This window comes from Oerskovia sp. NPDC057915 (assembly GCF_042887685.1).
Classification (GTDB): domain Bacteria; phylum Actinomycetota; class Actinomycetes; order Actinomycetales; family Cellulomonadaceae; genus Oerskovia.
The window spans coordinates 9,726-59,403 of record NZ_JBHVOS010000029.1; the positions used below are offsets into that span (position 1 = coordinate 9,726).

At 73.5% G+C, this 49,678-nt stretch carries 43 protein-coding genes, 2 tRNA genes and 1 pseudogene; 32 read left to right on the forward strand and 14 right to left on the reverse strand.

Going from position 1 to position 49,678, the window contains the following annotated elements; translation table 11 throughout:
• Positions 1–92 precede the first annotated feature (92 nt).
• The 3 genes from ACFVQ3_RS16955 to ACFVQ3_RS16965 all read right to left on the reverse strand — a co-directional run bounded on the left by ACFVQ3_RS16955 (position 93) and on the right by ACFVQ3_RS16965 (position 2,225).
• The gene (locus tag ACFVQ3_RS16955) at positions 93–665 is read right to left on the reverse strand and encodes an SRPBCC family protein (RefSeq protein WP_387641502.1); all 573 of its coding nucleotides are present in this window, start codon (positions 663–665) and stop codon (positions 93–95) included.
• Positions 662–1,681, reverse strand: coding sequence for a hypothetical protein (locus tag ACFVQ3_RS16960; RefSeq protein ID WP_387641504.1), 1,020 nt, complete (start codon positions 1,679–1,681; stop codon positions 662–664). Before ACFVQ3_RS16960 ends, ACFVQ3_RS16955 begins: the two co-directional genes overlap by 4 nt.
• Before the next feature lie 64 nt (positions 1,682–1,745).
• Positions 1,746–2,225 (reverse strand): OsmC family protein, encoded by a 480-nt coding sequence (locus ACFVQ3_RS16965; RefSeq protein ID WP_387641507.1) that lies wholly within the window; start codon positions 2,223–2,225, stop codon positions 1,746–1,748.
• A 108-nt stretch (positions 2,226–2,333) separates the two neighbouring features.
• Here ACFVQ3_RS16965 and ACFVQ3_RS16970 point away from each other — a divergent pair, with 108 nt between their 5' ends.
• The 3 genes from ACFVQ3_RS16970 to ACFVQ3_RS16980 all read left to right on the forward strand — a co-directional run bounded on the left by ACFVQ3_RS16970 (position 2,334) and on the right by ACFVQ3_RS16980 (position 5,422).
• Positions 2,334–3,146: a thymidylate synthase gene (locus tag ACFVQ3_RS16970; protein WP_387641510.1), complete on the forward strand. Its 813-nt coding sequence runs from the start codon at positions 2,334–2,336 to the stop codon at positions 3,144–3,146.
• A complete protein-coding gene (locus tag ACFVQ3_RS16975) occupies positions 3,143–3,829 on the forward strand; it encodes a dihydrofolate reductase (RefSeq protein ID WP_387641512.1) in 687 nt (228 codons plus the stop codon). The genes ACFVQ3_RS16970 and ACFVQ3_RS16975 overlap by 4 nt, the downstream gene beginning before the upstream one ends.
• A 117-nt stretch (positions 3,830–3,946) precedes the next feature.
• Entirely contained in the window at positions 3,947–5,422 is a 1,476-nt protein-coding gene (locus ACFVQ3_RS16980; RefSeq protein WP_387641514.1) for an ATP-binding protein, read from the forward strand.
• On the opposite strand, the gene ACFVQ3_RS16985 is transcribed toward ACFVQ3_RS16980, so the two are convergent.
• Both ACFVQ3_RS16985 and ACFVQ3_RS16990 read right to left on the reverse strand, forming a co-directional pair.
• Positions 5,409–6,728, reverse strand: coding sequence for an ATP-binding protein (locus ACFVQ3_RS16985; protein ID WP_387641517.1), 1,320 nt, complete (start codon positions 6,726–6,728; stop codon positions 5,409–5,411). The two genes, ACFVQ3_RS16980 and ACFVQ3_RS16985, sit on opposite strands and share 14 nt — an antisense overlap.
• Positions 6,725–7,381 carry a response regulator transcription factor gene (locus ACFVQ3_RS16990; RefSeq protein WP_387641520.1) on the reverse strand — a complete coding sequence of 219 codons (657 nt, stop codon included), beginning with the start codon at positions 7,379–7,381 and terminating at the stop codon, positions 6,725–6,727. The genes ACFVQ3_RS16985 and ACFVQ3_RS16990 overlap by 4 nt, the downstream gene beginning before the upstream one ends.
• A 116-nt stretch (positions 7,382–7,497) precedes the next feature.
• On the opposite strand from ACFVQ3_RS16990, the gene ACFVQ3_RS16995 reads away from it, so the two are divergent.
• The 6 genes from ACFVQ3_RS16995 to ACFVQ3_RS17020 all read left to right on the forward strand — a co-directional run bounded on the left by ACFVQ3_RS16995 (position 7,498) and on the right by ACFVQ3_RS17020 (position 12,704).
• Entirely contained in the window at positions 7,498–8,115 is a 618-nt protein-coding gene (locus ACFVQ3_RS16995; protein ID WP_387641523.1) for a hypothetical protein, read from the forward strand.
• 14 nt (positions 8,116–8,129) lie between these two features.
• Positions 8,130–9,227 carry a peptidoglycan-binding protein gene (locus ACFVQ3_RS17000; RefSeq protein ID WP_387641525.1) on the forward strand — a complete coding sequence of 366 codons (1,098 nt, stop codon included), beginning with the start codon at positions 8,130–8,132 and terminating at the stop codon, positions 9,225–9,227.
• Positions 9,224–10,123: an ABC transporter ATP-binding protein gene (locus ACFVQ3_RS17005; protein WP_387641528.1), complete on the forward strand. Its 900-nt coding sequence runs from the start codon at positions 9,224–9,226 to the stop codon at positions 10,121–10,123. Before ACFVQ3_RS17000 ends, ACFVQ3_RS17005 begins: the two co-directional genes overlap by 4 nt.
• Positions 10,117–11,316 carry an ABC transporter permease gene (locus tag ACFVQ3_RS17010; protein WP_387641531.1) on the forward strand — a complete coding sequence of 400 codons (1,200 nt, stop codon included), beginning with the start codon at positions 10,117–10,119 and terminating at the stop codon, positions 11,314–11,316. Before ACFVQ3_RS17005 ends, ACFVQ3_RS17010 begins: the two co-directional genes overlap by 7 nt.
• Before the next feature lie 195 nt (positions 11,317–11,511).
• Positions 11,512–12,582, forward strand: a complete 1,071-nt coding sequence (locus tag ACFVQ3_RS17015; RefSeq protein ID WP_387641533.1) for a glycoside hydrolase family 6 protein — start codon at positions 11,512–11,514, stop codon at positions 12,580–12,582.
• Between the two features lie 46 nt (positions 12,583–12,628).
• Positions 12,629–12,704: transfer RNA gene (locus tag ACFVQ3_RS17020), tRNA-Arg, on the forward strand.
• 37 nt (positions 12,705–12,741) lie between these two features.
• Here ACFVQ3_RS17020 and ACFVQ3_RS17025 read toward each other — a convergent pair.
• Entirely contained in the window at positions 12,742–13,971 is a 1,230-nt protein-coding gene (locus ACFVQ3_RS17025) for an alpha/beta hydrolase (protein ID WP_387641535.1), read from the reverse strand.
• Positions 13,972–14,761: 790 nt separating this feature from the next.
• Here ACFVQ3_RS17025 and ACFVQ3_RS17030 point away from each other — a divergent pair.
• The 3 genes from ACFVQ3_RS17030 (at position 14,762) to ACFVQ3_RS17040 (ending at position 20,293) form a co-directional block, all read left to right on the forward strand.
• A complete protein-coding gene (locus tag ACFVQ3_RS17030) occupies positions 14,762–15,406 on the forward strand; it encodes a vitamin K epoxide reductase family protein (protein WP_387641538.1) in 645 nt (214 codons plus the stop codon).
• A 459-nt stretch (positions 15,407–15,865) separates the two neighbouring features.
• Positions 15,866–19,975, forward strand: a complete 4,110-nt coding sequence (locus ACFVQ3_RS17035) for a hypothetical protein (RefSeq protein WP_387641540.1) — start codon at positions 15,866–15,868, stop codon at positions 19,973–19,975.
• 174 nt (positions 19,976–20,149) lie between these two features.
• Entirely contained in the window at positions 20,150–20,293 is a 144-nt protein-coding gene (locus ACFVQ3_RS17040) for a hypothetical protein (protein ID WP_387641542.1), read from the forward strand.
• 240 nt (positions 20,294–20,533) lie between these two features.
• Here ACFVQ3_RS17040 and mscL read toward each other — a convergent pair whose 3' ends face one another.
• Both mscL and ACFVQ3_RS17050 read right to left on the reverse strand, forming a co-directional pair.
• Positions 20,534–20,965: a large conductance mechanosensitive channel protein MscL gene (gene mscL, locus ACFVQ3_RS17045; protein ID WP_387641545.1), complete on the reverse strand. Its 432-nt coding sequence runs from the start codon at positions 20,963–20,965 to the stop codon at positions 20,534–20,536.
• 56 nt (positions 20,966–21,021) lie between these two features.
• Complete coding sequence (locus ACFVQ3_RS17050) at positions 21,022–21,711, reverse strand: SAF domain-containing protein (RefSeq protein WP_387641547.1); 690 nt, start codon at positions 21,709–21,711, stop codon at positions 21,022–21,024.
• Positions 21,712–21,792: 81 nt separating this feature from the next.
• Here ACFVQ3_RS17050 and ACFVQ3_RS17055 point away from each other — a divergent pair, with 81 nt between their 5' ends.
• A complete protein-coding gene (locus tag ACFVQ3_RS17055; RefSeq protein ID WP_387641612.1) occupies positions 21,793–21,987 on the forward strand; it encodes a hypothetical protein in 195 nt (64 codons plus the stop codon).
• A 62-nt stretch (positions 21,988–22,049) separates the two neighbouring features.
• On the opposite strand, the pseudogene ACFVQ3_RS17060 reads toward ACFVQ3_RS17055, so the two are convergent.
• Positions 22,050–22,142 (reverse strand): annotated as a pseudogene (locus ACFVQ3_RS17060) (FmdB family zinc ribbon protein); the annotation flags it as partial.
• Positions 22,143–22,435: 293 nt separating this feature from the next.
• Between ACFVQ3_RS17060 and ACFVQ3_RS17065 the strand changes: the two are divergent.
• Positions 22,436–25,009, forward strand: coding sequence for a penicillin acylase family protein (locus ACFVQ3_RS17065; RefSeq protein WP_387641604.1), 2,574 nt, complete (start codon positions 22,436–22,438; stop codon positions 25,007–25,009).
• A 152-nt stretch (positions 25,010–25,161) separates the two neighbouring features.
• On the opposite strand, the gene ACFVQ3_RS17070 is transcribed toward ACFVQ3_RS17065, so the two are convergent.
• On the reverse strand, positions 25,162–25,800 hold the full coding sequence (locus ACFVQ3_RS17070) for a 5-formyltetrahydrofolate cyclo-ligase (RefSeq protein ID WP_387641550.1): 639 nt from the start codon (positions 25,798–25,800) through the stop codon (positions 25,162–25,164).
• A gap of 306 nt (positions 25,801–26,106) precedes the next feature.
• On the opposite strand from ACFVQ3_RS17070, the gene ACFVQ3_RS17075 reads away from it, so the two are divergent.
• The 6 genes from ACFVQ3_RS17075 (at position 26,107) to ACFVQ3_RS17100 (ending at position 30,850) form a co-directional block, all read left to right on the forward strand.
• Positions 26,107–26,727: a GNAT family N-acetyltransferase gene (locus ACFVQ3_RS17075; protein WP_387641607.1), complete on the forward strand. Its 621-nt coding sequence runs from the start codon at positions 26,107–26,109 to the stop codon at positions 26,725–26,727.
• An 81-nt stretch (positions 26,728–26,808) separates the two neighbouring features.
• The gene (locus ACFVQ3_RS17080) at positions 26,809–28,203 is read left to right on the forward strand and encodes a hypothetical protein (protein WP_387641553.1); all 1,395 of its coding nucleotides are present in this window, start codon (positions 26,809–26,811) and stop codon (positions 28,201–28,203) included.
• A 107-nt stretch (positions 28,204–28,310) separates the two neighbouring features.
• Positions 28,311–28,386: transfer RNA gene (locus tag ACFVQ3_RS17085), tRNA-Ala, on the forward strand.
• 256 nt (positions 28,387–28,642) lie between these two features.
• Positions 28,643–29,113, forward strand: a complete 471-nt coding sequence (locus ACFVQ3_RS17090) for a hypothetical protein (RefSeq protein ID WP_387641555.1) — start codon at positions 28,643–28,645, stop codon at positions 29,111–29,113.
• Positions 29,114–29,157: 44 nt separating this feature from the next.
• Positions 29,158–29,955: a carbon-nitrogen hydrolase family protein gene (locus tag ACFVQ3_RS17095; protein WP_387641609.1), complete on the forward strand. Its 798-nt coding sequence runs from the start codon at positions 29,158–29,160 to the stop codon at positions 29,953–29,955.
• 34 nt (positions 29,956–29,989) lie between these two features.
• Positions 29,990–30,850 (forward strand): carbohydrate kinase family protein, encoded by an 861-nt coding sequence (locus ACFVQ3_RS17100; RefSeq protein WP_387641557.1) that lies wholly within the window; start codon positions 29,990–29,992, stop codon positions 30,848–30,850.
• Between the two features lie 72 nt (positions 30,851–30,922).
• Here ACFVQ3_RS17100 and ACFVQ3_RS17105 read toward each other — a convergent pair whose 3' ends face one another.
• Together ACFVQ3_RS17105 and ACFVQ3_RS17110 are read right to left on the reverse strand one after the other, a co-directional pair.
• A complete protein-coding gene (locus ACFVQ3_RS17105) occupies positions 30,923–31,225 on the reverse strand; it encodes a hypothetical protein (protein ID WP_387641560.1) in 303 nt (100 codons plus the stop codon).
• Positions 31,226–31,403: 178 nt separating this feature from the next.
• A complete protein-coding gene (locus tag ACFVQ3_RS17110; RefSeq protein ID WP_387641563.1) occupies positions 31,404–31,892 on the reverse strand; it encodes a DUF4190 domain-containing protein in 489 nt (162 codons plus the stop codon).
• 272 nt (positions 31,893–32,164) lie between these two features.
• Between ACFVQ3_RS17110 and ACFVQ3_RS17115 the strand changes: the two genes are divergently transcribed.
• The 3 genes from ACFVQ3_RS17115 (at position 32,165) to ACFVQ3_RS17125 (ending at position 36,611) form a co-directional block, all read left to right on the forward strand.
• Positions 32,165–33,253 carry a fatty acid desaturase family protein gene (locus ACFVQ3_RS17115; RefSeq protein ID WP_387641566.1) on the forward strand — a complete coding sequence of 363 codons (1,089 nt, stop codon included), beginning with the start codon at positions 32,165–32,167 and terminating at the stop codon, positions 33,251–33,253.
• 108 nt (positions 33,254–33,361) lie between these two features.
• Positions 33,362–35,023, forward strand: a complete 1,662-nt coding sequence (locus tag ACFVQ3_RS17120; RefSeq protein WP_387641569.1) for a hypothetical protein — start codon at positions 33,362–33,364, stop codon at positions 35,021–35,023.
• Positions 35,024–35,147: 124 nt separating this feature from the next.
• Complete coding sequence (locus tag ACFVQ3_RS17125) at positions 35,148–36,611, forward strand: family 20 glycosylhydrolase (protein ID WP_387641571.1); 1,464 nt, start codon at positions 35,148–35,150, stop codon at positions 36,609–36,611.
• 114 nt (positions 36,612–36,725) lie between these two features.
• On the opposite strand, the gene ACFVQ3_RS17130 is transcribed toward ACFVQ3_RS17125, so the two are convergent.
• Positions 36,726–38,414 carry a phospholipid carrier-dependent glycosyltransferase gene (locus ACFVQ3_RS17130; RefSeq protein ID WP_387641574.1) on the reverse strand — a complete coding sequence of 563 codons (1,689 nt, stop codon included), beginning with the start codon at positions 38,412–38,414 and terminating at the stop codon, positions 36,726–36,728.
• Positions 38,415–38,439: 25 nt separating this feature from the next.
• Here ACFVQ3_RS17130 and rsmI point away from each other — a divergent pair, with 25 nt between their 5' ends.
• Positions 38,440–39,495 carry a 16S rRNA (cytidine(1402)-2'-O)-methyltransferase gene (rsmI, locus tag ACFVQ3_RS17135; protein ID WP_387641577.1) on the forward strand — a complete coding sequence of 352 codons (1,056 nt, stop codon included), beginning with the start codon at positions 38,440–38,442 and terminating at the stop codon, positions 39,493–39,495.
• A 52-nt stretch (positions 39,496–39,547) separates the two neighbouring features.
• Here rsmI and ACFVQ3_RS17140 read toward each other — a convergent pair whose 3' ends face one another.
• Positions 39,548–40,153 (reverse strand): isochorismatase family protein, encoded by a 606-nt coding sequence (locus ACFVQ3_RS17140; RefSeq protein ID WP_387641580.1) that lies wholly within the window; start codon positions 40,151–40,153, stop codon positions 39,548–39,550.
• 196 nt (positions 40,154–40,349) lie between these two features.
• Between ACFVQ3_RS17140 and ACFVQ3_RS17145 the strand changes: the two genes are divergently transcribed.
• The 8 genes from ACFVQ3_RS17145 to ACFVQ3_RS17180 all read left to right on the forward strand — a co-directional run.
• Positions 40,350–40,874, forward strand: a complete 525-nt coding sequence (locus ACFVQ3_RS17145) for a hypothetical protein (RefSeq protein WP_387641583.1) — start codon at positions 40,350–40,352, stop codon at positions 40,872–40,874.
• 227 nt (positions 40,875–41,101) lie between these two features.
• Complete coding sequence (locus ACFVQ3_RS17150) at positions 41,102–42,277, forward strand: thioredoxin domain-containing protein (RefSeq protein WP_387641585.1); 1,176 nt, start codon at positions 41,102–41,104, stop codon at positions 42,275–42,277.
• Between the two features lie 64 nt (positions 42,278–42,341).
• Positions 42,342–43,538 (forward strand): aminotransferase class I/II-fold pyridoxal phosphate-dependent enzyme, encoded by a 1,197-nt coding sequence (locus ACFVQ3_RS17155; RefSeq protein ID WP_387641587.1) that lies wholly within the window; start codon positions 42,342–42,344, stop codon positions 43,536–43,538.
• 139 nt (positions 43,539–43,677) lie between these two features.
• Positions 43,678–44,922 carry a PQQ-dependent sugar dehydrogenase gene (locus tag ACFVQ3_RS17160; RefSeq protein WP_387641590.1) on the forward strand — a complete coding sequence of 415 codons (1,245 nt, stop codon included), beginning with the start codon at positions 43,678–43,680 and terminating at the stop codon, positions 44,920–44,922.
• Between the two features lie 119 nt (positions 44,923–45,041).
• A complete protein-coding gene (metG, locus tag ACFVQ3_RS17165; protein ID WP_387641593.1) occupies positions 45,042–46,679 on the forward strand; it encodes a methionine--tRNA ligase in 1,638 nt (545 codons plus the stop codon).
• A gap of 2 nt (positions 46,680–46,681) precedes the next feature.
• Positions 46,682–47,611, forward strand: a complete 930-nt coding sequence (locus ACFVQ3_RS17170; protein ID WP_387641596.1) for a TatD family hydrolase — start codon at positions 46,682–46,684, stop codon at positions 47,609–47,611.
• A 144-nt stretch (positions 47,612–47,755) separates the two neighbouring features.
• Positions 47,756–48,943, forward strand: coding sequence for a ubiquitin-like domain-containing protein (locus ACFVQ3_RS17175; RefSeq protein WP_387641599.1), 1,188 nt, complete (start codon positions 47,756–47,758; stop codon positions 48,941–48,943).
• A 463-nt stretch (positions 48,944–49,406) separates the two neighbouring features.
• A partial coding sequence (locus ACFVQ3_RS17180) for a ubiquitin-like domain-containing protein (protein ID WP_387641602.1) occupies positions 49,407–49,678 on the forward strand: 272 nt, incomplete at its 3' end.

Genomic DNA, 49,678 nt, shown 5'->3' on the forward strand with positions numbered 1-49,678 from the left:
TGTTGGGGGGGGCTCGCCCTCGCGCGCGTTTCCCCCCCCCCCCCCCCACGCCCCGCCGACGCCAACCGCATGGTGGGCGCGGGGGCCGGGGCTCAGCCCCGGGCCACGATCCGGTCCAGGCGGCGCAGCGACAGCCGGATCATGAGGTCCAGCACCCGTGCGGCGAACGGGGCCGTCACGGCACGGGGCAGGGGACCTGCGAGGTACACGTCCTCCCACCAGGTCACGGCGCACCGTGCGACGGGCTCCGGCCGCGTCGTGGCGGGCACGTGGTGGCCGGCGAGCGGCACGACGACGATCCCCGCCTCCCCGAGCAGCGCCGGCCCGAGCTTCAGGTACGTCGCGCGACCCGCCTGGCCCTGCGCGGCGGGCGGGTCCCACTGCGTGATCCGCATCCGGTCGGGGAAGCCCGGCGCGCCCTGCGGGGCGAAGGGCCCTGAGACCATCGTGAACTCGGCGCCGACCCCCGGGCGCCAGGCGGTCGCGGGCACCGGTGATCCACCCGGCCCGTGGAACACCCCGCGGCTGAGCGGCACCCACCGGGGGTGCGTCCGCACGTCCGCGACGAGCGCGAACGCACGCTCGGCGCTGATCGGGAGCACGTGCGTGAGCTCGACGCGGCCCGGGTTCGACACCCGACCCTTCGCCGGGTCCCCAGGCGTCACGGAGTCTTCTTCGTCCCGCGCCAGCGCACCGACCGGATGCCGCGCGGCGTCCCGGTCCTGGCCGCACCTCGGGCCCGGCGAGCAGCGTCTCGTTCGGCGGCCTCGTCGACCACCCCCGGTCCCGCACCGGGCACCGGGGCGTCGACGATGCCGAGCCGGTCGGCAGGTGCGGGGACGAGCAGCGGGGGAGCGGCGCCGTCGGGCACCTCGACGACCTCCAGCACCGGCCGGAAACCCTGGGGCGGCGGACCGAAAGCCCGCCGCGTCTGGCTGATCACGGTCTTGCCGAGCGCGCGGGACCCCGCGACCCCCACGACCGCGCCCACGCCGAACGGCACGAGCCGCCCGATCGCGAGGCCGCCGTGCTTGACCATCTGGGTGCGCAGGAACTTGTTCGTCAGGGCCTTGTTGACCTGCTTGAGCGTGCTCGACGGCATGCTCGTCATGAGGACCTTGCCCCACGCCATGGCGGACCCGCCCACGGCCTTCTCGACCTGCTGCGAGCCCTTGTCGCCGAGGACCGACGCGAGGAGGAGGGCGCGGCGTCGCGCGGCGTCGTCGACCTCGAAGCCGTACACGTCCGCGACCGCGAGCGAGAACGCGGCCGACGACCCGAAGTACGTCGCGACGTCGCTCGCGGTCAGGGCGATGCCCACGCCCGTCCCGACGGCCGGGAACGCCGCGGCCGCCCCTACCGCGCCCCCGGCCGTACCGATGACCATGAGGTACTCGCGCTCGAGGATCCCGATGATCTGCGCGGGCGACGCGTGCGGGTTGCGGCGACGCAGCCCGTCGACGTGCGCGTGGATGACCGACGACGGGATGGTGACGGCCTTGTCGAGCGCTGCGTCGAGCAGAGGAGTGCTGCGCAGGTCGCCCCAGTCGTCGGCCGGCGCCCCCTCGGGGACGTCCTGGACCGCCGTGAGACGACCGTGCGGCTGAGGCACGGGCCGTACGCTGTCCGACGTTCCCCAGACTGCCATCTGGGCGTCGGTGTCCTTCTTCTTGCGACCCATCGGACGACTCCCTCCTGTGGCTCCTGGCGACCCCGCGACCGGTGGCCGCAGGGTCAGGCGGCGATCACTCGCCGACCGCACCCACGACCGGGCCGAAGGTGTGCTCCACTGTCGCACCGTTCTTGACCGTTCGCCCCACGGTGCACGTGGTCTCGATCGCGCGGTCCGCGACCTTCAGGAGACGCTCGCGCGCGTCGTCCTCGAGGCCCGACAGGTCGATCTCGAAGTGCTCCGTGACGGCCGTGTACCGGTCCTCGGCCATGTCCTTGGCGCCGTCGACGCGGATCGTCACCTCGTAGTCGTCGCCGAGGCGGCGCGCGAACGGCGCGTCGCTGCTCATGCCCGCGCACGCGGCCAGCGCGATCTTGAGGAGCTCGCCCGGCGTGAAGACCGCGCCCGCGCTCGCGGGGCCGATCGACACGCTCGCGCCACGCGCGGAGAAGCCGGTGTACGTGCGGGTGCCGGTGCGCTCGACCCACAGGGCGTCCGTCGGGGACGGGGACGACGCGGGGATCTCTTCGGCTGCGGCTGTGGGGTTCGTCATGCTGCTGATCTTCCCATCCTCGGGGTGGTGCCGATCCGGGTGCTCGGACCGCAGGACGCCCCGTGGTCCGGAGCGCGCTGCGGTGATCGGTTTGCCTACACTCGCAACATGCCCGCGCAGCAGCCGATTCCCACGCCCTACGAGGACCTCCTCCGGCTCGTCCTGGAGACCGGGACGCACAAGTCGGACCGCACGGGGACGGGGACGCGCAGCGTGTTCGGCCACCAGATGCGCTTCGACCTGTCGCAGGGCTTCCCGCTCGTCACGACCAAGCGCGTGCACCTGAAGTCGATCGTCTACGAGCTGCTGTGGTTCCTGCGCGGCGACTCGAACGTGCGCTGGCTCCAGGAGCACGGCGTGAAGATCTGGGACGAGTGGGCCGACGAGGACGGCGAGCTCGGCCCCGTGTACGGCGTCCAGTGGCGCTCGTGGCCCACACCCGACGGGCAGCACGTCGACCAGGTCAGCCAGGTCCTCGAGACGCTGCGCACCGACCCGGACTCGCGCCGCATGATCGTCTCGGCGTGGAACGTGGGCGAGCTCGACAGGATGGCCCTGCCCGCCTGCCATGCGTTCTTCCAGTTCTACGTGGCCGACGGCAAGCTCTCGTGCCAGCTCTACCAGCGCAGCGCGGACCTGTTCCTGGGCGTCCCGTTCAACATCGCGTCGTACGCGCTGCTCACGCACATGGTCGCGGCGCAGTCCGGCCTGGAGGTCGGTGACTTCGTGTGGACGGGCGGCGACTGCCACATCTACGACAACCACGTCGAGCAGGTGCGCGAGCAGCTCGGCCGCGAGGCCTACCCGGCCCCGACGCTGCGCCTCGCCCCGCGCGACTCGCTGTTCGACTACACGTACGAGGACGTCGAGGTCGTGGGCTACCAGCACCACCCGACGATCAAGGCCCCGGTGGCGGTGTGAGCCGTCCGGCTGTCGGGCTGGTCTGGGCGCAGGCGCGCGACGCCGCGGGGCGTCCCGTGATCGGGGCGCTCGGCGGCATGCCGTGGCACCTGCCCGAGGACCTCGCGCACTTCCGCCGCGTCACCACGGGCCACCCGGTCCTCATGGGCCGGGTCACGTGGGACTCGCTGCCGCCGCGCTTCCGCCCCCTGCCCGGGCGGCTCAACGTGGTCGTCACGCGCCAGGAGGACTGGCTGCCCGACGGCGCCGCCCACCCCGGCGGCACCGGCACCGGCGTCGTGGTCGCCCCGTCCGTCGAGGAGGGGCTGGCGCTCGCGTCGGCTGCCGCCGAGGAGTCGGGCTCGGGGCAGGTCTGGGTCATGGGCGGGGCTCAGGTGTACGCCGCGACCCTGCCGCTCGCGGACCGCTGCGTCGTCACGGAGATCGACCTCGTCGTGGACGGGGACGCGTTCGCTCCCGCGCTCGCGGCCGGCCCGGACGGCGACTGGGCGCTCGCGGGCGCTCCCTGCGCCCCTGCCGCTGCTGGCACCGCCGGTACCGCCGGTACTGCTACCGCTGGTGCCCCCGCCGCTGGCACCGCGGCGACCGGCGCCTCGGGGGCCGTGGCCGACGACTGGCAGACCTCGGCCGACGGTGTCCGGTTCCGGGTCCTCACGTACGAGCGGCGCACCGGCACGAGCTGACCGGGAGCGGCCGGCAGAGGTTCCGAGAACCCCGGCCGCGGCCACGCCTGCGGGTGCGCTCGCGGGCGCACGGGTCGATCCTTGTCGTGCAACGCGACCTGCGACCCGGAGGACACCATGACCGAGACCACGCTCGCCGAGTCCTTCGACGGGCGGCGGTTCACGTACCGCCTGCCGAGGGAGTCGAGCATCGGGCCGGGGGACTTCGTGACGATCGGCGTCGCGTTCCCCGAGACGGCCGAGCACCCCGGTGACGCCCTGGTCATGGGGCAGGTCCTGACGCGCGCGACCGAGCGGGGCGACGCCGTCGGGCACGGACGCGTCCTCGGGGAGCTGCGGCCGGACGGCACGGTCGTCGGGTCCGGGGGCGACCCGTTCACGTCGCACGACCTCACGCCCGCCGGCGCCGGCGTCCTCGAGGCCCTCCAGGCGCGCGAGCGCGCGACCCTGCGCATCGGCGAGCTGCACCACAGCCGCGGGAACGTCGACGCCCTGCTCCAGCCGCTGCGCTTCAACCGGCACACGTTCCTGTGCGGGCAGTCGGGCTCGGGCAAGACGTACGCGCTCGGGGTGCTCCTCGAGCAGCTCCTCATCGACACCGACCTGCCCATGGTCATCCTCGACCCGAACTCGGACTTCGTGCGGATCGGCGAGCTGCTCGCGTCCGCCTCGACCGAGGACGCCGCCCGCCTGCGCGAGCTCGACGTGCGTGTCCTGCGCAACGACGGCGAGCACCACCCCGTGAGCGCTCGGCTGACCGCGATGACGGCCGCGAGCCAGGCCGCCGTGCTCCAGCTCGACCCGCTCACGGACCGCGGCGAGTACAACACCTTCCTGCGGATGCTCGAGAGCGCGACGGGCGAGGGCGCGACGTCGGGCGTGATCGACCCGGCGGCCGCGGTCGCGCGCGAGATCGCCGAGGACGGGACGATCGACCCGCAGTCCATCCCGCGGGCGCTGCGGGCCAGCAAGGAGCCGGACGCGCAGGCCCTCGCCCAACGGATCGAGAACCTCGGCATCCTGGAGTGGGACGTGTGGGCGCGGGTCGGGCAGTCGGTCAGCGAGGTGCTCGACGAGGGGCCTCGCGCGGTCGTCGTCGACCTCGGCAGCCTGCACACGCACGAGGAGCAGCTCGCGGTCTCGCTCGCGCTGCTCGACGACCTGTGGGCGGACCGCGAGGCCCGGTCGCCCCGGCTCATCGTGATCGACGAGGCGCACAACGTGGTCTCGGCCGAGCCCGCGACCCAGCTCCAGCGGCTCACGACCGAGCGTGTCATCCAGATCGCCGCCGAGGGCCGCAAGTTCGGGCTGTGGCTGCTGCTCTCGACCCAGCGGCCCTCCAAGATCCACCCCAACGTGCTCTCGCAGTGCGACAACGTGGTCGTGATGCGCATGAGCTCGCCCGCCGACGTGGCCGAGCTCGAGAGCGTCTTCGGCTTCGCGCCGCCCGAGCTGCTCGCGGCCACGCCGTACTTCCGCCAGGGGGAGGCGCTCGTCGCGGGAGGGTTCGTGCCCGCCCCGGCGATCATCCAGATGGGGGCGCGCCGTACGGTCGAGGGCGGCTCGGACGTCGCGGTGCCTATGCCGGGCTGAGCGTTGCCCGAGCGGCCGGCAGCCGCGCGACGACCGTGAGCCCGCCCCCGTCGCGCGGCTCGGCCGTGACCTGGCCGCCGTGCGCGGCCGCGACCGAGCGCACGATCGACAGCCCCAGCCCGACGCCGCCGCGCACGTAGCCTCCCCGCCGGTCGGCCACGGCGCCGTCGCGCGCGAGACGACGGAAGGGCTCGAACAGCGCCTCGACCTCGTAGGTCGGCACCACGGGACCCGTGTTGGACACGGCGACCTCGACCGACCCGTCGGGTCCGGGACGGGTCGCGACGGCGACGCGGCCGCCCGGCTCGTTGTAGCGCACGGCGTTGTCGACGAGGTTCTGGACGAGACGTTCGAGCAGGACCGCGTCGCCCTGCGTCGGGGTCGGCTCGGCGTCGAGGTGCAGGTCGACGCCGGCGTCGCGGGCCGGCACGCCGGCGGTCGCGACGGCCTGCGCGGCGACCTCGGCGAGGTCGACGGGCTCGGGGACGAGCGGTGCCTGGTCGACGGCGGCGAGCGTCAGGAGTCCTTCGATGAGGCGTTCCTGGCGTGCGTTCACGGCGAGCAGCGTCGTCCCGAGGTGGCGCGCGTCCTGGTGGGTGCCGGGGTCGTCGAGCGCGACCTCGAGGACGGTGCGCGTGATCGTGAGCGGGGTGCGCAGCTCGTGCGACGCGTTGGAGACGAAGCGTCGCTGCCCGTCGAACGCCCGGTCGAGGCGCTCGAGCATCTGGTCGAACGTGTCGGCCAGGTCCTTGAGCTCGTCGTCGGGACCGTTGTGCGCGATGCGCTCGTGCAGGTTGTCGTCCGCGACGCGGCGGGCCGTGGCCGTGATGCGGTGCAGCGGGGCGAGGACGCGCGACGACATGACCCACCCGAAGCCGACCGCGAGGACGCCGATCCCGAGCAGCGCGAGGATCGACCACGTGAGGACGCTGCGCAGCGTCGCGTCGCGGGCCTCCTGGTTGTTGGTCTCGACGACCTTGCGCAGGTCCGCGAGCGTGCCGGAGCCGGTGGACAGAGTCGCGGCCGGGTCCACGGTGCTCGCGGACGGGCTCAGGGGGAAGCTCTGCCCCGCGACCAGGTCGGCCGTCAGGGACGGGTCGAGCGTCGAGTACATGCCGATGTCCGACGCCTCGACCGCGCCCACCGCGAGGCCGACCGAGTCGACGGGCTGCCGGTCGATCGCCGCCGCGAGCACGACGTACAGGACCGCGATCAGCACGGCACCCGCGACGACGAACGCCGCGGCGTAGACGGCCGTGAGCCGGGCCCGCAGGGTCGGGCGCAGCGCGGGGCGGGCGAGCCTCACGGGACCCGGTACCCGACGCCCGTGACGGTCTCGACGAGCGACGCGTCCTCGAGCTTGCGCCGGAGCTGCTTGATGGTGAAGCGCACGACCCCCGTGAACGGGTCGATGTTCTCGTCCCACACCTTCTCGAGCAGGTGCTCGGCCGAGACGGGGCGCCCGTCGGCGCGCAGCAGCTCCTCCAGCACGCCGAACTCCTTGCGCGACAGGTGCACGAAGCGCCCCTCCCGGTAGACCTCGTGCCGGCTCGTGTCCAGACGCAGGCCCGCGCGTTCGAGGACGGGCGGCGCGGCAGGGCGTGCCCGACGGCCCAGGGCCCGGACGCGGGCGCTCAGCTCGGCGAACGCGAACGGCTTGACGAGGTAGTCGTCGGCGCCGAGGTCGAGCCCGGTCACCCGGTCGAGCACGCCACCGGACGCGGTGAGCATGAGGACGCGCGAGTCACCGTCCGAGGCCACGATCGCCCGGCACACGTCATCGCCGTGGACGCCGGGCAGGTCGCGGTCGAGCACGACGACGTCGTACGCGTTCACGTCGATCCGCGCCAGCGCCTCGTGCCCGTCGAGCGCGACGTCGACCGCCATCGCCAGACGTCGCAGTCCCGTCGCGACGGCCTGCGCGATGAGCTCCTCGTCCTCCACCACCAGTACTCGCACCCCAGGAGCATGGCGGGAGGCGCTGTGAGATCTCTGTGAGGTCGCGGCTCACGAGGGCCTCACAGGTGCCCGGGTGGACTGCTCCTGAACCCGTTCCCCGACGTGAGGACCACATCATGACCATCCACCAGACCCGGCCCGGCGGGGCCGTCCGCTCCGGGACGCGCCGCCGGTCGGCCGCCGCAGCCTTCGTCGTCGCCCTGCTCACGGTCACGCTCTCGGCCTGCGCGCCCGACGACGCCCCGGGCGTCGCGAGCGCCGGCGACGGGAAGGGGGAGACCAGCGAGGCCGGGGACGAGAAGTCGTTCGACGACATGACCGACGCCGAGCGCGACGACATGGCGCGGAAGTTCGCGAGCTGCATGCGCGACAACGGCGTCGACATGCCCGACCCGGACACCGACGGGGGCCTGTCGATGGCGTCGGGCACCGTCGAGGCAGGCAGCATGGACGAGATGGACGCGGCCTTCGAGGCCTGCCGGGAGTTCATGCCGAACGGCGGCGAGCCCATGAAGATGACCCCGGAGGACCTGGAGACGCAGCGTGAGTTCGCCAAGTGCATGCGGGAGCACGGCGTCGACATGCCCGACCCCGACCCGAACGGCGGCATGACGGGCGCGCTCGAGCTGCCCGAGGACATGGAGGCGTTCGACACGGCGCTCGAGGCGTGCAACGAGTCCGGGTCCGGTGCCGGGCTCAGCGTCCAGAAGAGCGTTCCCGGGGACGACGAGTGAGCCGCCGGAGCGCGGTGCCCGGAGCGCCCGGACCGAGGCGTCGGCGCCACGGGCTGGTGATCGGCGGGGTCGTGGGCACCGCGGTGATCGGCGCCGGCGTCGTGCTGGCCCTGACGGGGTTCGGCCGCGGGGCCGACCCCGCGCCCGCCGCGACCGGTCCCGCCGAGACCGCGACCGTGACCCGGCAGACCCTCGTGCAGCGCACGACCGTCAAGGGCACGCTCGGCTACGGCGAGGCCGTCGTGCGAGGGCACCAGGGAGCCGGCGGAGCCGACGGTGGAGGCGGCGGGACGGTGACGTGGCTGCCGGGCGTGGGCGACGTCGTCGACCGTGGGGGAGTGCTCTTCAAGGTCGACGAACGCCCGACCGTCCTCCTGCTCGGCACGCTGCCCGTGTACCGCGAGCTGGGATCCGGTGCCGAGGGCGAGGACGTGCGCCAGCTCGAGGAGAACCTCAAGGCCCTGGGCTACACGGGCTTCACCGTGGACACGAAGTTCACGGAGTCGACCGCCGAGGCCGTCAAGAAGTGGCAGAAGGACCGCGGGGTCGAGAAGACGGGCACGGTCGGCCCGTCCGACGTCCTCGTGGCCGCGGGGCCGGTGCGCGTCGACGCGCTCAAGGCGCGCGTCGGCGATCCCGCCGCCGCGGAGATCCTCACGACGACGGGAGTCGACCGGGCGATCTCGGTCGACCTCGACCTCGCCGACCGCGAGCGTGCCGTCGAGGGTGGCACCGTGACGGTCGAGCTGCCGGGAGGTGCGACGACGGAGGCGGTGGTCTCCGCCGTCGGGAGCCCTGAGGTCGTCGAGGACGAGAGCGGCATACCCGGGTCCTCCGACAAGACCGTGATCCCCGTGACCGTGACCCTCCCCGAGGGGACCGACGCCGACGCGGGCTCCGTCAAGGTCACGTTCGTCGCGGCCGAGAGGCCCGACGTCCTGACCGTGCCCGTCGCGGCGCTCCTCGCGCTCGCCGAGGGCGGGTACGGGGTCGAGGTCGTCGAGGACGGCACGAGCCGGATCGTCGCCGTCGAGACCGGGATGTTCGCCGACGGGAGCGTCGAGATCACGGGCGACGTGGCCGAGGGCGACGTCGTCGGGATGCCGTCGTGAGCGCGGTCTCCGTCGCGCGCGACGCCGTCGACCACCCCGAGACCTGGAGAACCGTGACAGGCACGGGCTCGCCGGGCACCGACCCGGGCGCGGGCGGTGGTCCCGTCGTGACCCTCCACGAGGTGTCCCGCGTCTTCCCGGGCGGGGTCGCCGCGCTGCGCGACGTGCACCTGGACGTCCATCGCGGCGAGCTGCTCGCGATCGTCGGGCCCTCGGGCTCGGGCAAGTCGACCATGCTCAACGTCATCGGGACGCTCGACCGGCCCACGTCGGGCCGGGTCCTGATCGACGACTTCCTCGTCGAGGACCTCGACGACCGCGAGGTGTCCGCGCTGCGCGCGAGCCGCATCGGGTTCGTCTTCCAGCAGTTCCACCTGGCCGTCGGGGTCTCGGCGCTCGACAACGTGGCCGACGGGCTCCTGTACCGGGGGGTCGGACGCCGCGAGCGACGTCGTCGGGCCGCCGAGGCCCTCGACCGCGTGGGGCTCGGGCACCGGCTGACGCACCGTCCGCACGAGCTGTCGGGCGGTGAGAAGCAGCGCGTCGCGATCGCTCGCGCCGTCGTCGGGGACCCGCCCCTGCTGCTCGCCGACGAACCCACGGGCGCGCTCGACACGGCCGCGGGGGCCGGCGTCATGGACGTGCTGCGGGGACTGAACGCGGCCGGGACGACCGTCGTGATCATCACGCACGACCGCGAGCTGGCGGCCTCCCTGCCCCGGCAGGTCGCGATGCGCGACGGCGAGATCGTCGCGGACGGGAACCTGCCCCCGGGCGGGGCGGGGACGGCCCTCGGGAGCGCTGGGAGCGCTGGTGGTGCTTCGTCCGGTGCCGGTGCCGGTCCCGCGGCCGCCGCCGCCCCGGCGACCACGACCGCCGGGGAGGCACCGTGCTGACCACGCTGCGCCCCGCGCGCCTCGGCCCGCCCGACGTCCTGCGCGTCGGCGCGACCGGCCTGCGCACCCGCCCCCTGCGGGCCGTGCTCTCGGCCCTGGGCATCGCGATCGGCATCGCGGCGATGGTCGCGGTCGTCGGGATCTCGAGCTCGTCACGGGCCGAGCTCGACCGGACGCTGACGGCCCTCGGGACGAACCTGCTGCGCGTCGCACCCGGGACCGACCTGTTCGGCGAGGCCGCGACCCTGCCGCCCGAGGCGGTCGACATGGTGCGCCGGATCGCGCCCGTCGAGAACGCGACCTCGGTCGCGCAGCTCGACGCCAAGGCCTACCGCTCGGACCTGATCCCGACGGGGGAGTCGGGCGGGATCGGCGTGTACGCGGCCGACCTCGACCTGCTCGAGTCCATCGGCGGCACCGTCGCGGACGGGGCCTGGCTCTCGGAGGCGACGGCGCGGTACCCGGCCGTCGTCCTGGGGCACACGACCGCGCAGCGCCTGGGGATCACGACCCCGGACCCGGCCGTCAAGGTGTGGATCGGTGGTGAGTGGTTCACGGTCGTCGGCATCCTCGACCCCGTGCCGCTCGCCCCCGAGATGGACCTGGGTGCGCTCGTGGGCCGTGAGGCCGCCGCGGAGTACCTCGACTGGGACGAGCTGCCGACCATGATCTACACGCGCACCCGCGAGGACTCCGTCGAGCAGGTCCGCGGTGTCCTCGGGGCCACGGCCAACCCGCAGGCGCGCAACGAGGTCGACGTCTCACGGCCCTCGGACGCGCTCGCGGCGCAGCAGGCCACCGACGAGGCGTTCACCGGGCTGCTCGTCGGTCTCGGGGCGGTCGCCCTGCTCGTGGGCGGGATCGGGGTCGCCAACACCATGGTCATCTCGGTCCTCGAACGACGTGCCGAGATCGGCCTGCGCCGCTCGCTCGGCGCGACCCGGGGCCAGATCCGCGGGCAGTTCCTCGTGGAGTCGCTCGTGCTCTCGCTCATGGGCGGTGCCGCGGGGGTCCTGATCGGGATCGGCATCACGGCCGGGTACGCCGCGTCGCAGGAGTGGCCGGTCTCGGTCCCGCCCGTGGTCGTGGTGGGTGGGCTCGTCGCGACGCTCGGGATCGGTGCCGTCGCCGGGCTCTACCCCGCGGTGCGGGCGGCACGGATGTCCCCCACGGAGGCGCTCACGGCGGTCTGACCGGTGGGTCGTCAGAACGGGCGTGGACCAGGGGTCACGCCCGTTCTGGCAGCCGGGGGCGTCCGGTGGGACGGTGGTGCGACGTCACCCCCGACGGCGTAGCGTGCGAGCCGCCGACGCCGCACCACCGGGCGCCCTCGGCCCGAGGCGGCCCGCCCCACCCGGTTCGGCCGCCCGCACCACGACAGGGGAGACATGCACGCACGACCTGGCCGACACCTGACCGCGACCCTGCTGGGGGCGGTGATCCTCGCCGTCGGGCTGGGGGCGTGCTCCCCCGCGGGACCCGAGGCCGCCGAGCCGCCGCGCGAGCCCGCCCCCGCCGAGGCGCCCCCGGCGGCCCCCGCCGAGCTCGCAGGAGCCGACACGAACCCCTTCCTCGCGGGCGAGCCCTCCGCCCACCCGGACATGCAGTCCGTCCACGCCGCCGCAGCGCTCCGGACGAGCGACCCCGACGCGGCCGCGGCGCTCGACGTCGTCAGCGAGGCAGGCGCGTCCCTGTGGGTCGGGGACTGGTTCACGCCCGCGGAGGCCGAGGCCCTCGTGCGCGACCACGCGCGCACCGCCAACGAGGCCGGACGCACCGGCGTCGTCACGGTCTACGCGATCCCGGCCCGCGACTGCGGGTCCTTCTCCGCGGGCGGCCTGACCCCCGAGGAGTACCCCGCCTTCGCGCAGGCTGTCGCCGACGGGCTGCGCGGCACGCGCACCGCCGTCGTGCTCGAGCCCGACGCCCTGCCCGACCTCGGCGCGTGCCCCGAGCAGGGCGACCGCGCCGGGCTCCTGCGACAGGCCACCGCGGCGCTCGCGGACGCGGGCGCGAGCGTCTACCTCGACGCGGGGAACTCGGCGTGGGTCGACGCCCCGACGATGGCCGACCGGCTGCGGCAGGCCGGGATCGACGACGCCCGCGGCTTCGCGACCAACGTCTCGAACTTCCGCACGACCGCCGACGAGCGCGCGTACGCCGACCGGCTCGCCGCGCTCCTCGGGACGCACTACGTGGTCGACACGTCGCGCAACGGGCTCGGGCCCCTCGGCGACGGGCCCCTCGACTGGTGCAACCCCGCCGGTCGGGCGCTCGGCGAGAAGCCCGGCGCGGTCGACGACGGCAGCGCGCTCGACGCGTACCTCTGGGTCAAGGTCCCCGGGGAGTCCGACGGCGAGTGCGACCGCGGCGACCCGGCCGCCGGTCAGTTCTGGCCCGAGTACGCGATCGGGCTCGTGGAGCGCGCGGGTTGGGACACTGCGGGGCCGGGACGCTAGGCTGTCGGGCGTCCCACCGGGCCCGAACCGCCGTGTTCGCGCCCACGCGCCTGTAGCTCAGGGGATAGAGCACCGCTCTCCTAAAGCGGGTGTCGCCAGTTCGAATCTGGCCAGGCGCACCACCACGCCCCCGGGGGCGGAGGCCAGGGCCGTTCCGCCTCACCGCTCCTCGCGCCGCTCGACCGGCACCTCGGGCGTCCGGCCTCGCGCCGCCACCACCCGCTCCGCGAACTCCTCGACCGCTGTGACGACGGCGTCGAACCGTACCGAGTGGAACAGGTCGAACCCGTGCTGCGCCCCGGGCAGCTCGGCGTAGACGACCGGGCTGGTCGAGACCCCGCGCAGGTCGGCGACGAACTGGCGGGCCCCCTCGACCGGGACCAATGTGTCCTGGTCGCCGTGCACGACGAGGAACGGGGGAGCGGCGGGGCGCAGGTAGGCGCTCGGTGCCGACTCGACGCCCTGGTCGCGGCCGCTGCCGTAGTACTCGCCGAAGTAGCCGTAGAGGCACACGGCCCCGACCACGGAGGTGTCGGCGTCCTCGAAGCCGGGCTGGAACTGCGGGTCGCCGGGCGTCAGGGCCGCGAGCGACGCCAGGTGCGCGCCCGCCGAGCTGCCCGCGACGACGACGCGGTGCGGGTCGGCCCCGTACGCGGCGCCGTGCTCCCGGACCCAGGCCAGGACCCGCTTGGCGTCGACCAGGTGGCCGGGGAAGTTCGTCGTCGGGCGCAGGCCGTAGTTCGCGCTCACGCACACCCAGCCGCGGCTCGCGAGCCGCGAGAGCATCGCGCGGGCCTCAAGCTCCTTGCGCCCGCTCACGTACCCGCCGCCGTGGAAGTACACGAGGGTCGGGCCGTCGGCCGGGCGCGACCGGGGGCGGTAGACGTCGAGGCGGTGCTCCCGGCCCCGCGCGCCCGCGGTGCCACCGGCGACGCCGCCGACCCTGCCGCCGGTGTCCGCACCGTAGGGCACGTCGCCCAGGCGCTCGACGTCGCGTCGGCGCACCGCGAACGGGGCCAGGAGGATCCGCGCCCAGGGCAGCCCACGGTTCGTGACGGTGCCCGGCCCTGCGCGGAGACCGTCGGCCAGGGCGTGGTCGAGCGCGGGCGCTGCCAGCAGGCCGCGGCGGGCGACCAGGACCAGGCCGACGGCGGTCAGAGCGGCCAGGGCGAGAGCGACGCGTCCGCCCGTCGACCCGAGGTCTCCGTCGGCGAGCGCCCAGGCCGTCACGGCCCCGAGGGCGACCAGCAGGGTGAACGGCTGCTCGTTGACGAGGACGCTCATGCGGAAGGCGACGCGGCCCAGTCGCGGAGGCCGGCGGGCCGGGCTGAGCGACGCCGACGTGCAGCACGCGACGAGGAGCACGGGGACGAGATACCCGATCGGCATGGCGGCTCCTTCGCTGCCGGTGGGCGCGTCGCGCCCCTGGTTCCCGGTCTACACCGGAGCGCGCGGAGGTGCGCGTCGGGCCGTCCGGTCGCCGGACGAACGTCCTGGCTCGCCACCTTCGAGGAGGTGACGACAAAGGGCGCGTCGACGGAAGGTCCCGCGCCGGCTCCAGGTAGTTGAAATTCGAACTGAATTCCCGGCGAGGTGCCCGACCGGCGAGAGATCCGGGGAGGCTCGTGCGCGGTGGCCGTTTCGGCGGTGCCCACTTTTGTGGGCGATTCCTCGAACAGCTCAGGCAGGACAGACGGGGGTCGTCGCACTCGTGCTCGGTCCCCGGCGCGCCCCCAGGTTCCGCTTCCCCCGGGTGCGACCTGACCGGGCCTGCTCGCGCCCCGCCCCGCGGCCCTGGGGCGGACGCGTCGCCGAGGCGGCACGGCGGGCCGTGGCCCAGACGGCGAAGGTCTCACCCGCCGCGGCCGACAATTCGTCGCACCTTCTCGGAATCCGCACCCGGGGGCATGCGTCCGAGAGAGCCTGGCCCTGGAGGCATTTCAAGATTGCCCCCGCACGCATTGATCAATGGTCACCCGCCTGCATTCCCGGTGCCCGGCGACAATGACCCGGTCGCACGCGCCGCCCCTCCGCTCCTGGCATTCGACGACCCCTCGTCCATCTGCTGATCGTGACCCGTCCGCGAGACGCCCCACCGGCGGGTCCAGCCTTGCGGCCGCCTCTAGGCTGGAAGGGCTTCCGGGGATGGCCGGGGGCCATCGCCGGAAGGGCATCACGCATGAGCGACGTTCTGCACGACGACCACAGGACCGACCCGTCGAGCATCAAGGGGTTCCGGCACAGCAGGCAGTGGGTGTTCGGCACCATGCTGGTCTCCGCGCTCATCAGCCTCACGGCCTCGTTCGTCCTGTCCTACGACGCGGTCCTCCTTGCGGCGAACCCTGCAGCCGAGCTCTCGTGCAACGTCAACGAGGTCCTGTCCTGCGGTGCCGTCGGGGTCGCGTGGCAGTCGTCGCTCTTCGGCTTCCCCAACGCCTTCCTGGGGCTGATCGCGGAACCCGTGGTCATCACGATCGCGGTCGCGAGCCTCGGCGGGGTGCGGTTCCCGCGCTGGTTCATGTTCTCCGCGCAGGTCGTGTACGCGCTGGGCCTGATCTTCGCCTACTGGCTCTTCTACCAGTCGATGTTCGTGATCGGTGCGCTGTGCCCCTGGTGCCTGCTCGTCACGCTCTCGACGACGCTCGTCTTCATGACGCTGCTGCACTGGAACATCATCGAGGACAACCTGTACCTGCCGGCCAGGGCGCAGGAGCGTGCGCTGTCGTTCGTCCGCTCGGACGCGGACGTGTTCCTGACCGCGACGTGGGTCGTCCTGATGATCGCGGGCGTCCTGCTCAAGCACGGGTCCAAGCTCTTCGGCTGACCTCGGCGCCCGGTCCGGCGCGGGGGAGGCCCCCTGCCCGACGGCGCCGCCCACCTCACGGCCACGCCTCGCCCGGGGCGTGGCCGTCGTGCGTCGGGACGGACGGTGCCCGAGCGTGCGGAGCGACCCGCCGGGCGATCGTCCACGAACAATCCATCACATCGAACTGGACGCTCGTCCATCTCCGCGCGGACGAACGTGCGGACACATTTGACGAACGGGCGAAGACCTTGCACAATCGTCTCTGACGGTGCGTATCGCCTGCCCCCTGCGCGGTGCGCACCGTCCTCAATCTTCTCGGCCTTCCCCCTGTGCAACGGTGCGCTCGGGACGCCCAGGTGCCGAACCCTCCCTCAGAAGCCGTCGGTGAGAACACCTCACCCGCGGTGACCCACCCGAAGTCGCCGCCCCCGGCGTGCCGGTGCCGGTTCCGGTCGGCCGGGCGGTTAGCGTGCGAGAGTGAACGCAGCCGCCCGCAACCCATCTGCCCGCGAGACCGTGGCCGATACCGCTCGGCCGCTCACCGACCAGGACGCGCACGACAGCGCCGTCCGAGGTGCGGCCTCGGCCACCGAGAGCTCGACGAACCTCGCGAGGCCGACGCTCGTCGAGCCACCGACCACGGCCGAGCTCGTCGAGGACGCCGTCCGTTCCTGGCGGGCCTCGCTCGTCGAGCTCGCGGGCGGTTCGTCGCTCGCCGACATCGGCCTCCTGGGCGACGCGGTCGTCGATCTCACCGCCGCCCACCCCTCGGGTGTTGCGCAGCTCTTCGCCGGCCGCCCGACACGGCTGTCCAACCTGTTCCGCGAGGGGGCCTCCCTGCCTGCCGCGCGGCGCCGGGCCCGTGCGGTGGTCGTCCGGTCGCAGGAGCACGCCCAGCGCTACGGTGTCGCGCCCACCTATCTCGCGATCGGCGTCACGACCTGGACCGAGGGGGAACCCTCGCGCCTCCCGACCGACGACGTCGCCGCCCTCGCGCACGTCGCGGGCACCACCTACAGCCGGACCATCGACGGCGCCACGGGACTGCCCGCAGGGCCCGCCGCCGACGACCCGGCCGACCCCACGCGGTCCGCGACCACGCCGTCCCCGGCGAGCGGCGCCGTCGGGCAGGGGGAAGGGCCCGCGCGCGACGGCGCCGAAGACGCCGACGCCGAGCCCACCCTCCCGCGCACCGTGCGCGCCCCCGTCCTGCTGCGCCCCCTCACGCTCACCCCGCGCGGTGACAGCGAGACCGACTACGACCTCACGCTCGAGCCGACCGTCGAGATCAACCCCGTCCTCGCGCGCACCCTGCGCGCCCACGGCGGGCTGATCGACCCCGTCACGCTCGCCCGCAGCGCGTTCACGCCCGCAGGCTTCGACCCCTCGGACGCCCTGGCCCGCATCACGGCCGTGGGCAAGGCCGTGCTGGGCGACTTCGAGCTCGCGCAGCGGGTCCTCGTCGGGACGTTCGTCCACCCCGGCCAGGTCCTCGTCGACGACCTCGACGAGCTCGCGTCAGGCCTCGAACGGCACGAGGTCGTCGCGGCCCTCGCCGGCTCCGAGGAGGCCGCGACCGCGCTCGCTCGCGAGCTCCCGGCCCCGCGCGTCGGCGACGCCGACCCGACCCAGGAACGGGGCGTGGGCGACCTCGACCCCGCGCAGCGCCACGTCATCGACGCGCTCGCGACCGGCAGCCACCTGTTCGTCGACGCGCCCCCGGGCGCCGACACGGCAGGGACCATCGCCGCCGTCGTCGCCGAGGCCGCAGCGAGCGGCCGCAGCATCCTCTACGTCCCGGGCCACCGCCGCGCCGCGGAGACGCTCGCGACCCGGCTCGGCGAGCTCGGGCTCGACGGGCTGCTGCTCGACATCGCGCCCGAACCCACGTGGCGGACCACGGCCTCCCACCGCCTGCTCGGTGCCATGGCCGCCGAGGCGGAGACGGTCGACACCGACTCCGTCGCGCGGGTCCGTGACGGCCTCCTCGGAGCGCGTGCCCAGCTCTCGGGCTACATCGAGTCCCTGCACCTGGTCCGCGAACCCTGGGGAGTCTCCGCCTACGCGGCCCTGCAGGCTCTCGCTCGGCTCACCGCGCAGCGCCCCGCCCCCGGCACGACCGTCCGCCTGGGACCCGAGGTCACGATCCGGATCGGCGCCGAGCGGCGCGCCGAGATCTCGACACGCCTCGTGCGCGCGGCCGAGGTCGGGGCCTTCACGCTCCGCTCGACGTCGACGCCCTGGTTCGGTGCGGACATCACGAGCGCCGAGAACGCCCAGGACGCCCTCGTCCGGGTCGAACGGCTCTCCGGCCAGACGCTCCCGCAGCTCCGCGACCAGGTGGCGTCCGTCGCGACGACCACGGGACTCACCCCCGCCACGACCGTCCGGCAGTGGGGCGACCAGCTCCGCATGCTCGGCGGCATGCGCGGCACGCTCGACGCGTTCCAGCCCATGATCTTCGAGCGCACCGCGACCGACCTCGTCGAGGCGACCGGCACGCGCGAGTGGCGGACCGCGAACGGCATCGACATGGGCTGGGCCCACCGTCGACGCCTGCGCCGGCAGGCCAAGGACATGCTCCGTCCCGGCGTCCGGGTCCCCGACCTGCACGCGGCCCTCATCGAGGTCCAGGCGCAGCGTGCCGTCTGGCAGGCGCAGTGCCCGCGCGGCGGGTGGCCGACCCTCCCCGAAGGGCTCGCCGCGATCGAGGACACGTACGAGGCCGTCCGGATCGACCTCGAGTACCTCGACCCGGTCCTCGCCACGACCCCCGTCGGAGCAGACCTCCTCGACCTGCCGATCAGCGAGCTCGCGGTGCGTCTCGCGGCCCTCGGCGAGGACCAGGAGGCGCTCGAGAACCTGCCCGCGCGGACGTCCGCCCTGCGGACCCTGCGCGACGAGGGCCTCGGCGACCTGCTCGACGACCTCTCGGCACGCCGCGTCGAGCCCGAGCTCGTGGGCCCCGAGCTCGACCTCGCCTGGTGGAGCTCGGTCTTCGAGCAGGTCCTCGCCCAGGACCCGGCCCTCGCCGGACAGGACGGGGCCGGTCTCGAAGCGCTGGCCCGCCGCTTCCGCGACCTCGACCGCACGCACGTCGCAGCGCTGTCCGCCCCCGTGCGGCTCGCGGTGCGGGAGCACCTCGGTGCGGCGATGCGCGACCACCGCACCGAGGCCGAGGCGTTGTTCACCGAGCTCCTCGAGGGGCGCATGACGAGCCTGCGCGACGCCCACGAGCGCTACCCGGAGGTGCTGCGTCGCCTGCGACCGTGCGTCGTCGCGTCCCCGACCCTCGTGCCGCACCTGTTCACCCCGACCCGCACGGTCGACCTCGTGATCCTCGACGCCGCGCAGCACATCCCGGTCGAGCTGGTCCTGTCGTCCCTCGCGCGCGGACGTCAGGTCGTCGTGTTCGGCGACCCGCGGGCCGCCTCGGGCTCGACCGTGGGCGAGCTCGCCGCGATCCTGCCGACGGTCGCCCTGTCCGCGGGCGGCACGCGACGAGACCCCTACCTCACGGCGTTCCTCGCCGCCCACGGCTACGAGGGCGTCCTGCGGCCCAGCCCGCTGCCCCGCGCGGAGCCCCTCGTCCACCTCGACCTGGTTGATGGCGCGGGCATGCCGGACCCGGCGTCGGGCGCGGTCGAGAGCACGCAGGCCGAGGTCGACCGCGTCGTGGAGATCGCGATCGAGCACGCCATGACACGACCCGAGGAGTCGCTCGGCATCGTCACCGTCAGCTCGGTGCACGCCGACCGGATCCGGGATGCGCTCCTCGGCGAGGTCCGGCAGAACCCGGCCCTGGCCGTCTTCTTCTCGGGGGCTCGGGCAGAGCCCGTCGTGGTCGCCGAGGTCTCGGGCGTCTCCGGTCTCAGCCGCGACACGATCGTCCTGTCGATCGGCTACGGGCGGACCCCGCACGGGCGCGTGCTGCACCGCTTCGGCGTGCTCAACGCGCCGGGCGGCGACGCCATGCTCCTCGACACCCTGGGCTCGACGCGCCGGCGCCTGCACGTCGTCACGTGCTTCACGGCGTCCGACCTCGACCCCGAGCGCCTGCGCGGGCACGGGGCCAAGCTCCTCGCGGAGGTGCTCGACCTCGCCGAGCAGCGCAACGGCCGTGCCGACCAGGTCACCCTGGGCAACGGTGTGGACGTGGGCGGCAACCCCGACCGCCTCGTGATCGACCTCGCCGAGCGCCTGTGGCGTGCGGGGCTCGTGGTCGAGACGGACTACGGGGTGGTCGGCGGAGACCGGATCCCCCTGGTCGTCGGTCACCCCGACATCCCGGGCGAGCTCCTGGTCGCGGTCCTGACCGACGACGACGCCTACGTCGCCGAGCGCAGCGTGCGCGTGCGTGACCGTCAGCTCGCGGAGCGGCTCGAGCGCACTGGCTGGGTCGTCGCCCAGGTGTGGTCCGCCGCGGCGTTCCTCGACCCCGCGAAGGAGGCCGAGCGCATCCGCCGGGTGGTCCAGGCCGTGCGCGACGCGCGGTTGCCCGAGCTCGGTGGGATCGCGCAGACGGGGGGCCGCGACCGCATCGTCGTCGTCCCCGTGGTCGCGGACGACGAGTTCGGGACGGACTGACGGCCGGCGGGCTGTGCCGGGGGGCCCGGGGCGCACCGGGGGCACTGAGACAATGGGGTCGTGACCCCCGTCGATCGTTCCCTCAGCCCTGACGACCCTGCGTCGGTGGACCCGACGGCTCGCTCCGGCGATCCGGTCGCGCCCGCGACACCGCGTCGTCGGTCGCGTCGAGTCGTGCGTCAGGGGACCGAGCAGTCGGGAGTCGCGGGCCTGGGGTCCGACGACGACGCCGCGGCCTGGGGTGACGTCCGTCCGGGGACGTCGACCGACAGCCACGACGCCGAGCTCCTGCGCGACGTGCCACCGCACTGGTCCTGAGGGACCGGAGGGTCTGAGGAGCCGGCCCTGGGAGACGGTGGGCTGGGGGCCTCGCCCCGCTCCCTGTGGCTGGAGCAGACGTCGACGGCCGCCCGGGACGAGGTGCGTTCCAGGAGACCGCCGACGATCGTCGGCGATCACCGGAACGACACCCGGCCCCCAGGGGGCGGACGACGGGGCCGGGACGCCGCGGGGGACCGGGCGGGCGGGAACGCCCCCGGTCCCCGGGTCGTGAAGCGGTCAGCGGCCGCCCGGACCGGCGGAGTCCACAGCACGCGCGTTCTGCGCGGCGAGCAGGTCGCGGATCTCCTGGAGCACCAGGACGTCCTCCGCAGGAGCCGCGGGGGCGGCCTCCTCACCCTTCTTGCGCCGGGCCGCGAGGTGGTTCATCGGCATGACGATGACGAAGTAGAGCGCTGCGGCCACGCACAGGAACTTGAAGAGCGCGTCGAGGATGAGGCCGAAGCTGAACGCCGCGCCGTTGATGGTGAAGTTCCACACCCCTGTGAGGTCCGGCTCGCCGAAGATCGCCGCGACGAGAGGGCTGATCAGGCCGTTGACGATCGAGGTCACGACGAGCGTGAACGCACCGCCGATGACGACACCGACCGCCAGGTCGATCGCGTTGCCGCGGAGCACGAAGTCCTTGAAGCCGTCGAACACGTTCTTCATACGAGGTTCCTTTCGAGAGGGGCGCGGAGCGAGGTCCGGACGCGATCCTTCCATGCTCACGGCACCAGGACCACGGACAGGCCACCCCACTCGCCGACGCCGGCGAGCGCCGCAGCCTCCTCCGGGAGCACGGCGACGAGCGTGACGCCGCCCTCCTGGCCGCTGCCGCCGAGCAGGCCACCGGACGAGACCGGCGACCGGGGCCCTGCCACGACGAGGGCGCGCCGTGCGAGGTGGCTGCCCGCCCCGGTGGCGCCGGTGCTGCCCGTCGCCGCGAGCAGGTCGACGCGGTCGCCGGGGTGCAGGAGCGCGGCCACGTCGGGGTCGGAGAGCCGCACGGGCGCCACGACGGTCCCGGCGGGAGCCATGGCCGCGAGGTCGCCTGCGGCGACGAGGGAGGGGGAGATCGTCTGCCCGGGCGGCAGGGCGACCGACGTGGTCCGCCCGACGGCGTCGCTCGTCCTGGTCAGCGAGGTCTCCGGGGCGAGCGCGGTCGCGACGGGCACGACCGTGACGTCCCCCTCGCCCAGGACGGTTCCGGCCTCGACCGCACGTGCCGTCACGACCACGGGGCGCGTGTCGGGTGGTGGTGGGCTCAGGCGGCCGACCACGACGGAGGCGACCAGGCCGCAGCCCAGCGCGAGCAGCACGAGGCGTGAGCGCCACGCGAGGGCGCGCAGGCGCCGTCGGGCCGTGGACGCACGGCGACCCGGCGCGCGAGCGGCGGTCGATGCAGGGGGAACCATGAGGCGACGCTAGGCGTCGCGCACGCAGGGCCCGCAGCGGGACCGGGTGTCCAGTGCACAGGGCACCTCTGGTGCCTACCTGTGCACGGCTCGGAGCAGCGTCAGCTCGCCGAAGGCGTCGAGGAGCCCGACGAGCTCGAGGACGTCCCGCTGCTCGAGGAGCCGGACGAGGAGCCGCCCGACGAGCTGCTCGACGAGTCGGCGGACTTCGCGGGCGCCGCAGGCGTCGTGGAGCCCGTGCTCGACGACTTCGAGGAACGCGAGTCGGTGCGGTAGAAGCCCGATCCCTTGAAGGTCACCCCGACCGAGGAGAAGACCTTGCGCAGACGACCGCCGCACTCGGGGCACACGGTGAGCGCGTCGTCGGTGAACGCCTGGTGGATGTCGAAGGCGTGGCCGCAGGCAGTGCACGTGTACGCGTAGGTGGGCACGGTCTCTCCTCAGAGGTCGCGGGGTGGGTGCGGTCGTCACGGGCCGGGCGCGAGCCTGGTCCGCGGCGTCCGGCGTGCGCGTCGGGTCGACGGCAGGACACAGCCGGACTGGCACTCGGGTCTTCTGAGTGCTAATCATACGCCCGGCCCGCCCGGGGTAGTCTCGCACCGTGTCTGCTGATGTCCCCGCCGGAGTCCACGGCGACCCCCCGCCGCCCGTCCCTGCTGCCCGACGGGGAGGTTCGCGCGCCCGCCGGGGCGTGATCGCGATCGCTGCGCTCGTGGTCGTGCTGATGGTCGCCGTGTCGGTGTTCGCCGTCGTCACCGTCCGCCGGCCGCTCCCGCAGACCGACGGGACCCTCACCCTGACGGGCCTCGACGCCGAGGTCAGCGTGCTGCGCGACGCGCAGGGCGTCCCGCAGATCTACGCCGACACGCCCGAGGACCTCTTCCGCGCCCAGGGGTACGTCCAGGCGCAGGACCGCTTCTTCGAGATGGACTACCGCCGGCACGTGACCGCGGGCCGCCTCGCCGAGCTCGTCGGCGACAGCAAGGTCGCGATCGACGCGGACAAGGTCACCCGCACCTTCGGCTGGCGCCTGGTCGCCGAGGAGGAGTGGAAGATCCTCGCCCCCGAGACGAAGGCCTACCTCCAGGCGTACGCGGACGGCGTCAACGCCTACATCGAGGACCGCGACCCGAGCGAGATCGCGCTCGAGTACACCGTGCTCGGCACGAGCGTCTCGGTGCCGGACCCCGAGCCCTGGGACCCGATCGACTCCCTCGCCTGGCTCAAGGCCATGGCCTGGGACCTGCGCGGCAACTACGACGACGAGCTCGAGCGCGCGATCGCGTACGGCGGGTTCGCGGGCGCCCCGAGCGGAGCCCAGGACCCCGCCCGGGTCGCCCAGGACGTGGCCCGCGTGGGCACGCTCTTCCCCGCGTACGCCGCCCAGACGAACCTCCCGATCCTCGACCCCTCCGAGGTGCCCACCACGAGTGAGCCCGTCCAGGTCGAGGGCGCCGAGCAGACGGCGTACGCGCCGACCCTCGCGGGCAGCGAGCTCCAGTCCGCCGTCGCGGCGGCGGACGCAGCACTCGCCGCCGTGCCCGTGCTCGTCGGCCGCGGCGAGGGCACCGGCTCCAACTCGTGGGTCGTCTCGGGCGAGCACACGACGAGCGGCAAGCCGCTGCTGGCCAACGACCCGCACCTGTCCCTCCAGGCCCCCGGCGTGTGGGCCCAGGTCGGCCTCCACTGCAACGAGGTCAGCGCCGCGTGCGGGTTCGACGTCTCGGGGTTCTCGTTCGCCGGCTTCCCGGGCGTGATCATCGGGCACAACGCCGACCTGGCCTGGGGCCTGACCAACATGGGAGCGGACGTCACCGACTTCTTCATCGAGCGCGTGCGCGACGACACGTACCTGCGGGGCGACGACTGGGAGCCCCTCGAGACCCGCACGGAGACCATCAAGGTCAACGGCGGCGACGACGTCGAGCTGAAGATCAGCTCGACGCTCCACGGCCCGATCGTCTCGACCGTGCTCCCCATGGACAGGGTCGCGGAGTCCCCGACCGAGGGCACCCCTCTTGGGGACTACGAGGTCTCGCTCCGGTGGACCGCGCTCGACCCCGGGCACACCGCGGACGCGGTCTTCGCGTTCAACCTCGCGGCGAACGCCGAGGACATGAAGGCCGCTGCGGCCCTGTTCGAGGTCCCGGCGCAGAACATCGTCTTCGCGACCACGGACGGGCACATCGGCTACCAGGCGCCGGGCCGGATCCCCGTGCGGGCGAGCGTCGAGGGCCCCGTGCCGTCCGACGGCACGTGGCCGCGACCCGGCTGGGACGAGCGCTACGACTGGACCGGCTACGTGCCGGCCGCGCAGATGCCGGGCGTGGTCGACCCCGAGGAGGGGTTCGTCGTCGCCGCGAACCAGGCCGTCCTGCCGGCCGGGACGACCCCGTTCCTCACGACGGACTGGGACTACGGCTACCGCTCGCAGCGCATCCGCACCCTCCTGCAGGAGGAGATCGACTCGGGCCGCAAGGTCGACGTCGCGACGATGAACGAGATCCAGAACGACGACTGGAGCCCGTACGCCGCTGCCCTCGTGCCGCTGCTCCTCGAGCAGGACATCGAGAACAGCAAGGGCGTGCGCAACGACTTCGCGGCCGAGGGGCAGGACCTCCTCGCCGACTGGGACCAGCACATGGACAAGGACTCGGCCGCGGCCGCGTACTTCGCCGCGGTGTGGCGCAACCTGCTCGAGATCACGTTCTGGGACGACCTGCCGGAGAGCATCCGTCCCGCGGGCGGCAGCCGCTGGCTGGCCGTCGTGCAGAACATGCTGGCCGACGAGACCAACGCGTTCTGGGACGACCGCCAGACCGTGAGCGTCGTCGAGACCCGTGACGAGGTCCTCAACCGGGCGATCACCTCGGCCCGGCTCGACCTGACGACCGAGCTGTCGAAGAAGACGACCGACTGGGAGTGGGGCAAGCTCCACACGCTCTCGCTCGGCCACCTGGTGCTCGACAACGAGGCCGTCCCGGGCTTCGTCCGGGCCTACGTGAACCCCCGCAAGGTGGCCATGCCGGGCGGCTCGTCGATCGTCAACGCGACGTCGTGGGACGCAGCCTCGGGCAGCTTCGAGGTCACCTCGGGCCCGTCGATGCGCATGGTCGTCGACCTCGACGACCTGGACGCGTCGACCTGGGTCACGGTCACGGGCGCCTCGGGGCACCCGGCGTCGAAGCACTACGAGGACCAGCTCGGCACCTGGGCCGCGGGCGAGACGTACCCGTGGCCGTTCACGGCCGACGCCGTGGGTGCAGGCACGAAGGACACGCTGACGCTCGTCCCCTGACGGGAGCGGCGCCGTCGGGCATCTCCTGCCCGACGGCGCCACGCGCCCGCCTGCCCGGCCCACCCTCGCAGGGGGTCGGGAGAGCGACGAAGGGCCCGCCCGGGCGACTGCCCGGGCGGGCCCTTCGTGCGTGTCCGAGGGTGGAGGAGCGGTCAGCCCTGACCGATCCAGCGCCAGCCGAGCGGCGTGGCGACGGCGTCGACGGTGCGGTCGTGCTTCTCGAGGGGCAGCGGACGGTCGGTCGCGTCGTAGACCTCCTCGGGGAAGACGACGGCGATCACCTTGGTGCCGGGGCGCACGTGCTCGAGCGCACGGTCGTACCAGCCGCCGCCCTGCCCGAGGCGGACGCCGTTCGAGTCGACCGCGAGCGCGGGCGCGATGACGACGTCGGCGTCGGCGAGCGCGGGTGCCCCGAGCGTGGGACCGCTCGGCTCGGGTGGTCGGCCCGGGGCGCGGACCTGGAGGTCGTGCGCGCCGTCGAACTCGGCCCAGTCGCGCTGGAGCCCCGCGCCGAGGACGGGCAGGAGCACGCGGACGCCGCGCGCGGAGAGCCGCTCGAGCATCGCGGTGGTGCCGGGCTCGGTGGGGCGCGCCGCGTACGTCGCGACGCACCGGGCGGACAGGACCTCGGGGATGGTCTCGATCACGTCGGCTATCGCCAGTGCCGCTTCGTCGCGGCGGCGCTCCGTGCGGGCGGATCGGGCGGTGCGGATGGCTTTTCGGAGGATCTCCTTCGCGTCCTCGGGTTCGATGCTTCCATGCAGGGGATAGGGCTGAACCGGGCCACTCATGCGCCTATTGTCGCAAAGGTTCGGGCAAGAAGTGTCCGTGGTGTCGTCGTCGGACGGAAAGGACCGGATCGTGGAGCCTGGTGGACGGACCTGGGGGCGCCGCGCCGCCACGGGGGCCGGTTCCGTGCCTGGTACGGGCGTACCTGCTGCTGGTGTCCGTGTGTCAGGTCGTGATACACCCTGTCCACCAGGCGTCGTTTCGGTGACCCTGGTGCTCGAAGGCACGACGTCTCGGGCTCTGCTGCCGGGGACGGACGATCGATGGGCACGGGAACTATGACCAACAAGCTCGCACGGACGTGGAGCATGTCGAAGCCGTGGCCGGTGACGCTCCGCGAGGACGCGACGGACGGCAGCGTGGTGCTGCGACCGTTGCGCCGCAAGGACGGGCACGCGTGGATGACGCTGCGAGCCCGCAACGCGTCGTGGCTCGAGCGGTGGGAGGCGACGTCGCCCCGACCCGGCACGGGCGGTGGCCCACCGACCTTCGGCGAGTACGTGCGGATCCTGTCGGCCCAGGCGCGGGCGGGCACGACCCTGCCGTTCGCGGTCGAGCTGGACGGCGAGCTCGTCGGCCAGCTCACGGTGTCGAGCATCACGTACGGGTCGCTGTGCTCGGCGAGCGTCGGGTACTGGGTCGGGGAGCACGTCGCCGGCCGGGGCGTGATCCCCACCGCGGTCGCCATGTCGGTCGACTACTGCTTCCAGGTCCTGGGCCTGCACCGCATCGAGATCAACATCCGCCCGGAGAACGGTCCGAGCCTGCGGGTCGTCGAGAAGCTGGGCCTGCGGGACGAGGGGGTGCGCGAACGCTACCTCCACATCCAGGGGCAGTGGTGCGACCACCGCACCTTCGCCATCACGACCGAAGAGGTCCCCGACGGGCTGCTGACCCGTTGGCAGGAGCGGCGTCGCGACGCCCCATAGTGCATGGTCCGGTCACGGAAAAGGACCGACACGCCGTGCGGCGTCCGGGAGCCCACCTGGCGGCTCGCCTACGGTCGGCATGTGGAATCGACGACGGGCTCGGCAGGCGTGGCAGTCCTTGCCCTGTTCGTGATCTGGTTCGCCTACTACGTGCCGCACCGCGTCAAGCAGCGTCAGCAGTTCCTGGACTCGCGGGTCGAGGACCGGTTCTCCGGCTCGTTGCGGGTCCTGGGGGTCGCGTCGGGCAAGCGGGAGCGACGTGCGCCCCGCGGTCACCTGGGGGACGCCGAGGGGCGCTCGCTGCTGCTGGGGCCGGCCGTCGTGACGGAGCCCGACGTCGGTATCCTGCTGCGGGTCTCCGACGCAGGGCGGGACGCACCGAGAGAAGTCCAGCAGGTCACGGCCGGTGGCACCGGCCACCGGCCGTCGTCGAAGGAGGGGCCGCAGACCATGGAGAACGACGTCCGCACGGGAGACCCTCGCCCGTCCATCCCGCCCGGGCGCCGCGCAGAGGGAGGGTTCGACGACCCGTTCCCGGCGCGCAGGGCGTCCTCGCCGTCACGCATCGCGCTGCTCGAGCGTCGAGCCAAGGCCGCACGCCGCCGACTGGTGCTGACGATCCTGCTGCTGCTCGCGACCGCGGGCTCATGGGTCGCGGTCGGCTTCGGCCTCGTGTCCTGGTACGCGGCCGCAGGCCCGACGGCGGCGCTCGTCCTGGTCCTCGTCCTGGGACGTCAGGCGGTGCTCGCCGCGCGCCGGGCCGACGCCTCGTGGCTCGCGGACCGTCGCACGGCCGCGCGCGAGGCCGCACGTGCCTCGCGAGGCCCCGTGCAGGGCAGCCCGGTAGCACCCCGCAACGTCCACCCCTCGCGCGTCACGGGGCACGCCGTGCGCCCCTCGCAGACGAACACCCAGATGATCCCGCGCGTCACGCCGGCCGACCTCGAACGAGGCGCTGCGCGCAGCCGCGACCGGCGCCCCGCGACCGGCTCGACCGCGCGCGTCGAACCGGAGCCCGACCTAGTCCGACCCCGGACCGGGGCGAGCGGCGGCGAGCTGTTCGACGACCGGGACCGCGAGGAGCCGGGCGTCGTCGTCGAGGGGGAGGTCGTCGAGGTGGCTGTCGAGACCACGTCCGACGAGACGGCCAGGACCTCGACGGCTCCGTCGCCCGACGGCGCCTGGGAGCCCGTGCCCGTCCCGCGCCCGACGTACACCATGAAGCCCACGGCCTCCGAGACCGGCGTCGCACCGGTCCAGGTGGCCGTCCCCGTCGCGCCGGCTGCCACGCCGCGCCCCGCCACCGAGGCGGCCGTGGGGACGACCGCGTCGCCGGTGGCGTCGGGCGCGCCGGCTGCTCCGGTGCCGACCCGCCCTGCCGCCCCCTCGACGGGCGACGACAAGAAGCCGAAGACCGAGACGCTGGGTCTGGACCTCAACGAGATCCTGGCTCGCAGACGCGTCTCGGGCGGGTGACAGGCTCCGTCCTGGGCCAGGGGCCGCGCCGGTCGGCGCGTGGTCGGGGCCGACCGGGCGCGGATTTTCCGGGGCCGGGGGACGGGTGCTAATGTAGGCATCGCTCTGGGGCTATGGCGCAGTTGGTAGCGCGTCTCGTTCGCAATGAGAAGGTCGGGGGTTCGAATCCCCCTAGCTCCACCAGAGGCAAGGCCCGGAACCGTCAGGTTCCGGGCCTTCGTCGTTCCGTCTGCAGGTGCGGTCAGGGGGCCGAGTGGGGGCCGAACGCTGACTACGCGCTCCGGACCGCACGAGCAGGGCGCACGTCCCGTGCGATCATCCTTCCGTGAACAGACGCCGACGGCCGCGACGGTTCGAGCGCAGGAACGCGTCTGTCGCTGCCCATCGGGCTGCGGGTGAGCGTGCCGTCAGGTGGTCGCGGAACGCCCTGACGGTTCTCGTGCTGGTCTGGGCGTCGTCCGTCGTGGCGACGGGTGTGCTGGCCGCCTCGACCGCGTCGCCCGAGCTGGCTGCCCTCGTCGTGCACGCCCGCCGCAGCGAGGTGATGTCCGAGCTCGTGGTGGCCCGTGACGGTGCGATGCTCCTCGCGGCCTGTCTCCTGGCCGTCCCTGTCCTGCTCGCCGTCGGCGGCGACGTCCTCACCCGTCGTGCGCACCTCGTCGTCCGTCAGGACGTGCGGCAGCTGGTCTCGCCGCTGTCGGTCGCCGCGGTGGTCGTCGCGGTCTTCGTCGCCCCAGCGTTCCTGGGCTCGGTCGCGGCCTCCGCGGCGGGTCCGCAGGGCAGCGGCCTCCTGGAGTGGGTCGGGTTCTGGCCGTATGTCGCGCTGGTCCCGGCGATGGTCGTCTGGTTCCACTCCGAGCAGGCGCCGGACGTGGCGCGGGCGGCGGCCCTCGCACGCCCGGCCCCGTAGCTCTACCCGAACAGGCTTCTCGGAACCGCTACCGTGATCCCGTGATGCTGAGAGTGGCCGCCGTCCAGGCGGAGGCGATCCCGGGGGACGTCGTCGCGAACGTCGAGAAGGCTGCACGCCTCACGGCCGGCGCGGCCGTCGCGGGCGCTCGCCTCGTGGTCCTCCCGGAGGCGTTCGTGACGGGCTACGACGACGCCGTCTTCGCCCGACCGCTGCCGCGGGCCGACGACCTGTCCTGGACGTCGCCGCTGCAGCGCACGGTCGACGCCTCGGGGGCCGTCGTCGTGCTGAACACGGCGCTCGACCACGGGGACCGTCGCGCGCTGACGAACCTGGTGCTCGTCCCGGGGCGTGCTCCATGGGTCGCCTACGACAAGCAGCACCTGCACGCGAGCGAGCGCGGCACCTTCGCCGCGGGGTCCGGAGGTGCGAGCCTGACCGTCGACGGCGTCGAGGTCGCCCTGTCCGTCTGCTACGACGCGAACTTTCCCGAGCACGCCGCCGCGGCCGCGGCAGACGGGGCGAGCGTCTACGTCAACAGCGGCGCGTACTTCCCCGGCGGCGCCCACCGGCGGGACCTCCACTATGCGGCTCGGGCCCTCGACAACGGGATGTACGTCGTCTTCGCCGGCCTCGTCGGGGCCCCGAGCGACTTCATCGGCGGGTCGGCGGTGTTCGACCCGGTCGGGCGTCGTGTCGCGCACGTCGAGTCTCGCGAGGGGCTGGCGATCGCCGACGTCGACCCTGCGGTGCTCGCGGCGGCCCGCGACGCGCAGCGCATGTGGACGGACCGACGCCCGGCGCTGGGCGAGCGGGCCCGCGAGACGGTCCCGCCGGGCTGACCCGCGCACCGGTGGCCGGGTAGCGTCGCCGTCCATGGACACCTCTGCGCCCGTCTTCGTCGCCGGTCCCGCCTCGTGGAACGAGCTCGTCTACCTCGACGCCCTGCCCGAGCCGCGTTCGCAGACGCTGTTCGCCGAGGGCCACCGGGCCACGGTCGGCGGCACGTCCGCGGGCAAGGCCCTCAACCTGCGGGCCCTGGGCCGCGAGGTCGTTCTGCGCACGGTCCTGGGGTCCGACGACGTCGCTCCCCGTGTCGAGGACGTCCTGCGGCGGGCGGGGGTCGCGCTCCTCGTGGAGCCGTCGCCGGACGGCCGGACCGAGCGGCACCTCAACCTCATGGGCGGCGCGGGGGAGCGGTTGTCGATCTACCTCCAGGCGCCCGGCGACGTGGCCCCTGGGCGGACGTGGGACGCCGCCGTCGGGGCCATGACCGTAGCCCCGGCGGTCGTGATCGACCTTGCGCTGCCCGCCCTGCCGCTCCTGCGCGAGGCGCGACGGCTGGGCAGGGACGTGTGGTGCGACGTGCACGACTACGACGGCGAGGCAGAGTTCCACCGCGAGTTCGTGGAGTCGGCGTCGTTCCTCTTCCTCAGCTCGGACCGGCTACCGGGGTACCGGGCCTTCATGGAGGCTCGCGTGGCGGCCGGTGCCCGGCTCGTGGTGTGCACGCACGGCGCACGCGGTGCGAGCGCGCTCACGGCCGAGGGCGAGTGGGTCGAGGTCCCTGCGGTTCCCGTCGAGCGGGTGGTGGACACGAACGGTGCCGGGGACGCGTTCTTCGCGGGCTTCCTGGACGCCCACCTGCGAGGCGCGGGGGTCGACGACGCGCTGGGCGAGGGGGCGCGGCGCGGCGCGCTGTGCGTGCAGAGCCCGCACCTGGCGCCGCTGGGCTGAGCGACGCGGCCCGGCCCGGTGTCGTCCGCCGGGTGCGCGTCACACAGCGGGACGTTGCGAGCCAGAGGAAGGTCAGGCGCCGGAGACGCACTCGATCGGGCGGCCGTTCACGTCGTGGACCCCCGGGCCGAGCTCGGCGCACTCGCCCATGAGCCACACGAGCGTCGCGGCCCAGATCACGATCGCCACGATCACGAGGAACGAGACCACGATCGCGGCCACGGCCCACCAGTTGTTGAGCCGGGCCCGTCGCGACTTCACGAGCCCGACGATCCCGAGGACCAGCCCGACGAGCGACAGGGGGATCGAGAGCACGAGCCCGACGATGCCGAGGGTCTTGCCGGGGTTGTGGACGACGGGCTCGGGGTGGGTCACGGGGGTCCTCGGGGTAGGAACGGTCAGGGACGGCACGGTGGCCGGCTCCAGTATCCCGGACCGTCCGGCGACGTTCGTCCGGGGGCGCCCGCCGGGCGTTCCCCACGAGGCGGGAGACGCCCGTGGGCCCCGACCGGAGAACGGTCGAGGCCCACGGGTCGGTGCGCCGGGGAAGGCGTCACGGGCAGACGACCTGCTGGCCCTCCCAGACCACGGTGTCGCCCGAGCTGACGCCCTTGCAGGCCTCGAGCAGGTCGGTGACCATGGCACCGCCCACGACGAAGGCGAAGATGAGCCAGATGACGAGTCCGACGAACAGCACCGCGCCGACGATGATGCCGGCGAGGGCGATGCCGTTCTTGTAGCCGGCCTTCTTGGACTTGTTCAGCGCGACGATGCTGAGGATCAGACCGATGAGCGACGTGCAGCCGAGGATCGACAGCACGAGGCCCACGATGCCCAGCGTCTTGCCGGGGTCGGTCGTGGGGGCGGGAGCGCCGTACCCCTGGGGAGCGGGTGCCTGGGGTGCGCCGTACTGGGGTGCCTGGGGCGCGCCGGGGGCCGGTGCGCCGTACTGCGGCGCCTGGGGTGCCTGGCCGGCAGCCGGGTCCTGGGGCGCGCCGTAGGGGTCGGGCGTGCTGGACGGGTTCTGCTCGGGGTTGGACATGTCTCTCCTCGTGGTTCGGGCAGGGATCGCGGCCCAGTATGTCGTGCCTCGTGGCCACGGACAACGGTCGCCCGCGACGTGTCGGGAGCGCCGTCGTCGGGCCTGACCCGGGCGGGCCGGATGTGAAGGTCTCGTGGCGTCGGCGATCTCGTCGTGGACAAACCTACGCTTGCGTAGGTTGTGCAGGTACTGTCGGTCACGTTCGCGACGAAACCACCCGTCGGATGTGCTGCCCCCGGGGCGACGCGTCTGCGACCACGAGAGGCCACCCCTTGACGCTCGACGCCACCGCTCCTGGCCGCGCACAGTCTCCGCGTGAACGCCAGGTCAGCGAGTTCACCGCTCTCACCCGGACCGTCCAGGAGCTCGGCCTCATGCGCCGTCGCTACGGGTACTACTGGACCAAGTTCTCCGTCCTGCTCGCGCTGCTCGCAGCGACCGGGGTCGCGTTCGTCCTCATCGGCGAGTCCTGGTGGCAGATGGGCATCGCCGCGCTGCTCGCGGTGCTGCTGACGCAGACGGCGTTCCTGGGGCACGACGCCGCGCACCGTCAGATCTTCCGCTCGGGGGGCTGGAACGACTGGGCGAGCCTGGTCGTCGCCAACCTCCTGGGCGGGCTGTCCTACGGCTGGTGGCAGCACAAGCACTCGCGCCACCACGCCAAGCCGAACACCCGCGGCGGCGACCCGGACATGATCAACGGTGTGCTCGTCTGGGAGACCGAGACCCTCACCGAGACCAAGAGCGGGCTGCGCGCGTGGTTCGCCGCGCGCCAGGGATACCTCTTCTTCCCCCTGCTCCTCCTCGAGGGCCTCAACCTGCACGTCTCGGGGATCAAGACGATCTTCGGCCGGGGGCCGGTCAAGCGTCGCACCGTGGAGATCGTGTTCGTCGTGCTCCGCCTCGGTGGATACCTCGCCGCCGTCTTCCTCGTCCTGCCCGTGGGGATGGGCTTCGCCTTCCTCGGCGTCCAGCTCGGCCTGTTCGGGGTGCTCATGGGGGCGTCGTTCGCGCCGAACCACAAGGGCATGCCGACCGTCGCCCCCGACGTCAAGATCGACTTCCTGCGCCGTCAGGTGCTCATGTCCCGCAACATCACAGGTGGCCGCTGGGTCGACGTCGCGATGGGCGGCCTGAACTTCCAGATCGAGCACCACCTCTTCCCGAGCATGCCGCGTCCTTCGCTGCGCAAGGTCCGTCCGATCGTCAAGGAGTTCTGCGCCGAGCGAGGCATCCTGTACACCGAGACGACCCTCGTGGAGTCGTACCGGATCGTCGTCCGCTACCTCAACCGGGTGGGCCTCGCGGCTCGCGACCCGTTCCAGTGCCCCCTCACGGCGCAGTACCGTTCGGTACGCTGACCCTGCGGGCGGTCGACTCCGACGACCCGCGACGGCATCGGGCGACGGGGCCCCACGGCGACGCGCCGACGACTCGGCGCGGCACACGCAGTAGGGGATGATAGAGACGTGAATTCACGGAAGGCCCGATTTGTCCTGGTCGCCACCTCGCTCGCGCTGACGACGTCCCTGCTGGCCGCGTGCGGCGACGGCGACGTGTCGGGCGAGGGGTCCGAGAACCCGACCCAGGACCTGCGTGCCGCGGCGGTGGACCAGATCGCCCCCGTGCTCGTCCTGACCTCGGCCGACCCCGCGGAGCTGGCGCTCACGGCGAGCCAGTCGTTCTTCGAGCAGGCTCCCGTGGTGGTCCTGGCCGACGCGGGCGACCAGACCGCGCAGGATGCCGCCGCCGCCGTCGCGCTCGACCTCCACGCGCCGGTCCTGCTCACGGGCGGGGCGATCGCCGACAGCGGGCTCGCCAAGGAGGTCGAGCGCCTCGGTGCGGTCACCGCGGTGGTCGTGACACCGGACCGGGCGCCGAACGTCGACGCGGCCGGGGTCGTGACCGCTGGGGCGGCTGCCGTGCCTGCGCTGTCGAGCGAGGACCTGGAGCAGGAGGCCGAGAAGTCCGTCGAGGCGATCGACCCCGCCCTCGATGCCGTCACGCTCGACGCGGGCGCTCTCGTCGCGACCGCGGACGGCGGGGCCGAGATCGACGAGAACGACCTGGCCGAGGTGCGTGACCAGCTTCCCGCGACCGCGTCGCCCCGTCTCCTCACGGAGGTCCTGGCGCTGGTCGACGAGGCGCCCGGCCAGACGGCCGCTCTCGCGACGGCGCAGGCCGCCGGGGTGGTCCCGCTGGCGGTGGCCGGGGGCGACCCGCGGGCGACGAGCGCGTCGGTCCAGGCCATGGCCAAGGCCAAGGCGCTGGCCGTCGTCGGCATCGGCGAGTCCTTCGGCTCGGTCGAGGACCTCACGGCCCGCGTGCGCGCGGCGGAGACGGGTGTCGAGCTCGTCGGGGGCGGGCAGCTCGTGTCCGCGGGCAAGCGGTTCGTGGTGCTGCCCTCGACCACGGTCCCGGCGACCCCGGCCAAGGTCGCCGAGATGGTCGGGAAGGCGGCGGCTCGAGCCGAGCCGTACGTCGAGGTCGCGACGGTCTCGGGCGACGCGACGGTGACGGTCCCGACCGTGGAGCTCGTCGTGACCGAGGCCTCGGGAGCCGCAGGCAAGGACGGGAACTACTCGACCGAGCTCGCCGTGGAGGCCGTGCGGCCTGCCGTGCAGGCCGCGCTCGAGGCGGGGCAGCAGGTGCTGCTCGAGATCCAGCCCGGCCGGGCGTCGTTCGTCGACCAGGTCGAGCGGTACCAGGACCTGCTCGCCCTGCCCGGGGTGGGGGTCTCGCTCGACCTCGACGCCCGTCGCGCGGGTGGTGCCGTGAAGAAGGACGGCGAGGTTCCCGCGGAGGAGGTCAACGAGGTCGTCTCGTACCTGGCGGGCTTCGTGAAGGCCAAGGCGCTCCCGCAGAAGTTGGTCGTCGTGCACGCCTCGACGCCGAGGTCGGTGACGAACCTCGGTGCTCTCGCGACGACCGACGACTCGGTCGTCGTCGTGGTGCACTCCGACGTCGCGGGTTCCTACGCCGCGCGCACCAAGGCGTGGGACGCGCTCACGGCTGGTGCGCCGGCGGCGCTGCGGTGGGGGCGGACCGACCTCGTGGGCGAGGTGACGCCCGAGCGGGCGGCGACCACGGAGCCCGTCGCCCCGAGCCCTCTCGTCGTCGTCGTCGAGTAGGTCCCGCGCCCCGTCCGGGCGTGTTCTTGTCCCCGTCGGCCGGGCCGGTTACGGTATGTCGGCCAGTACAGACGAATCGATTCGACAGGGTCGGGTCGAGACAACCACGACGACGAGGTCCCCGATGGTCGCCATCATTCCCCAGCCCCTGCAGGTCGACTCCCCGGCGGGGGGCGATGCGCTCCGGCTCGAAGGGGCTGTCGTCGTCGCCGGTCCCTCCGCCGCCGAGCAGCACGTCGCCGCGTACGCCGCCGAGCTCCTGTCGCGTGCGGCGGGCACGCAGGTGACGGTCGCGGGCTCCCGGCCCGACGGCGCCCCCACGGTCGAGCTGCGTCTCGCCGAGGACGCGGGTCCCGTGGGGTCGACGAGCCCCGAGCGCCACACGCTCGAGGTGTCCGGCGAGGGGGCCGTGCTGACGGCAGCCCAGCCGGTCGGGCTGTTCGACGCCGTGCAGACCCTTCGCCAGCTCGTCACCGAGGGTGAGCGGGGCGCGGAGGTGAGCGCCGTCGTCGTGCACGACGCCCCCCGCTACGCGTGGCGCGGCCTCTCGTTCGACGTGGCCCGCAACTTCTTCCCGCTCGAGCAGCTCGAGCTCGTGATCGACGTCCTCGCGTCGTACAAGCTCAACGTCCTGCACCTGCACCTCACGGACGACCAGGGCTGGCGCATCGAGACGCCGTCGCGCCCCGAGCTCGCGAAGCTCTCGTCCGACACCTCGACGAGCGGCAAGGCCGGGGGGCACCTGAGCCTCGCGGACTTCCGCCGCCTGCAGGACTACGCCGCGGACCGCTTCGTGACCGTCGTCCCCGAGATCGACCTGCCGGGGCACACCAACGCCGCGACCGCGGTCTACGGCGAGCTGCGCGCCGACGGGCAGCGCACCGCGAAGTACGAGGGCATCGAGGTCGGGTTCTCTCAGCTCACGTACGACCTGCCCGCGACCGAGCCCTTCCTGCGGGACGTCCTCGCCGACATCGCCGCGATCACCGACGGCGACTACGTCCACGTCGGTGGCGACGAGGCGCTGACGCTCGGGGACGAGGAGTACGCGAAGTTCATCGCGCTGCTCGAGGAGATCGTGCTGGGCACGGGCAAGAAGGTCATCGCCTGGCAGGAGGCCGCGCAGGCCGACACCCGGCCCGAGACCCTGGTCCAGTACTGGGACACGCGCACCGACGTCGCGCCCTTCCTGGCCGCGGCCGAGCGGGGGTCGCGCTTCATCATGTCTCCCGGCAACCATGCGTACCTCGACATGAAGTACACCGCCGAGTACCCCCTGGGGCAGGACTGGGCAGGCCTCATCGAGCTGCGTACGGCGTACGACTGGGACCCGGCCGAGATCATCCCCGGGCTGCCGGCCGACCAGGTCGAGGGCATCGAGGCCGCGATCTGGACCGAGACCCTGTCGACCCAGGAGGAGCTGTTCGGCATGCTGCTGCCGCGGCTGTCCGCCACCGCAGAGGTCGCCTGGACCGCCCCCGAGCGCAAGGACTGGGAGGACTACCGTCGCCGCGTCGTGAGCGAGGCCGCGACGTGGCGCCGCGAAGGCCTCCCGTTCCACGAGACCCCGCAGGTCGACTGGTCCTAGCAGCCTGCTCCGTGCCGAGCACGTGGTGGGCGTCCAGGATCCTCAGGACCCGGACGCCCACCGCGTGCTCGAGCCATGCCCACCGCATGCTCGGTACCGGGGCCGACGGCCCGGCTAGATCCAGCTCGGCAACCACATGTGCAACCGCCAGAACCACTCGGGGACGTTCATGGCGGTCCAGATCGGGTAGAAGAAGATGCTCATCACCACGATCACGGTCATGAGCGCCGTCACTCCCCAGATCACCCAGCCCCTGGCCGAGGGCCGCCGCTCGGTCCTCTCGAGCAGGACCGTCACGACGTAGACGAGCGCGAGGACCACCCACGGGGTGAACACGATCGCGTAGAACGTGAAGATCGTGCGGTCCGGGTACGCGAACCACGGGAGCCAGCCGGCGACGAGGCCGCTGAGGACGGCAGTCGCCCGCCAGTCCTTGCGCCACACCAGGAGCACGACCGTCGCGACGACCGCGAGGGTGGCCGACCACCACAGGACCGGGTTGCCGAGCGAGGTGATGACGCGCGCGCACTCGTCGTAGCCGCAGCCCGTCACGCCGTCGGAACCGTCGCGGTAGTAGAACGACGTCGGGCGCCACTGGACGAGCCAGCCGATGGGCTTGGAGGCGTACGCGTGCTCGGCGCTGAGACCGGTGTGGAAGTCCCACATCTTCAGGTGGTACTCCCACAGCGACCGCAGCGCCTCGGGGAGCCACTGCACGCCCTCGCCGGGATGCTCCGCGGCCCAGTCCCGCATGTACGCGCTGGGGGAGCGGAACCAGGAGAACCACGTGGCCAGGTAGGTGAGCGCCGCGGTGGGCAGCATGATCAGCGCGGCCGGGACGGCGTCGAGCAGGAGCGCGTCCTCCCACCACCGCTTGATCCCGACGGCGCGGCGCGCGCTCGCGTCCCACAGCACCGACAGCAGCGCGAACACCGCGAGGAAGTACAGGCCCGACCACTTGACCCCGCACGCGAGGCCGAGCGACACGGCCGCCGCGAAGCGCCACCACCGCCACCCGAGCCACGGCCCGTACCGGCCGATCTCCTGGCCCGACTCGAGGAGCGCCCCCACCTTGTCGGCGAGCCGCCGCCTCGCCTGCTCGCGGTCCAGCAGCAGGAAGCCGAACGCGAGGAGCACCCAGAACATGAGGAAGTTGTCGAGCAGCCCGGTGCGCGAGTGCACGATCGCCATGCCGTCGATCGCGAGCAACCCGCCCGCGAGGACGCCCATCGCGGTCGATGCGAACAGGCGGCGTGCGATCCGGGCCAGGAGGAACACGGCGAGCACGCCGATCACCGCCGTCGAGATGCGCCACGACCACGGGTTCTCGGCGCCCCCGAAGAGCTGCATGCCGCCAGCGATCATCCACTTGCCCAGGGGAGGGTGCACCACGTAGTCGGGCACGTTCAGGAACGTGTCGACGTTCCCTGCCTCGAAGGCCGGGTTGGGCTCGTCGGGCCACTTCGCCTCGAACCCGACGCGCAGCAGCGTGTACGCCTGCTTGACGTAGTACGTCTCGTCGAAGACGAGGGTGCCGGGGCGCCCCAGGTCCCACAGCCGCAGCACCGCGGCGAGCAGCGCGACGAGCCCGGGGCCGAGCCAGCCCCACAGCCGGTCCTTCGACGTGGCCCCGAGCGCGAGGCGGCGCGCGCCGAGCAGCGTCAGCAGCAGACGGTCGCGAGCGGGCAGGGCCGGGTCCGGCGTCTCGTCGGTGCCGGCCCGGGGAGCCGGGAACGGGTCGTCGGTCGCGGGAGCGGGGACGGCCGGCGTCGGGTCCGAGGAAGGCTGGGGCACGTCGGCCATCGTAGGACGTGGAACGCTAGGGGGTATGAGCAACGCCCGCCCCGCGCCCGCGCCCACCTTCGAGTCGCCCGTCCCGCTGCCCGACGGCGCCGCACCGGTCCGGGCCGCAGGGCACCCTGCGGAGGTGGGCGAGCAGGCCGGGGGCGAGGCGCTCGGGGCGAGCGACGCCGTCGGGCAGGAGGAGCTCGACGCCCTGGACGACGAGACCTCGGACGAGGCGCTGCCCACCGGGCGCGCCGCCAAGGACGACGGGCACCTCGTCCTGGCTGCGACGCCCATCGGCAACGTCGAGGACGCGAGCCCGCGCCTGCGACGCCTCCTGGCGGAGTCCGCGGTCGTCGCGGCCGAGGACACGCGCCGCCTGCACGCCCTCGCCGCGCGCATGGGCGTGGCGATCGGCGGGCGCGTCGTGAGCTATCACGAGCACAACGAGGTCGAGCGCGCCGACGAGCTGCTCGACGTCGTCGAGGGCGGCGGCACGGTCGTGATCGTGACCGACGCCGGCATGCCGTCCGTCTCGGACCCCGGCTACCGGGTCGTGACGCGGGCCGTCGAGCGCGACCTGCCCATCACCTCTGCCCCCGGCCCGAGCGCGGTGCTGACCGCGCTCGCACTGTCCGGCCTGCCGACCGACCGCTTCTGCTTCGAGGGCTTCCCGCCCCGCAAGCCCGGCGAGCGTGCCCGCACGTTCGAGGCGCTCGCGCGCGAACCGCGGACCATGGTGTTCTTCGAGGCCCCGCACCGGATCGACGACACGCTCGCCGCGATGGCCGAGGGCTTCGGTGCCGACCGGCCCGCGGCGGTGTGCCGCGAGCTGACCAAGACGTACGAGGAGGTGCTGCGCGGCACGCTCGGCGAGCTCGCGGCCGAGGCCGCCGACCGGCAGCTCCGTGGCGAGATCTGCGTCGTCGTGGCCGGGGCCCCCGCGCGGGAGACCGCGTCCGTCGAGGAGCTCGTGGGTGAGGTCCTCGCACGGGTCGGTGCCGGCGAACGTCTCAAGGAGGCGGTCGCCGAGGTCGCGACCGCCGCGGGAGTGCCCAAGCGCGACCTGTACGCGGCGGCGCTCGCGGCGCGCAGGTAGGCGTGCCAGGGCGAGCGTGAGCCCGAGGCCACGCTCGCCCTGGCAGGTGGTCCTACGCGTCGGCCGAGCGCACCAGCGCGACGCCGGCCGCAGCGAGCTCGACCCGGGCCGCCTCGCCGAGCTCGGCAGAGACGGGGACCGTGAGGTCCGTCAGGACCCGGGTCGCGAGCCCCAGCGCGTGCGCGTCGAGCGCCGTCGCGCGCACGCAGTGCGACTCCGCGATCCCGACGACGTCGGCCGAGGAGACCCCGGCCTCACGGAGGATCTGCGCGAGGGGGCGGCCCTCGCCGTCGACCCCCTCGAAGCCCGAGTACGCCGCCTGGTACTCGCCCTTCTTGACGCTCACGTCGGGCGCGAGGTCCGCGAGGGCCGGGTGCAGCTCCGCGTTGGGCGTGCCCGCGAGGCCGTGCGGGGGCCACGTGTCCACGAAGTCGGGAACCTCGGGGGCCGTCGCGAAGTGTCGCCCCGGGTCGACGTGCCAGTCCTGGGTCGTCACCACGAGGTCGTAGCCCGCGCGGTGCTCGGCGGCGAAGACCGCGATGGCCTGGGCGACCGCGTCGCCGCCCTCGACCGCGAGCTCACCGCCCTCGCAGAACGTGGGCTGGACGTCGACGACGATCAGGGCACGGCCCGTGGCCGGGGTGTCGGTGCTGGTCATGCCACCACTCTGCCACCGCCCGGCGGGGCGGGGAACGCCCGGGGGCGTCCGGGTGCTCGGCGCCGGGTGCAGGGGTGCGGGATCGGCGTCGGCGTCGACGGCAGGCGTTGGTGGCGCGCGGCGCGCCCGTCGTTCGTAGGCTGGGTCGAGATCCGCCGGCGGACCTCGTCGGGCGGCCGAGCGAAGGAGCCCGAGGATGAGCACCACAGGCGCGACCGACCGCCCGAGCCCGACCGAGCACGCCGACCGGCCGGCGCAGGCTCCGCCCGTGGGAGCCGCGCCGGGGGAGCGGCCGGTCGGGTACTGGCTCAAGCTCGTCGACCGGCTGATCGACCAGAGCCTCGACGACGTCTTCCTGCGCACCGGCCTCACCCGACGCCACTGGCAGGTCCTCAACATGATCCGCGACGGCGTCTCGGACGCCACGACCGTCGACAGCGTCCTCTCGCCGTTCGCGGCCGTGGGCGGAGCCGGCGCCGCGGGGCAGGCGGCCGGCGTCAGCGCCGAGATCTCCGACCTGCAGACCCGAGGCTGGATCGCGCAGGGAGGAACGGGCTGGGAGGTGACGGTCGCGGGGCAGCACGCCTACCACGACCTGCTCGACGCCGTCTCGATCACGCGCGAGAGGCTCGCCGAAGGCATCACCCGTGAGCAGTACGACCGGACGATCGCGACGCTCGAGCAGATGGCCCGCAACCTCGGGTGGGCGCCGGGGGCCTGAGCTGGGGGCGGTGCCGCCCCCGCGGACCTCGGGGCCAGACGGTCGACGGCGCTCGGGCCGCCCCTGCGGGCGACGGCGGCGGCGTGCACCGACCGCGTACCCTGACGGCGCGAGAGGAGTCGGCCCGGGACCAGCCCTGCCGGACGGCGCCGCTCGCCCCCGCAGCCCGGGTGGCCCTGCCGCCCGGGAGGCCCGCCTCCCACGAGACACCGAGGACCGACGAACACATGCGTCATGACGAGGCCCTTCGCGCCGTCCAGGACCCGGCCGCCCCGCCCGCCGTGCTCGCCCAGGTCGCGGCCGAGCACCCCGACCTGCGCCCGCACGTCGCCGTGCACCCTGGCGCCTACCCCGACCTGCTCTCCTGGCTCGCGGCCTGGGGCGACCCGGCGGTCGACGCGGCCCTCGCGGCTCGTGGGCAGGAGAGGGCCGACCCGCCCCGGTTCGCCTCGCCCTACCCGCCACGCACCGTCGCGGGTCCGGCGGATGCCAGGCAGCCGTACGCGCCCCACGTCGGCGCGGCGTACCCGACCGCACCACGTCCCGCCGGGACGTACCCGGGCGGGGTGGCCTACGCCGTCGGGCCGCAGGTCGCCGCAGCCCACGGTCCGCAGCCCTCCGCCCCGCGGCGGGCCCGCGTGACCCTGCTCGCGGTGCTCGCCGGCCTGGTCCTGGTGCTCCTCGTGGCGCTCGTCGTGTTCCTGGCCGCGACCGGCGGGACCCCGTCGGCCGCACCCGCGGCCCCGACCGAGCAGGGGCAGGGCGCCTCGCCCGGCACGTCGCCGGCGCCCGAGGAGGGCTCCGCGGCGGACGCGCCCGCGAACGCCACGCCCGACCACGGCCTCCTCGCCGGGGCGGGCGACCCGGCGGCCCCGGTGACGATCGAGGTCTACGTCGACTACATGTGCCCCGTCTGCGGGCACTTCGAGGAGATCAACGGCCCGGGGCTCGCGGCCCTGCGGGAGGCGGGGAGCGTCCGCGTGGTCGTCCACCCCGTCGCGATCCTCGACCGGTACTCCCAGGGGTCGCAGTACTCGACGCGCGCGGCCGCCGCGGCAGCCCTCGTGGCCGACCGGGCCCCCGACGCGTTCCAGGACTTCCACGCCGGACTGCTCGCGGGACAGCCGCAGGAGGGGACCGCCGGGCTGAGCGACGAGCAGATCGCGGACGTCGCCCGCGCGGCGGGAGCGCCCGGCGACGTCGTCGCCGAGATCGCGGACGGGGGTGCGTCCCGGTTCGCGGGCTGGGTCGCCGCGGCGACCGGCGCCGCGACGGGCGACCCGGCCCTGGAGGGCCCGCGGGGCTTCGGCACGCCGACCGTCGTGATCGACGGCGAGCGGTGGGACGGGGACTGGACCGACCCGCAGGCGCTCCCGCGGGCGGTCGAGGGCGAGCCCGTCTGAGCAGGTCGTCCGACCCTGCGGACCGGGCGGCGCCGCTGCGCGGGGCAGGCGTACCCTGCACTGCATGCCACGCGAGATGGAGTTCCGCCGGATCCCCGGCCTGCCCCCGTACGTCTTCACGATCATCGACTCGCTCAAGCTCGAGGCACGCCGTGCAGGGCGCGACGTGATCGACCTGGGCTTCGGCAACCCCGACCTGCCGAGCCCGCAGGTCGCGGTCGACAAGCTCGCGGAGGCGGTCCACAACACGCGCAACCACCGCTACTCGGCGTCGCGCGGCATCCCCAAGCTGCGGCAGGCGGCGGCGGACATGTACCAGCGCAGGTTCGGCGTGACGCTCGACCCGGACACCGAGATCATCTCGACGATCGGCGCCAAGGAGGGGTTCAGCCACCTCATGTGGGTGCTGCTGCAGCCCGGCGACGCCGCGATCGTGCCGACGCCCAGCTACCCCATCCACATCTGGGGGCCCTACTTCGCGGGGGCGGACGCCCGTCAGGTCGCGATCGGTGACGGCACGGACGCCTCGGGGTACATCGACCGCGTGATGGAGTCGTGGGAGTACGGGTGGCCCAAGGCCCGGGTCGTCGTGCTCTCGTTCCCGCACAACCCCACGACGACGATCGCGACCAAGGAGGACCTGCAGCGCCTGGTCGACTGGGCGCGCGAGCGCGACGTCGTCCTGGTGCACGACCTCGCGTACGCCGACATGACGTTCGACGGCTGGCGCCCGCCGTCGATCATGGAGTGCGACGGCGCCAAGGAGGTCGCGGTCGAGCTCTACTCGATGACCAAGTCGTACTCGATGGCCGGCTGGCGCGTGGCGTTCCTCGTCGGGAGGCCGGACGTCGTGGGGGCGCTCGCGAAGCTCAAGTCGTACCTCGACTACGGCACGTTCCAACCCATCCAGATCGCGGCGACCGTGACGCTCAACGAGGCGCTCGACTTCCCGACCGAGGTCTCGGCAGTCTACGAGTCGCGTCGCAACACGCTGTGCGACGGGCTCGACCGCATCGGGTGGGACATCCACCGGCCCAAGGGCACCATGTTCGCGTGGGCGCGCATCCCCGAGCCGTACCGCGAGATGGGGTCGATCGAGTTCGCGACGCACGTCATCGAGGAGTGCGACGTCGCGGTCTCGCCGGGCGTGGGCTTCGGTCCGGGCGGGGACGGGTTCGTGCGGTTCGCGCTCATCGAGAACGAGCAGCGTACGGGGCAGGCGATCCGCAACCTCAAGAAGGGCCTGACGCGGCTGCAGTAGCGCCACGCCCGACGACGGAGCGCACCCGCGCGGACGGGTGCGCTCCGCCGTCGGGTGGGAGGGGGCGTCCCCGGGCGGCCGAGCCCGACGACTGCGACGATGGCTGCGACGACGAGGTCGAGGGGCCCGGGAGGTGACGATGCGCGCGAGACGAATCACCGCCGTGCTCGTCGCGACCACCCTCGCGGCCGTCACCGCCTGTTCGGACGGGAGCGTCGAGGAGCCCGGGCCGACCGCGGCCACGACGTCCCCGGCGACCGGCGGCTCGCCGTCGACCCCTGGTACCGCGGCGCTCGGCGTGGTCCCGTCGGTCTCCGCGACCGCGACCTCGCTGATCGACGACCTGCCCTCGCCCTGGGGCCTCGCGGCGCTCCCGGACCTGCGGGTGCTCAGCACGTCGCGCGACGAGGGGACTGTGAGCGTCCTGGACCCGGGCGCCGGGACCGCGATCTCCGTCACGGGCCCAGGGGCCGACGAGCTGGCGTCGGGGACCGACCACGGGGGCGAGGGCGGGCTGCTGGGCGTCGCGGTCTCGCCGACCTTCGCGACCGACGGGACGGTCGTGGTCTACCGGACCGGCGCGGCCGGCAACGAGGTGCTGCGCGGCACCCTCGACCCCGGTACGGCCGTCCTGGGTGACCTGACGACGGTCGTGGACGGCATCCCGAAGGCGAGCAACCACGACGGCGGCCAGGTCGCGTTCGGGCCGGACGGCTTCCTGTACGTCGCGACGGGTGACGCGACCGAGTCGGGGGCCGCGCAGGACCCGGACTCGCTCGCGGGCAAGATCCTGCGGGTCACGCTCGACGGCCAGGCGGCGCCGGGCAACCCGGGAGGCTCTCGCGTGTGGAGCCTGGGCCACCGCAACGTCCAAGGCCTCGGCTGGGACGCGACGGGGCGGATGTTCGCGAGCGAGTTCGGGCAGAACACCCTCGACGAGGTCAACGTGATCGTCCCGGGCGGGAACTACGGGTGGCCCGAGCGCGAAGGAACGCTCGGTGACGCCACCGCCTCCGACGGCACGCCCTTCGTCGACCCCGTCGCGACCTGGCCCACCTCGGACGCGAGCCCGAGCGGCCTCGCGGTCCTGCGCGACGGGGTGTACGTCGCGGGGCTGCGGGGCGAGCGGCTGTGGCGCATCCCGTTCGCGTGGGCCCCGGACCAGTCGCCCGACGGCGGAGGCTCGCCCGCGGCGTTCGGCGAGCCGCAGGCGTTGCTCACGGGGGAGTGGGGGCGGCTGCGTGCCGTGGTGCCGTTCCCCTCCGGGGCCGCGGACCCGGACCGGCCGTGGGCGCTGCTCGTCCTGACGAACGAGACGGACGGTCGCGGGAGCCCGTCCGCGGGCGACGACCACCTGCTGCGGGTCGACCTCGCGACGGGCTGAGCGGTGCGCTTCGCCGTCGGCGGGTGGGGACGGCACCCTCGGCGAGCTCGGGCGTCACCGTCGGCGTCGTCCTCGGACAGCGGTGCGGCGCCAGGTCCGGGCCAACTACGATGAGGACCATGCCTGACGCAGCCCCGGAGACCTTCTATCTCACGACCCCGATCTACTACGTGAACGACGCCCCGCACATCGGGCACGCGTACACGACGGTCGCGGCCGACGTCGTCACCCGCTGGCACCGCCAGCGCCAGGAGCCGGTCTGGTTCCTGACGGGGACGGACGAGCACGGTCAGAAGGTCATGCGCACGGCCGAGTCGAACGGCGTGACCCCCCAGGAGTGGGCGGACCGCCTGGTCGAGAGCTCCTGGAAGCCCGTCCTGCACACGCTCGACGCGCTCAACGACGACTTCATCCGCACGACCCAGCCCCGCCACACCGAGCGTGTACAGGCGTTCATCCAGGACCTGTACAACAAGGGCGAGATCTACGCAGGCTCGTACGAGGGCCCGTACTGCGTGGGCTGCGAGGAGTACAAGCTCCCGGGCGACCTGGTCGACGGCACGGGCGAGCACGAGGGCCAGAAGCTCTGCCCCATCCACGGCAAGCCCGTCGAGATGCTCTCGGAGCAGAACTACTTCTTCAAGATGAGCGCCTACCAGGACCGCCTGCTCGCGCTCTACGAGGCGCACCCCGAGTTCGTCCAGCCGGCCAGCGCCCGCAACGAGGTGCTCGCGTTCGTCAAGGGCGGGCTGCAGGACCTGTCGATCTCGCGCAACACGTTCGACTGGGGCATCCCGATCCCGTGGGACACCACGCACGTGCTCTACGTGTGGTTCGACGCGCTGCTCAACTACGCGACCGCCGTCGGGCTGGACAGCGACGACCCCGAGCAGCAGGCGAAGTTCGCGGCGACGTGGCCCGCGAGCGTGCACCTCGTCGGCAAGGACATCCTGCGCTTCCACGCGGTGATCTGGCCCGCGATGCTCATGGCTGCTGGGCTGCCGCTGCCCAAGACCGTCTTCGCGCACGGCTGGCTCCTGGTCGGCGGCGAGAAGATGAGCAAGTCGAAGCTCACGGGCATCGCGCCGAGCCAGATCATCGACCACTTCGGGTCCGACGCGTTCCGCTACTACTTCATGCGTGCCATCGCGTTCGGCCAGGACGGGTCGTTCTCGTGGGAGGACCTCTCGGCCCGCTACAACGCGGAGCTCGCGAACGGGTTCGGCAACCTGGCCTCGCGCGTCGCGGCCATGGTCGGCAAGTACTACGGCGGCGTCCTCCCGCAGGCGGGCCCCGCGGGCCCGGCCGAGGAGGCGCTCGAGCAGGTCGCCGCGCAGGCGGTCGCGGCCGCCGAGAAGGCGATCGACGCGCTCGCGATCCACGAGGCCATCAATGCGGTGTGGACGCTCGTCGACGCCACGAACCTGTACCTCACGGAACAGGAGCCGTGGAAGGTCGCGAAGCTCGACGACGAGAAGCTGCCCGACGGCGGAGCCGCCGAGGAGGGCCGTCTCGCCACGATCCTCGTCACGGCCGCCGAGGCGCTGCGCTCGCTCGCCGTCCTGCTCCACCCGATCACCCCGAAGGCCGCCCAGGCGCTCTGGGAGACGCTCGGCGCCGAGGCTCCGCTCGGCGCGCTCGCGGTCCAGCCGGTCGACGGCGCCGCTCGCTTCGGTGCGCTGCCCGCCGGGACCACGGTCACCAAGGGCGCGTCGCTGTTCCCGCGCCTCGAGGACCCGGTCGTCGAGGGAGCCTGACCGTGGCGCGCAGGCGCGAGCGCGGGTGGCCGCCGGCCCCCGAGGCGCTGCCGCTGCCCGTGGTCGACGACCACACGCACCTCGAGTCGATCGCGGGCGTCCTGCCCGACGTCGACGAGGAGGGGCGACCGGTCCCCGTCCCGACGGTCGAGCAGCACGTCGAGGACGCGGCCCGGGTCGGTGTGGACCGGATGGTGCAGGTCGGCTGCGACCTGCCCTCGGCCCGGCTGACGGACGTCCTGGTGCGCGAGCACCGGGCCCTCCTCGGCGCGATCGCGATCCACCCGAACGAGGCGACCCTGCACGCAGGCGTCACGGAGGTGGGGCCCGACGGTCTGACGCCGACGCCCGAGGCGCGCCACGCCGTCGGGCTCGACGACGCGATCGCGGAGATCGCCACGCTCGCGCGCGGCAACGACCGCATCCGCGCGATCGGCGAGACGGGCATGGACCTGTTCCGCACGGGTCCGCAGGGAGCTGCGGTCCAGCGCGAGTCGTTCCGGGCGCACGTCGCGCTCGCGAAGGAGCTCGGGCTCCCGCTCCAGATCCACGACCGGGACGCGCACGCCGAGGTCATCGAGGTGCTCCTCGCCGACGGCGCCCCGGAACGGACGGTCTTCCACTGCTTCTCGGGCGACGTCGAGATGGCCCGGCTGTGCGCGGCGCGCGGCTGGTACCTGTCGTTCGCGGGCCCCGTGACGTTCGGCGCGAACGACGAGCTGCGTGCCGCCCTGGCCGCCGTGCCCCTGGGCCAGGTGCTGGTCGAGACCGACGCGCCCTACCTGACGCCGCACCCCTATCGCGGACGTCCCAACGCCCCGTACCTCCTGCCGCACACGGTGCGCAAGGTCGCCGAGGTGACGGGTACGCCGCTCGTCGACGTCTGCACGCAGCTCAGCGACACCGCGGAGCAGGTCTACGGCCCCTGGTGAGCCGGGGCCGGCGCGGGAGGCGACGCACGGCCGGTGCGCCGCCCGCGACGCGCCGGACGGACTTCCCCCCGAGGTCACGTATCCATTACGGTCTGCATGTCCGTGATGCCCGGTGCATCGCGGGCAGGGACGCGAGAAGAACGGATGGTTCACGTGGTCGGTCGCGCGGGCGCTCTCAGGGACTCCTTGACGGGCAGGCGGCGACTCGTCGCGCAGGCGGCGATCCTTGCGACCGTGGTCGGTGCGACCGGCGTCTTCGCCCTCGCCCAGAAGTCCGTGACGATCGACCTCGACGGTGAGGTCCGCACCGTGAGCGCCTACGGTTCCACGGTCGGCGAGCTGCTGGCGTTCCAGGACGTGGCGGTCAAGGACGGCGACCTCGTCGAGCCGGCGATCACGGCCGCCGCGAGCGACGGAGGCACGATCGTCGTGCGGACGAGCCGCGAGGTCTCGCTGGAGCTCGACGGCGAGCCGCAGACCTTCGTGACGACCGCGAGCACGGTGGGCGAGCTGATCAGCGCCCTCGGCCCGCGCGCCGAGGGGGCCAAGACGTCGGCCTCGCGCTCCCAGTCGATCGGACGAGAGCAGATCCGCGTCTCGACGCTCAAGACCGTCCATGTCGCGGTCGACGGCGGGATCGTCTCCGCCACCACGGCGGAGGCCTCGGTCCAGGAGGTCCTCGACCACGCGGGGATCGTGCTGTCGGAGGGGGACGCGGTGTCGGTCCCGCTCGGGGCGGCGGCGGTCGACGGCATGCTCGTCCTCGTCACCCGGGCGGCGCAGGGGGCGGCGACGGTCACGGAGTCGCTGCCCTTCGCCACGGAAGAGGTCAAGGACCCCTATCTCCCGCAGGGGCAGCGCAACGTCAGGACGTCCGGCAAGGTCGGCGAGGCGGTCACGACGTACGAGATCCAGACGGTCGGCGGGGCCGAGGTCTCGAGGACGGTGCTCGAACGGACGGTCACCCGCGAGCCGCGCACCGAGGTCGTCGTGGTCGGCACGCTCGACCCGTCGACGATCAAGGTCGACCCAGGATCCTCTAAGGCGATCGCCAAGTCTCTCGCGGCCCAGCGAGGGTGGGGGGACGATCAGTTCGCGTGCCTCGACCTGCTGTGGATGAAGGAGAGCAAGTGGAACGCGACCGCGGAGAACCGCTCGAGCGGTGCCTACGGCATTCCGCAGGCCCTTCCCGGTTCCAAGATGGCCAGCGCGGGAGCCGACTGGCGGACCAACCCGGCGACCCAGATCACCTGGGGTCTGGGGTACATCGAGGGTCGCTACGGCACACCGTGCGGGGCGTGGAGCCACTCGCAGGCCAAGGGCTGGTACTGAGCCCTCCGTCGCCCGCGTCCGGGACCCGGTGACCGGGTCGGCGATGTGTCCTCGCTCTCCGGGACCTGTGAAGGTTTCACCCCTGGAGCGCGTATCACGCCCGTGACAAACGCGGAGGAAAGCGGACAGAACCGCATCGGGGAGCGTGTCGCACGGTTGGCAGCGGATAACGGATCGGTTACGGTCAACTGTCGCGCGCTGCTGCCCGTCCTGCGCTCACCCGCTCATCGCCGGGTGCGTCACCCGCTCATCGCCGGGTGCCCAGGACCGGAGGGTGCGCGTCCTGCTGTGGTCCTGAGCATCGGGCCGTCGGCGGAAAACGACAGCCGGATCGGTCGTTTCGGAACCAGCGGTGGGACGCCCTCGGGTGACCCGCGCCGACGCTCCTTCGAGCGCCGGGACCGCCGGTGGCGCACCGCGCCGCCCGAACTCCGTGCCCGGGAGGCTCGACGACTGGACTCGAGTGAAGAACCCCCTGAACCGGACCGCGCACGCGGCCAGCGCCACTGCCCCCGTTTCTTCGACTTCTGATGGTGTCGAGGCTGAGGCCTCCGCCACTTCTCCTGCTGTGCGGCGTCGCCGTTGGCCCTTGATCGCCGGTGCGACTGCTGTTGCGCTCGTGGCGACCGGTGCGGTCGCTTACGGTTCCGCGAAGAAGACCGTCGAGCTCGATGTCGACGGTGAGATCACCACGGTGAGCACGTTCGCCGGTTCGGTCGAGGGTCTCCTGGCCGA

Excerpts from the sequence above, each read along its gene's own strand:
- ACFVQ3_RS17100 (WP_387641557.1), top strand. The coding sequence starts at position 29,990 with ATGGACACCTCTGCGCCCGTCTTCGTCGCCGGTCCCGCCTCGTGGAAC.
- ACFVQ3_RS17175 (WP_387641599.1), top strand. The coding sequence starts at position 47,756 with ATGGTTCACGTGGTCGGTCGCGCGGGCGCTCTCAGGGACTCCTTGACG.
- ACFVQ3_RS17110 (WP_387641563.1), bottom strand. The coding sequence starts at position 31,892 with ATGTCCAACCCCGAGCAGAACCCGTCCAGCACGCCCGACCCCTACGGC.
- ACFVQ3_RS17150 (WP_387641585.1), top strand. The coding sequence starts at position 41,102 with ATGCGTCATGACGAGGCCCTTCGCGCCGTCCAGGACCCGGCCGCCCCG.
- ACFVQ3_RS17065 (WP_387641604.1), top strand. The coding sequence starts at position 22,436 with ATGGTCGCCGTGTCGGTGTTCGCCGTCGTCACCGTCCGCCGGCCGCTC.
- ACFVQ3_RS16970 (WP_387641510.1), top strand. The coding sequence starts at position 2,334 with ATGCCCGCGCAGCAGCCGATTCCCACGCCCTACGAGGACCTCCTCCGG.
- ACFVQ3_RS17130 (WP_387641574.1), bottom strand. The coding sequence starts at position 38,414 with ATGGCCGACGTGCCCCAGCCTTCCTCGGACCCGACGCCGGCCGTCCCC.
- ACFVQ3_RS16960 (WP_387641504.1), bottom strand. The coding sequence starts at position 1,681 with ATGGGTCGCAAGAAGAAGGACACCGACGCCCAGATGGCAGTCTGGGGA.
- ACFVQ3_RS17070 (WP_387641550.1), bottom strand. The coding sequence starts at position 25,800 with ATGAGTGGCCCGGTTCAGCCCTATCCCCTGCATGGAAGCATCGAACCC.
- ACFVQ3_RS17025 (WP_387641535.1), bottom strand. The coding sequence starts at position 13,971 with ATGCCGATCGGGTATCTCGTCCCCGTGCTCCTCGTCGCGTGCTGCACG.
- ACFVQ3_RS16995 (WP_387641523.1), top strand. The coding sequence starts at position 7,498 with ATGACCATCCACCAGACCCGGCCCGGCGGGGCCGTCCGCTCCGGGACG.
- ACFVQ3_RS17160 (WP_387641590.1), top strand. The coding sequence starts at position 43,678 with ATGCGCGCGAGACGAATCACCGCCGTGCTCGTCGCGACCACCCTCGCG.
- ACFVQ3_RS17155 (WP_387641587.1), top strand. The coding sequence starts at position 42,342 with ATGCCACGCGAGATGGAGTTCCGCCGGATCCCCGGCCTGCCCCCGTAC.
- ACFVQ3_RS17145 (WP_387641583.1), top strand. The coding sequence starts at position 40,350 with ATGAGCACCACAGGCGCGACCGACCGCCCGAGCCCGACCGAGCACGCC.
- rsmI (WP_387641577.1), top strand. The coding sequence starts at position 38,440 with ATGAGCAACGCCCGCCCCGCGCCCGCGCCCACCTTCGAGTCGCCCGTC.
- ACFVQ3_RS17095 (WP_387641609.1), top strand. The coding sequence starts at position 29,158 with ATGCTGAGAGTGGCCGCCGTCCAGGCGGAGGCGATCCCGGGGGACGTC.
- ACFVQ3_RS17140 (WP_387641580.1), bottom strand. The coding sequence starts at position 40,153 with ATGACCAGCACCGACACCCCGGCCACGGGCCGTGCCCTGATCGTCGTC.
- ACFVQ3_RS17050 (WP_387641547.1), bottom strand. The coding sequence starts at position 21,711 with ATGGTTCCCCCTGCATCGACCGCCGCTCGCGCGCCGGGTCGCCGTGCG.
- ACFVQ3_RS17075 (WP_387641607.1), top strand. The coding sequence starts at position 26,107 with ATGTCGAAGCCGTGGCCGGTGACGCTCCGCGAGGACGCGACGGACGGC.
- ACFVQ3_RS16980 (WP_387641514.1), top strand. The coding sequence starts at position 3,947 with ATGACCGAGACCACGCTCGCCGAGTCCTTCGACGGGCGGCGGTTCACG.
- mscL (WP_387641545.1), bottom strand. The coding sequence starts at position 20,965 with ATGAAGAACGTGTTCGACGGCTTCAAGGACTTCGTGCTCCGCGGCAAC.
- metG (WP_387641593.1), top strand. The coding sequence starts at position 45,042 with ATGCCTGACGCAGCCCCGGAGACCTTCTATCTCACGACCCCGATCTAC.
- ACFVQ3_RS17015 (WP_387641533.1), top strand. The coding sequence starts at position 11,512 with ATGCACGCACGACCTGGCCGACACCTGACCGCGACCCTGCTGGGGGCG.
- ACFVQ3_RS17030 (WP_387641538.1), top strand. The coding sequence starts at position 14,762 with ATGAGCGACGTTCTGCACGACGACCACAGGACCGACCCGTCGAGCATC.
- ACFVQ3_RS16965 (WP_387641507.1), bottom strand. The coding sequence starts at position 2,225 with ATGACGAACCCCACAGCCGCAGCCGAAGAGATCCCCGCGTCGTCCCCG.
- ACFVQ3_RS17125 (WP_387641571.1), top strand. The coding sequence starts at position 35,148 with ATGGTCGCCATCATTCCCCAGCCCCTGCAGGTCGACTCCCCGGCGGGG.